General features: G+C 71.9%; 47 protein-coding genes (2 of these 47 running past the window's edge). 38 read left to right on the top strand and 9 right to left on the bottom strand.

The window, feature by feature from the left end:
* From AB0F70_RS03290 to AB0F70_RS03265, 6 genes are all read left to right on the top strand, one after another.
* A protein-coding gene (locus tag AB0F70_RS03290) for a type I polyketide synthase (RefSeq protein ID WP_357443519.1) crosses the window boundary here: on the top strand, positions 1 to 3602 show its 3' portion. The gene continues 1573 nt to the left of window position 1, outside the view; 3602 of the gene's 5175 nt are visible here — the last part of the coding sequence; its start codon lies beyond the left edge, outside the window; its stop codon occupies positions 3600 to 3602.
* Positions 3603 to 3688: 86 nt separating this feature from the next.
* On the top strand, positions 3689 to 5389 hold the full coding sequence (locus AB0F70_RS03285) for an AMP-binding protein (protein WP_357443517.1): 1701 nt from the start codon (positions 3689 to 3691) through the stop codon (positions 5387 to 5389).
* A gap of 27 nt (positions 5390 to 5416) precedes the next feature.
* On the top strand, positions 5417 to 6631 hold the full coding sequence (locus AB0F70_RS03280) for a sedoheptulose 7-phosphate cyclase (RefSeq protein ID WP_357443515.1): 1215 nt from the start codon (positions 5417 to 5419) through the stop codon (positions 6629 to 6631).
* On the top strand, positions 6628 to 7680 hold the full coding sequence (locus AB0F70_RS03275; protein ID WP_357443513.1) for an alcohol dehydrogenase catalytic domain-containing protein: 1053 nt from the start codon (positions 6628 to 6630) through the stop codon (positions 7678 to 7680). The genes AB0F70_RS03280 and AB0F70_RS03275 overlap by 4 nt, the downstream gene beginning before the upstream one ends.
* Before the next feature lie 39 nt (positions 7681 to 7719).
* Entirely contained in the window at positions 7720 to 8748 is a 1029-nt protein-coding gene (locus tag AB0F70_RS03270; RefSeq protein WP_357443511.1) for a ketoacyl-ACP synthase III family protein, read from the top strand.
* Between the two features lie 111 nt (positions 8749 to 8859).
* The gene (locus AB0F70_RS03265; protein WP_357443509.1) at positions 8860 to 10488 is read left to right on the top strand and encodes an FAD-binding oxidoreductase; all 1629 of its coding nucleotides are present in this window, start codon (positions 8860 to 8862) and stop codon (positions 10486 to 10488) included.
* Here AB0F70_RS03265 and AB0F70_RS03260 read toward each other — a convergent pair whose 3' ends face one another.
* On the bottom strand, positions 10489 to 11190 hold the full coding sequence (locus AB0F70_RS03260; RefSeq protein WP_357443507.1) for a 4'-phosphopantetheinyl transferase superfamily protein: 702 nt from the start codon (positions 11188 to 11190) through the stop codon (positions 10489 to 10491).
* A 164-nt stretch (positions 11191 to 11354) separates the two neighbouring features.
* Between AB0F70_RS03260 and AB0F70_RS03255 the strand changes: the two genes are divergently transcribed.
* The 7 genes from AB0F70_RS03255 to AB0F70_RS03225 all read left to right on the top strand — a co-directional run bounded on the left by AB0F70_RS03255 (position 11355) and on the right by AB0F70_RS03225 (position 18083).
* A complete protein-coding gene (locus AB0F70_RS03255) occupies positions 11355 to 12089 on the top strand; it encodes an SDR family oxidoreductase (protein WP_357443505.1) in 735 nt (244 codons plus the stop codon).
* Positions 12090 to 12177: 88 nt separating this feature from the next.
* On the top strand, positions 12178 to 13371 hold the full coding sequence (locus tag AB0F70_RS03250) for an MFS transporter (protein ID WP_357443503.1): 1194 nt from the start codon (positions 12178 to 12180) through the stop codon (positions 13369 to 13371).
* A 12-nt stretch (positions 13372 to 13383) separates the two neighbouring features.
* A complete protein-coding gene (locus AB0F70_RS03245) occupies positions 13384 to 14109 on the top strand; it encodes an HAD-IA family hydrolase (RefSeq protein WP_357443501.1) in 726 nt (241 codons plus the stop codon).
* Positions 14085 to 15113 (top strand): ROK family protein, encoded by a 1029-nt coding sequence (locus tag AB0F70_RS03240; RefSeq protein ID WP_357443499.1) that lies wholly within the window; start codon positions 14085 to 14087, stop codon positions 15111 to 15113. The genes AB0F70_RS03245 and AB0F70_RS03240 overlap by 25 nt, the downstream gene beginning before the upstream one ends.
* Positions 15110 to 16297 (top strand): alcohol dehydrogenase catalytic domain-containing protein, encoded by a 1188-nt coding sequence (locus tag AB0F70_RS03235; protein ID WP_357443497.1) that lies wholly within the window; start codon positions 15110 to 15112, stop codon positions 16295 to 16297. Before AB0F70_RS03240 ends, AB0F70_RS03235 begins: the two co-directional genes overlap by 4 nt.
* Complete coding sequence (locus AB0F70_RS03230) at positions 16297 to 17112, top strand: SDR family oxidoreductase (RefSeq protein WP_357443495.1); 816 nt, start codon at positions 16297 to 16299, stop codon at positions 17110 to 17112. The genes AB0F70_RS03235 and AB0F70_RS03230 overlap by 1 nt, the downstream gene beginning before the upstream one ends.
* Positions 17112 to 18083 (top strand): alpha/beta hydrolase, encoded by a 972-nt coding sequence (locus tag AB0F70_RS03225; protein ID WP_357443493.1) that lies wholly within the window; start codon positions 17112 to 17114, stop codon positions 18081 to 18083. Before AB0F70_RS03230 ends, AB0F70_RS03225 begins: the two co-directional genes overlap by 1 nt.
* A gap of 17 nt (positions 18084 to 18100) precedes the next feature.
* Here the strand turns inward: AB0F70_RS03225 and AB0F70_RS03220 are convergent, their stop codons facing one another.
* Both AB0F70_RS03220 and AB0F70_RS03215 read right to left on the bottom strand, forming a co-directional pair.
* The gene (locus AB0F70_RS03220) at positions 18101 to 20002 is read right to left on the bottom strand and encodes a BTAD domain-containing putative transcriptional regulator (protein ID WP_357443491.1); all 1902 of its coding nucleotides are present in this window, start codon (positions 20000 to 20002) and stop codon (positions 18101 to 18103) included.
* Positions 20003 to 20252: 250 nt separating this feature from the next.
* Positions 20253 to 20618 carry an Rv2175c family DNA-binding protein gene (locus tag AB0F70_RS03215; RefSeq protein ID WP_357443489.1) on the bottom strand — a complete coding sequence of 122 codons (366 nt, stop codon included), beginning with the start codon at positions 20616 to 20618 and terminating at the stop codon, positions 20253 to 20255.
* A 125-nt stretch (positions 20619 to 20743) separates the two neighbouring features.
* Here AB0F70_RS03215 and pknB point away from each other — a divergent pair, with 125 nt between their 5' ends.
* A complete protein-coding gene (gene pknB / locus AB0F70_RS03210) occupies positions 20744 to 22618 on the top strand; it encodes a Stk1 family PASTA domain-containing Ser/Thr kinase (RefSeq protein WP_357443487.1) in 1875 nt (624 codons plus the stop codon).
* 64 nt (positions 22619 to 22682) lie between these two features.
* On the opposite strand, the gene AB0F70_RS03205 is transcribed toward pknB, so the two are convergent.
* A complete protein-coding gene (locus AB0F70_RS03205; protein ID WP_357443485.1) occupies positions 22683 to 23831 on the bottom strand; it encodes a polyprenyl synthetase family protein in 1149 nt (382 codons plus the stop codon).
* A 9-nt stretch (positions 23832 to 23840) separates the two neighbouring features.
* Positions 23841 to 24428 carry a hypothetical protein gene (locus AB0F70_RS03200; protein ID WP_357443483.1) on the bottom strand — a complete coding sequence of 196 codons (588 nt, stop codon included), beginning with the start codon at positions 24426 to 24428 and terminating at the stop codon, positions 23841 to 23843.
* A gap of 129 nt (positions 24429 to 24557) precedes the next feature.
* On the opposite strand from AB0F70_RS03200, the gene AB0F70_RS03195 reads away from it, so the two are divergent.
* The 3 genes from AB0F70_RS03195 to AB0F70_RS03185 all read left to right on the top strand — a co-directional run bounded on the left by AB0F70_RS03195 (position 24558) and on the right by AB0F70_RS03185 (position 28395).
* Positions 24558 to 25937, top strand: coding sequence for a DUF4192 domain-containing protein (locus AB0F70_RS03195; RefSeq protein WP_357443481.1), 1380 nt, complete (start codon positions 24558 to 24560; stop codon positions 25935 to 25937).
* Positions 25938 to 26018: 81 nt separating this feature from the next.
* A complete protein-coding gene (locus AB0F70_RS03190; RefSeq protein ID WP_357443479.1) occupies positions 26019 to 26384 on the top strand; it encodes a universal stress protein in 366 nt (121 codons plus the stop codon).
* Between the two features lie 322 nt (positions 26385 to 26706).
* Positions 26707 to 28395, top strand: a complete 1689-nt coding sequence (locus tag AB0F70_RS03185) for an RNA polymerase sigma factor (RefSeq protein ID WP_357443477.1) — start codon at positions 26707 to 26709, stop codon at positions 28393 to 28395.
* A 231-nt stretch (positions 28396 to 28626) separates the two neighbouring features.
* Here AB0F70_RS03185 and AB0F70_RS03180 read toward each other — a convergent pair whose 3' ends face one another.
* Positions 28627 to 28866: a hypothetical protein gene (locus tag AB0F70_RS03180; RefSeq protein WP_051109391.1), complete on the bottom strand. Its 240-nt coding sequence runs from the start codon at positions 28864 to 28866 to the stop codon at positions 28627 to 28629.
* A gap of 189 nt (positions 28867 to 29055) precedes the next feature.
* Here AB0F70_RS03180 and AB0F70_RS03175 point away from each other — a divergent pair, with 189 nt between their 5' ends.
* The 20 genes from AB0F70_RS03175 (at position 29056) to AB0F70_RS03080 (ending at position 51897) form a co-directional block, all read left to right on the top strand.
* On the top strand, positions 29056 to 31179 hold the full coding sequence (locus AB0F70_RS03175; RefSeq protein WP_357443475.1) for a DNA topoisomerase IV subunit B: 2124 nt from the start codon (positions 29056 to 29058) through the stop codon (positions 31177 to 31179).
* 111 nt (positions 31180 to 31290) lie between these two features.
* Complete coding sequence (locus AB0F70_RS03170) at positions 31291 to 31734, top strand: DUF4430 domain-containing protein (protein ID WP_357443473.1); 444 nt, start codon at positions 31291 to 31293, stop codon at positions 31732 to 31734.
* Positions 31713 to 32339 carry a DUF6580 family putative transport protein gene (locus AB0F70_RS03165; protein ID WP_357443471.1) on the top strand — a complete coding sequence of 209 codons (627 nt, stop codon included), beginning with the start codon at positions 31713 to 31715 and terminating at the stop codon, positions 32337 to 32339. The genes AB0F70_RS03170 and AB0F70_RS03165 overlap by 22 nt, the downstream gene beginning before the upstream one ends.
* 224 nt (positions 32340 to 32563) lie before the next feature.
* Positions 32564 to 33526, top strand: coding sequence for a hypothetical protein (locus AB0F70_RS03160; RefSeq protein WP_357443469.1), 963 nt, complete (start codon positions 32564 to 32566; stop codon positions 33524 to 33526).
* Positions 33527 to 33755: 229 nt separating this feature from the next.
* On the top strand, positions 33756 to 35045 hold the full coding sequence (locus AB0F70_RS03155) for a lipase family protein (RefSeq protein WP_357443467.1): 1290 nt from the start codon (positions 33756 to 33758) through the stop codon (positions 35043 to 35045).
* Positions 35046 to 35252: 207 nt separating this feature from the next.
* Positions 35253 to 35549 (top strand): WXG100 family type VII secretion target, encoded by a 297-nt coding sequence (locus tag AB0F70_RS03150; protein ID WP_357443465.1) that lies wholly within the window; start codon positions 35253 to 35255, stop codon positions 35547 to 35549.
* Between the two features lie 5 nt (positions 35550 to 35554).
* The gene (locus AB0F70_RS03145) at positions 35555 to 35836 is read left to right on the top strand and encodes a hypothetical protein (RefSeq protein ID WP_357443463.1); all 282 of its coding nucleotides are present in this window, start codon (positions 35555 to 35557) and stop codon (positions 35834 to 35836) included.
* 62 nt (positions 35837 to 35898) lie between these two features.
* Positions 35899 to 37305, top strand: coding sequence for a hypothetical protein (locus AB0F70_RS03140; RefSeq protein ID WP_357443462.1), 1407 nt, complete (start codon positions 35899 to 35901; stop codon positions 37303 to 37305).
* Positions 37305 to 37949, top strand: coding sequence for a hypothetical protein (locus tag AB0F70_RS03135; protein WP_357443460.1), 645 nt, complete (start codon positions 37305 to 37307; stop codon positions 37947 to 37949). Before AB0F70_RS03140 ends, AB0F70_RS03135 begins: the two co-directional genes overlap by 1 nt.
* On the top strand, positions 37946 to 38647 hold the full coding sequence (locus tag AB0F70_RS03130) for a hypothetical protein (RefSeq protein ID WP_357443458.1): 702 nt from the start codon (positions 37946 to 37948) through the stop codon (positions 38645 to 38647). The genes AB0F70_RS03135 and AB0F70_RS03130 overlap by 4 nt, the downstream gene beginning before the upstream one ends.
* A complete protein-coding gene (locus AB0F70_RS03125) occupies positions 38644 to 39171 on the top strand; it encodes a hypothetical protein (RefSeq protein ID WP_357443456.1) in 528 nt (175 codons plus the stop codon). The genes AB0F70_RS03130 and AB0F70_RS03125 overlap by 4 nt, the downstream gene beginning before the upstream one ends.
* A gap of 111 nt (positions 39172 to 39282) precedes the next feature.
* Positions 39283 to 39579, top strand: a complete 297-nt coding sequence (locus tag AB0F70_RS03120) for a WXG100 family type VII secretion target (RefSeq protein ID WP_357443454.1) — start codon at positions 39283 to 39285, stop codon at positions 39577 to 39579.
* Positions 39580 to 39584: 5 nt separating this feature from the next.
* Positions 39585 to 39866 carry a hypothetical protein gene (locus AB0F70_RS03115; protein WP_357443452.1) on the top strand — a complete coding sequence of 94 codons (282 nt, stop codon included), beginning with the start codon at positions 39585 to 39587 and terminating at the stop codon, positions 39864 to 39866.
* Positions 39867 to 39960: 94 nt separating this feature from the next.
* Positions 39961 to 41385, top strand: a complete 1425-nt coding sequence (locus AB0F70_RS03110) for a hypothetical protein (protein WP_357443450.1) — start codon at positions 39961 to 39963, stop codon at positions 41383 to 41385.
* A complete protein-coding gene (locus AB0F70_RS03105; protein WP_357443448.1) occupies positions 41382 to 42035 on the top strand; it encodes a hypothetical protein in 654 nt (217 codons plus the stop codon). The genes AB0F70_RS03110 and AB0F70_RS03105 overlap by 4 nt, the downstream gene beginning before the upstream one ends.
* Positions 42032 to 42754, top strand: a complete 723-nt coding sequence (locus AB0F70_RS03100) for a hypothetical protein (RefSeq protein ID WP_357443446.1) — start codon at positions 42032 to 42034, stop codon at positions 42752 to 42754. The genes AB0F70_RS03105 and AB0F70_RS03100 overlap by 4 nt, the downstream gene beginning before the upstream one ends.
* A gap of 61 nt (positions 42755 to 42815) precedes the next feature.
* Positions 42816 to 44426: a hypothetical protein gene (locus AB0F70_RS03095; RefSeq protein ID WP_357443444.1), complete on the top strand. Its 1611-nt coding sequence runs from the start codon at positions 42816 to 42818 to the stop codon at positions 44424 to 44426.
* Positions 44419 to 46242, top strand: a complete 1824-nt coding sequence (locus AB0F70_RS03090; protein ID WP_357443442.1) for a discoidin domain-containing protein — start codon at positions 44419 to 44421, stop codon at positions 46240 to 46242. Before AB0F70_RS03095 ends, AB0F70_RS03090 begins: the two co-directional genes overlap by 8 nt.
* 1 nt (position 46243) lies before the next feature.
* Positions 46244 to 50665 (top strand): FtsK/SpoIIIE domain-containing protein, encoded by a 4422-nt coding sequence (locus AB0F70_RS03085; RefSeq protein ID WP_357443440.1) that lies wholly within the window; start codon positions 46244 to 46246, stop codon positions 50663 to 50665.
* 86 nt (positions 50666 to 50751) lie between these two features.
* The gene (locus tag AB0F70_RS03080; RefSeq protein ID WP_357443438.1) at positions 50752 to 51897 is read left to right on the top strand and encodes a hypothetical protein; all 1146 of its coding nucleotides are present in this window, start codon (positions 50752 to 50754) and stop codon (positions 51895 to 51897) included.
* A 289-nt stretch (positions 51898 to 52186) separates the two neighbouring features.
* Here AB0F70_RS03080 and AB0F70_RS03075 read toward each other — a convergent pair whose 3' ends face one another.
* Positions 52187 to 53683, bottom strand: coding sequence for a lipase maturation factor family protein (locus AB0F70_RS03075; protein WP_357443436.1), 1497 nt, complete (start codon positions 53681 to 53683; stop codon positions 52187 to 52189).
* A 124-nt stretch (positions 53684 to 53807) separates the two neighbouring features.
* On the opposite strand from AB0F70_RS03075, the gene AB0F70_RS03070 reads away from it, so the two are divergent.
* Positions 53808 to 55298 carry a hypothetical protein gene (locus AB0F70_RS03070; RefSeq protein WP_357443434.1) on the top strand — a complete coding sequence of 497 codons (1491 nt, stop codon included), beginning with the start codon at positions 53808 to 53810 and terminating at the stop codon, positions 55296 to 55298.
* A 54-nt stretch (positions 55299 to 55352) separates the two neighbouring features.
* On the opposite strand, the gene AB0F70_RS03065 is transcribed toward AB0F70_RS03070, so the two are convergent.
* Both AB0F70_RS03065 and AB0F70_RS03060 read right to left on the bottom strand, forming a co-directional pair.
* A complete protein-coding gene (locus AB0F70_RS03065; RefSeq protein ID WP_357443432.1) occupies positions 55353 to 56309 on the bottom strand; it encodes a TIGR03885 family FMN-dependent LLM class oxidoreductase in 957 nt (318 codons plus the stop codon).
* On the bottom strand, positions 56306 to 57671 hold the 3' portion of the coding sequence (locus AB0F70_RS03060; protein ID WP_357443430.1) for an alpha-amylase family protein. Its footprint extends 350 nt past the window's final position; the window shows 1366 of its 1716 coding nt (coding positions 351-1716); the start codon falls outside the window, past its right edge — the gene reads right to left on this strand; it ends in the stop codon at positions 56306 to 56308. The genes AB0F70_RS03065 and AB0F70_RS03060 overlap by 4 nt, the downstream gene beginning before the upstream one ends.

The following is a 57671-nucleotide window of genomic DNA, read 5'->3' as shown; positions in this document are numbered from 1 at the left end:
ACGACGCGGTGTGGGTCTTCTCCGGCCACGGGTCCCAGTGGGCAGGCATGGGCCGCGACCTGCTGGCGGACGAGCCGGAGTTCGCACGGGTCATCGACCGCATCGGCCCGGTCTTCCAGGACGAGGCGGGCTTCTCCCCGCGCGACGTCATCGTCAGCGGTGACCTCGGCGGGCCCGAGCGGATCCAGCCGATGATCTTCGCGATCCAGGTCGCCCTGGCCGCGGTGCTGCGCGCACGGGGCCTGCGTCCCGCCGCGGTGATCGGCCACTCGGTGGGCGAGATCGCGGCAGTCGTCGCGGCGGGAGTGCTGGACCTCGAGAGCGGCGCCCGCCTGGTCTGCCGCCGGTCCGCGCTGCTCCCGGAGGTCGCCGGACGGGGTGCGATGGCCATGGTCTCGCTGCCCTTCGACGAGGCGGAGCGGCGGCTGGCGGACAACCACGACGTCCACGCGGCCATCTTCTCCTCGCCGTCCTCGACGGTGATAGCCGGTACGCCGGAGGCCGTGGAGCAGGTGAGCGAGACCTGGGCCGCAGCCGGGATCCGCGTCCGCGCGGTGGCGTCCGACGTGGCGTTCCACAGCCCGCAGATGGACCCGCTGTGCCTGCGGCTCGCGGCCTCGGTGCGCGACCTGGAGCCGCAGGAACCAGTAGTGCCCGTCTACAGCACGGCGCTCGTGGACCCGCGCTCGGACGCCCCGCGGGACGGCGCCTACTGGGCGGCCAACCTGCGGAACCCGGTGCTGCTCACGTCCGCGGTCCGGGCCGCCGTCGAGGACGGTCACCGCTCGTTCATCGAGCTGGCGCCGCACCCGGTGGTCACGCACTCCATCGAGGAGACCGTCGGGGAGGCCCCCGACGGGGAGGCCGCCGAGACCGGGTTCTTCGTCACGGGCGCCCTGCGGCGCAAGCGCCCGGAGGTCGCCGAGCTGCTGAAGGCCGTAGCGGCCGCGCACGTGCGGGGCGTCACCGTGGACTGGGCGGCTGCCGCCGAGGAGCACACGGGACCCGTCGCGCTGCCGACCACCGCGTGGCAGCACCGGGACTACTGGCGGGCACCGACCGCCGCTGCCGTGGCCCAGCGGCACGACCCCGGTTCGCGCACGCTGCTCGGCACTCTCGTCGAGCTGGCGGACGGGTCCGGGACCCGCGTCTGGCAGACCCAGCTCGACTTCGAGACCCGTCCGTACCCGGGCGAGCACCCCATCGGCGGGACCGAGGTGCTGCCCGCCGCGGTGCTGCTCACCACGTTCATGTCGGCGTTCGACGGGTCGGGGCTCCGCGATGTCGAGCTGCGCTCACCGGTGCCCGTGACCGGCACGCGTGAGGTCCAGGTCATCCGCATACAGGACTCGGTGCGCCTCACGTCCCGCCGGCTGGACGGCGACCAGGAGGCGCCGACCCAGCACACGTTCGCACGCCGCGGCTCGGCGGCCGTCGAGGGAGCCGAGCCGATCGGGCTGGCCTACACCGCGGCGCGTCGGGGCGAGCTGTCGGCACCGGGATCGGTCGCGCAGCGCCTCAAGGACATCGGCGTGGCGGACATCGGCTTCCCGTGGGAGTTCAAGGAGATCCGCACGGCCGACGGCGAGATGTACGCGCGCGTCGTCGCGAGCGGCGACACCGAGGGTGCCGAGGAGCCGGACCACTGGGCGTCCCTGTTCGACGCCGTGCTCTCCGTGGCACCGATGGCGTTCGCGGGTACCCCGGCGCTCCGGATGCCCTCGCGCGTGGGCGAGCTCCGGCTGTACGGCCCCGCGCCGTTCGAGGCGCAGCTCGTCGTGCGTCACGCCGCCGACACGTCGGACCCGACGACGGTGGACGTCCAGATCGCCGACGCCGAAGGTGTAGTGATGGCCGAGCTCGTGAACCTGCGGTTCACCGAGATCGACCCCCCGAGCGCGTCGAGCGGGACGCTGGTGCACCGGGTCGCATGGGAGAGTGCCACCCTCCCGGCGCAGCGCGCCCGGACCAAGGTCGTGCTGGTCGGGGCGGACGGCGCCCTCGGTGCTGCCGTCCAGGCCGCGATCACCCGCGCGGACGGGTCCGTGACCAGCGTCCCGGACCCGGACGCCCTGGCAGCCCTCGGGCCGGCTCTCGACCACAGCTCGATCCTCGTCCTTCCCCCGTCGAGCGCCCCGGGCCTGCCGGTCGGCGACCTCGCGGCTGCCGCAGCATGGCAGGTGGCCCGCGCGGTCCAGGTGGTGGCGGACGCGGCCCCGGCCGGTGCGCGGATCTGGGCGGTCACGAGCCGCGGTGACGATCACGCCGTCGTCGAGCAGGCTCCGGTCTGGGGCATGTCGGCGGTGCTCGCCACCGAGCACCCCGACGTCTGGTGCGGCGTCGTCGACCTCGATCCGAGCCAGGTCGAGGCGTCGGCCGCCGCGCTGCCCGCACTCCTGGGCGGCGCCACGACGGACGAGCCGGTCGTCCGGCTGGACGGCGAGTCGGCGTGGTACCGCAGGCTGCGCCCCGCGGCGTCCGCGTCGGCCCGCCCGGCTCTGACCTGCTCGCCGGACGGTACGTACCTGATCACGGGCGGCCTCGGTGTGCTCGGCCTGGAGATCGCGTCGTGGCTCGCCGGGCGTGGGGCCGCGCGGATCGTGCTCGCCGGACGTTCGGCGCTGCCCCCACGCTCGGCGTGGGACGGCCTCGCCGACCCCGCCGACCGCCGCAGGATCGACGCGATCCGCGCCCTGGAGGCGCGCGGTGTCACGGTCCGGACCGTCAGCCTCGACATCACCGACCGCGACCAGGTAGCGGCGGCGCTGACCGCCGAGGCGCTGGGCATGCCGCCGATCCGCGGTGTGGTGCACGCGGCCGGTGTGCTGGACAGCCGCACGCTCGCCGACCTCGACGAGGACTCGCTCCGGACGGTGCTGCGGCCCAAGGTGGCCGGTGCGCTCGTGCTCGACGAGGTGTTCCCGCCCGGGGAGCTGGACTTCTGCGCCTACTTCTCCTCGATCGGCCTCCTGCTCGGGCTGACCGGGCAGACCAGCTACGCCGCGGCGAACGCGTTCCTCGACGGCCTGGCCCGGCAGCGCCACGCCCGCGGCGGCACCGAGACGGTCAGCCTCGGCTGGACGTCCTGGCGCGCGATGGGCATGGCGGCGAGCACCGCCGTCGAGGAGGAGCTCGCCGGGCTGGGCGCCGGGGACATCAGCAAGGAGGAGGCGTTCCGCTCCTGGGACGCGGTGGTCCGCAGCGGTGAGCCCCACGCGGCGGTGGTCCGGGTGCTCGAGGTGACCCCGGGCGGCCCGGCGGTCCTGCGCGGGCTGGTGGCCGAACCCGCCGAGACGGCCGACGACGGGGGCGGCACCCTTCTCGACCTGGCCGGCGACGACCTGGTGGCAGCCGTCACCACGCTGGTCATCGGGGAGACCGCACAGGAGACCGGGCAGGCCCCGGAGGCGCTGGACGCGCGCAGCTCGTTCACCGACCTGGGTCTCGACTCGGTGATGACCATGGCGATCCGGCGTCGCCTGCAGAAGAAGCTCGGCGTCCGGCTGCCGGCCGCCGTGATGTGGGACCACCCCGACGTCGGCTCGTTCTCCGGGCACCTCGCCGGACGGCTCGAGGAGACCGCGCTCGTCGCGGGCGCCTGAGCCTCACGTGCGAGAGACATCCCTGCGAGAGACACCCCTACGAGAGACATCCCTACGAGAGACACCTGCAAGAGAAAGGAACTCACGTGGCTGAACGAACGGCGTCGGTAGTGACCGACGATCTGGCGGAGTCCATCCTCCGAGAGGGCGTCACGCCCTGGCCCGACGACCTCGCCGAGACCTACCGCGCGGCGGGATACTGGCGGGACCGTCCGCTCGGCGACCTCGTGTGGGAGTGGGCGGAGGCCCACCCGCACGGGCTCGCGATCGTGGACGGCGACACCCGGATCACGTACCGGGAGCTCGCGTCCTCGGCCGACCGGGTGGCGGTCCTGCTCCGCGAGCGCGGGCTGGGGCGCGGTGCGGTGCTGCTGGTCGCGCTGCCCAACGGCTGGGAGCTCGTGGTGCTGCTCCTGGCCTGCCTGCGGGCCGGCGTGGCGCCGGTGATGATGCTGCCGGCGCACCGTGACCACGAGCTCGCGGCCATCGGCCGGCGGACCGGCGCGGCGGCGATCGCGGTGCCGGGCATGTTCCGGGAGTACGACCACCCGGCCATGGCCGACCGGGTGCGGGACCAGGTGCCCTCGCTGTCCGAGGTCCTGGTCTGCGGGGACGACGTCGGCGCGCACCATGTCGACGTGCGGGCGGCCGTCCAGGATGCGCCGGCCGAGTACGTCGTCGCCCGCCGGGCGCACCTCGACGCGACGCCGCCGGCGGCGTCCGACGTCGCGGTCTTCCTGCTGTCGGGCGGCACGACCGGGCTCTCGAAGGTGATCGCGCGCACCCACAACGACTACGAGTACAACGCCCGCCGGAGCGCCGAGGTGTGCGGGTTCGACGCGCACACCGTCTACCTCGCGGCGTTGCCTGCCGGCCACAACTTCCCGCTGGCCAGCCCCGGGATCCTCGGGACACTCATGGTCGGCGGGACCGTGGTGCTGGTGCCGTCGCCCTCGCCGTCGCGCGTGTTCGAGACGATCGCCGCGGAGCGGGTGACGGTAGTCGCGGCGGTGCCTGCGGTCCTGAGCCGGTGGGTCGCGGCCGCCGAGGCGGCCCGGCCCGACCTCACGAGCCTGAGGCTCGTCCAGGTGGGCGGGTCCCTGTTCGCCAAGGAGGCCTACCGCCGGGCGGTGGACGTGCTCGGGTGCCGGGTCCAGCAGGTGTACGGGATGGCGGAGGGCCTGCTCTGCTACGTCCGCGACACGGACCTGGACGACGTCGCGGCGGCCACGCAGGGCCGGCCGATCAGCGAGCACGACGAGCTGCGCATCGTGGACCCGAGCGGCACCGAGGTGCCCGACGGCGAGTCCGGCGAGCTCCTGGTGCGTGGCCCCTACACCCCACGCGGCTACTTCCAGGCGCCCGAGCAGAACCGTGAGGCCTTCACCGACGGCTGGTACCGCACCGGTGACCTCGTGCAGCGGCACCCTGGCGGCAACCTCGTCGTCGTCGGCCGGACCAAGGACGTGGTCAACCGCGGCGGCGAGAAGATCTCCGCCGACGAGATCGAGCGCCTCGTCCAGGCCGTGGACGGCGTGGCGGACGTCGCGGTGATCGCCGTACCGGACCCGGAGCTGGGCGAACGGGCGTGCGCCTGCGTGGTACCCCGGTCCGGCCGGACGGTCACCCTGCAGGACATCGGCCGGGCGCTGCGGGATGCGGGTGTCGCCGAGTACAAGATCCCCGAGTCGCTGCTCGTGCTGCGGGAGATGCCGCAGACCTCGGTCGGGAAGACCGACAAGAACGCTCTGTCCCGCATCGTCACCTCGCGGACCCACCTTGCCTGACCAGGATGCCCGGACCCAGGAGGACCAATGACCCCCGGAAACCTCACCGTCGCGCGCGCCGACGACGACCTCAGCACCCCGCCCACCACCTCGTGGTTGGTCGAGGCGACCCGAACCGTCAGCTACTCGGTCTCCGTCTCCCGCGACGTGTTCGCGCTCGACAATCCCGCTCTCGCGACCGCGGGGACGGTGGGGGCGGGTGAGACCCGCCGGCGCTTCGTGGTCATCGACAAGCTGGTGCACGAGATCTACGGCGACCAGCTCGACCGCTACCTGCGTCACCACGACATGACCACCCAGCTCTGCGTCCTGGACGCGACAGAGCAGCAGAAGACGCTGGACTCCGCCACGGAGGTCCTGCGCGGGCTCGACGAGTTCGGCATCGACCGGCGCCGGGAGCCGGTCATCGCGATCGGCGGTGGGGTGCTGCTCGACCTCGTCGGCCTGGCCAGCAGCCTCTACCGCCGCCACACGCCGTTCGTCCGCGTCCCGACCACCCTGATCGGGCTCGTCGACGCCGGTGTGGGGGTCAAGACCGGTGTGAACTTCAACGGTCAGAAGAACCGGCTCGGGACCTACGAGGCACCCTCGACGGCTCTGCTGGACCGCAACTTCCTGCGGTCGCTGGACCGGCGGCACCTGTCGAACGGGCTCGCCGAGATCCTGAAGATCGCGCTCATCAAGGACCTCGAGCTCTTCGTCCGGCTCGAGGAGTCCGGCGGCGTGCTGCTCGACGAGCACATGCAGGGGGCGACGCCGGCTACCGAGCTGGCGGCGCGTGAGGTCCTGCGCCGCGCCGTGCACGGCATGCTGGAGGAGCTTCAGCCCAACCTCTGGGAGACGGGGCTGGAGCGTCTGGTCGACTACGGGCACTCGTTCAGCCCCGCGATCGAGATGGCGGGGCTCCCGGACCTGCTGCACGGCGAGGCCGTGTGCGTCGACATGGCGCTGACCACGCACATCGCCCACCGGCGCGGACTGGTCTCGGACGTCGAGCTCGGTCGTGTCATGAACGTCATGCGCCTGCTGGAGCTGCCCGTCCACCACCCCTCGTGCACCCCGGAGCTGCTGGTCAGGGCGCTCGTCGACACGACGAGGCACCGGGACGGACTGCAGCGGCTGCCGCTACCGGTCGGGATCGGTGCCGCCACCTTCGTGAACGACGTCTCCGCCGACGAGCTGGCGCTCGCCGCGGAGTCCGTCGTCCGGGCCGCCCGCACCGTCCCGACCGGTGCCCAGTGAGCACCGGCATGTGGCCGACGGGGACGATGACCGCCGCGCGGATCACGGCCATCGGCAAGATCGAGGCGGCGCAGGTTCCCGTGCCCGGCCCGCTGGCCGGGCACGCGCTGGTCCAGGTAGAGCTGGTGGGCCTGTGCGGCACGGACCTGGAGCTGCTGCACGGCGAGGCCACGTACATCACCGACGGGCGGATCCAGCTGCCCTGGACGTTCGGTCACGAGTGGACCGGCACGGTGGTCGCGATCGCCGGCGCCTCCCCGGGGGCGACCGGCGAGATCAGCCCTGGTACGCGGGTGGTGGGGCAGACCATGGTCCCCTGCCTGGCGTGCCGGACCTGCCGCTCGGGTCAGCGCGGGCTGTGCCCCGACATGCAGGAGATCGGCCTGTACGGGATCGACGGCGCCGCGGCACAGTACGTGCGGGTGCCGGTCCACGCGCTGGTGCCCGTGCCGGACGATGTTGACGACACGGAGGCGGTCCTGGTCGAGCCCGCCGTGACGGTCGCCCGGGCGCTGGCGGACACGCGGTGCTCCCTGACCGACTCCGTTGCCGTGATCGGCACCGGAACGATCGGCCTGCTCGCCGTCATGCTCGCGAACGCGACGTCGGGCGGCGTGACCGCGATCGGGGTCGACCCCGCCGGGCTGGACCTCGCACTGCAGGTCGGTGCCCGGCGCACGCTGCGCAGCGGGGCGGCCCCGGCCGAGGGGTTCTCGCTGGTGATCGAGGCTTCGGGCACCGCGGCGGGCCTCATGGAGGCGGTCCGGGTGACGCGGACGGGCGGGCGGATCGCCGCGGTCGGGGTGGTCGGCGGTGGACTGCGGGACTTCCCGGCCGGCGAGGTCACCCTGCGCGGGCTGACGATCTACGGCATCCGGCACGGCCTGGACCACTACGACCAGACCCTGCGGCTGTTCGCCGACGGGATCCTGTCCGCCGAGCCACTCATCCACAGCCTGCACCCGCTGACCCGGCCGGACGAGGCGTTCGATGCCCTCGCCAACCGGTCCACGGGCCGGCCGAAGGTCCTGCTGTCCACCCGAGCCTGATTCGCGACGACACCCAGACGACACCTCAGGAGGGTCACCATGCGGTACGACGACATCTACATCGCGGGACTCGGCGCCTACTTCCCGAAGTCGGTCCCCGTGGACGAGGCGATCGCGAGCGGCCGGTACGACGCCGCATCGCGGAACGCCACCGCACAGCAGTCGGTGGCGATCGCCGACGACGAGCGGGACAGCCAGCCGGAGATGGCCGTGCGCGCCGGCCGGAGCGCCTTGGAGCGCTCGGCGCACGGCCCGCACGACGTCGGGCTGCTGCTCCATGCGGTCGCCGTCTACTCGGGCCTCGACGGCTGGAACTGCGGCTCCTACCTGCAGCACCAGATCTTGGACGGCTCCGGGATCGCGTTCGAGATCCGCCAGGTGTCCAACGGCGCGGTCGGCGCCGTCGAGCTGGCGGTGCCGTTCCTCAGATCATCCGACAGCCCTGCCGCACTCATCACGTCCGCCGAGCGCTTCGCGGAGCCCGCCTGGGACCGCTGGCGCGCCGACTCCGGGCTGATCTTCGGCGACGGCGCCAGCGCGATCCTGCTGTCCACCGAGCGCGGGTTCGCCCGCCTGCTGTCCAGCGCCAGCGAGAGTGCGCCAGAGCTCGAGGGCCTGCACCGGGGGAACGCGCCGTTCCGGGCCAGCCCTGACCCGTCCGACTACCCGCTCGACCTGCGCTCGCGGGCGGTGGACTTCATCGACGAGATGGACCTCGACCAGATCCGGGAGATCAGCTGGGCGGGCCTGCGGCGAGCGGCGGAGCGCGCGGCCGCCGACGCCGGGATGGCCCTGGACGAGGCGTCCGTCTACGTCGTCCCGAACTTCGGGGCGAGCCTGCTGCGGAGCCAGGTGCTCGCCCCGCTCGGGATCCCGCTGGAGCGAACCACGCACGCGTGGGGCGCCGAGATCGGTCATGTGGGCGCATCCGACCAGTTCGGGGCCCTGAACCACCTGGTAGAGGAGAAGCGGGTGGGCCCAGGGGACCGGGTGATGGTCATCGGCGTCGGTGGCGGCTTCAACTGGACGTGCCTCGTGGTGGAGATCTCGGACCTGCCGTCGTGGTGAAGCGCTGACGCTGTCGCGGGACTTGTCCCTTTGGCGGTGGTTCGAACCTTTCTTGACCACGCTCCTGGAGCCTGGAGATCGGTTCGTCCCCCCAAGGATCGAGGTAGCAAGATGAAAGACACCACGCGGCGTGGATTTCTGGCCGGAGTGGGTGGCGCCCTGGCGGGCGGCGCGGCGGTGGTCGCCGCGCCGCTCCCGGCCGCCGGCAGGCCGTCGGCGCCGGTCGGCAGGACGTCGGTGGTCGCCGGCCGGAGCCCGGCCACGGCGGGCGCCGTCGTCGTGGGCCCGGGAGACGTGCGCTACCCGAGCCTGGTGCGTGGCGCCAACCAGCGGTTCGCCGGCTCGCCCGGCCGGGTGGTGCTCCCGTCCGACGCCGCGGAGGTCGCCCGGTACGTCGGCGAGGCGGTCAGCGGCCGACGGCGGGTCGCCGTGCGCAGCGGGGGCCACTGCTACGAGGACTTCGTGGCGAACGCCCAGGTCAAGGACGTCATCGACATGTCAAGGATGGCCGGCGTCTCCTACGATGCCGACCACGGCGCGTACGCGGTCGGCGCGGGCGCCTCGCTGGGCGCGGTGTACGGATCCCTGTTCAAGGAGTGGGGTGTGACGATCCCGGCGGGATCGTGCCCCTCGGTCGGGATCGGAGGCTTCATCCCGAACGGCGGCTACGGTCCGCTGTCCCGCCGGTACGGCCTGACGGCGGACCACCTGTACGGGGTCGAGGCAGTCGTCGTCGACTCCGTGGGGGACCCGAGCGTCGTGCTCGCGACGCGCGACGACGTGGGCGACCTCGGGGACCTGTGGTGGGCGCACACCGGCGGGGGCGGCGGGAGCTTCGGCATCGCCACCCGCTACCTGTTCCGCTCGCCGGACGTCGCCGCCCAGGCGCTGCCGCAGCCACCGGCCGAGGTGCTGCTGCGGACGGTGGTGTGGCCGTGGGCCACCCTCGACGAGCGCACCTTCTCCCGGCTGGTCACCAACTTCGGCACCTGGCACGAGGCCAACAGCAGCCCCGGTACGCCGGAGTGCAGACTGTTCGCCCAGCTCAAGCTGCTCGCCGTGAACGAGGGGGTCGTGGCGTTGTCGGTCGAGCTGGACGCGTCGGTCGCCGGCGCCGAGGCGGTGCTCGACCGGTTCGTGGCGGCGGTCTCGGCCGGTGTCGGAACCGCGCTGGGCGCACCCACGATGCGCCGGCCGTGGCACCACTCCCTGCAGTGGGAGGGGTTCAGCCCGAAGAACCCCACCGTAATGCGCTTCAAGATCAAGTCGGCGTACATGCGCGCGAGCTTCCCGCCCGAGCAGGTGGCCGCGCTCTGGCGGCGACTCTCCGCACCCGGCCCGGCGCACGGCACCACGCTCGTGACGATCGCCTCGTACGGCGGCCAGATCAACGCCGTCGACCCGGCGGAGACCGCCACCGTCGCGCGCGACTCGATCATGAAGCTCCAGTACATCGGCCTCTGGGAGCAGAGCGCGGACGACGCCGCGGTCATCGACTGGGTTCGCACCACCTACGCGGACGTGTACGCGGCGACCGGGGGCGTCCCGGTCTCGGACGACGTGACCGACGGGTGCTACATCGGCTACCCCGACAAGGACCTGAACGACCCCGCCTGGAACACGTCAGGAGTGCCGTGGCACGACCTGTACTTCGGCAGCAACTACCCACGCCTCCAGGCGGCCAAGCGGACCTGGGACCCGCGCGACGTGTTCCGGCACGCGCAGTCCGTCCAGCGCTGATCAGCCGGCGGGCGGTCCCGCAGCCGTCTCAGCAGGCAGTACCAGCGCGGTGACCACCACGCCGTTCCCCCGGGTCCAGCGGCCGCTGAGCACCCGGGGGAGCGGAGCGGTGTCCGCGCGGCGGATGCGCGCCAGGAACGTGCCGCCGGTGCTCAGCTCGATGCCGACCTCCTCGAAGCCGAGCCACTCGTGCCGCAGCGGGTACCACGCCTTGTAGACCGACTCCTTGGCGCTGAACAGCAGCCGCTCCCACGGCGTCACCGCGTCCAGCGCCGCCAGCCGCTCGATCGTGTGGGCCTCGCCGGCGTCCACGACGGACCCCACCACGTCCGCCGGCAGGGGGGCGTCGGTCTCGACGTCGATCCCGATCGCGAGCGTGCCTGCCGAACGGGCCGCCACCGCCACCGCGAGCCCTGGGCAGTGGCTGATGCTCCCCACCACGCCGTCGGGCCACAGCGGCTCCCTGCGCGGCCCGGGCAGCAGGGACCAGTCGTGGTGCCCGAGCTCTTCGAGCACCGCGTGCGCGCACGCGCGGCCCGCCGCGAACTCCCGGCGGCGCGAAGGCACTGCCGCGGCGATGACACGAGCCTCCGCGGGAGTCAGCGGCGATGACGGCGTCGCGGCACCCCAGAGGGTGTGTACCGCGGGCCCGGGACCGACGGCCCGGCGGACGAGACCCGCCGACTCGCTGAGCTCGACCACGCAAACCGCCTCAGGCTGGACAGGCAGGGGACCGGCAGGGACTGGCGCCGACAGAGCGATGATGGCACGTCCGCGGGGCCGGAAGGAGGTGTGTCTCCAGGTGAGCGGTGCGGATTGGGCGCTTCTTGGTCAGGGCTTGGTCGGTCCGCCAGAAACTCGGTCCCATGGAACTAGAAGGCAAGAACGCGCTCGTCACCGCCGGCTCGCGAGGCATCGGCCGCGCCATCTCCCTCGCTCTGGGGGAACGCGGCGCCAACGTCGTGGTCAACTACGTCGCCAGTGCCGAGGCGGCGAACGAGGTGGTCGAGGAGATCGGCGCTCGTGGGGGCAAGGCAGTAGCGGTCCAGGCGGATCTCGGCGTCCCCGAGGACGTCGCCCGGCTGTTCGAGGAGGCCGAGGGGGCGTTCGGTGGGCTCGACATCGTGGTGAACAACGTCGGGATCAACCTCGTGGCGCCGCTCGCGGAGACCACAGAGGAGGACTTCGACCGGACCGTTGCCGTCAACTTCAAGGGCTCGTTCCTCGTGCTGAAGAACGCCGCGCGGATCGTCTCCGACGGCGGCCGGATCATCAGCATCTCGACGGGGAACACCCGGGTGACCATGCCGATGATCGGCGTGTACTCGGCGACCAAGGCCGCCGTCGAGCAGATGACGTACTCGCTCGCCAAGGAGGTCGGTGGGCGGGGTGTCACGGTCAACGTGGTGCTGCCGGGCCTCACGGACACCGAGGGACTGCGCCCGGAGATCCGGGAGCACGCGGACGGGATCATCGGTATGACGCCGCTCGGCCGGATGGGGCGTCCCGAGGACATCGCCGACGTCGTGGCGTTCCTCGCCTCGGAGAAGGCTCGCTGGGTGACCGGCCAGGCCATCGGCGCCTCGGGCGGCCTTTCCTGATCAGCACGTCCGTCCGTCTTGAAGGGGTCGCGCACGGCCGCCCGCCGGCCGTGCGCGCACTGGGGGAAGTACTGGGGGAAAGGCCGTCATGAACCGAGCTGTAGCCGTCCTGATGTTCTCGTTGTTCTGCATCGGCAGTGCGGAATTCGTCATAGCGGGCCTGCTGCCCGGAATCTCTGACGACCTGGACGTGTCGATCGCCTCGGCGGGCCTGCTGGTGAGCGCCTATGCGTTGACCGTGGTCGTCGCGGGCCCGGCGCTGACCCTGCTGACCAGCGGGCTGCGGCGCAAGCACGTGATGGTGGGGCTCATGGTCCTGTTCGCCCTGAGCAACCTGCTGGGGGCGGTCGCGCAGGACTACACCGTGCTCATGGTGTCGCGAGTCCTGAGCGCGCTGGCGCACTGCACCTTCTTCGCGCTGTCGCTCGTCGTCGGCACCAGCACGGTCGCGCCCGACCGCCAGGGATCGGTGATCGCCAAGCTGGCGATCGGCCTGAACATGGCCAACGTCCTGGGCGTCCCGCTCGGCGTGCTGCTCGGCACGGAGCTCGGCTGGCGTTCGGTCTTCTGGGTGCTCGCCGGGTGCGGCGTCGTCTCCGCCTGGCTCGTCACGGTCCTCGTGCCGGCCGACCAGCAGGCCGAGCCGCCCGCCGGCGTGCGGGCCGAGATCCGTACGCTCGGCCGCAGCCGCGTGCTGATCGCCGTGGCCATCAGCGCGCTCGGGTGTGGCGGCACGTTCACCGCCTACACCTACATCGCGCCGCTGCTGGAGGACGTGAGCGGGTTCCGCAGCGGCGCCGTCGGACTCCTGCTGCTGCTGTTCGGCCTGGGGACGTTCGGGGGGAGCGTCGTCGGCGGCAGGCTGGTCGACCGCGCGCTGATGCCCGCGCTGACCGGGCTGTTCGGCACGCTGGCCCTGGTCCTGGGACTCTTCTCGGTGCTGGTCGCGAACCCGTGGACCGCTGCGGTGGGCCTCGTCCTGTTCGGCGCGGCCTTCGGGGCGATCCTGCCGGGGCTCCAGGGGAGGGTGATGCAGGCGGCGGACATCAAAGCGCCAACCTTCGCGCTCGCCGTGAACATCGCGGCCATGAACGTCGGGATCACGTTGGGCTCGTGGCTGGGCGGACGGGTCCTGGAGGCCGGCCTCGGCCTGCAGGCAGTGGTCCTGACCGGCTGTGCCGTCGCGGCGGTGGGCTTCCTGGTGGCCGGCATCGAGCTGCTGCGCGACCGGAACCGGACCGCGCCACAGGTCGCGGACGCGCAGAGCACGCCGGCCCACTAGGAGGCATGCCGGATGCAGCAGGTAGGCCGCACGCAGGACCATGCACAGGATCGTGCACAGGACCATGCAGAGGACGATGTGCAGCAAGGCGGGGCGGCGGTGTGGTCCGCCGCCGCGCTGCTCTGCGACATGGACGGGACCCTTGTCGACTCGACGCGAGCCATCGAGCAGGTCTGGGCCGCGCTCGCCGTCCGCCACGACCTGCCGCGCACCGAGGTGCTCGCGGCTCTTCCTGGGCGTACCGCCCGGGACATCCTGCGGCTCTTCCTCGACGACGACCGGGTCGTCGAGGAAGAGGCCGCCCGGGTCGAGCGCGGTCAGCTCGCGGCGCCCGGGGTCGGGCCGATCCCCGGCGCGCACCGGCTGCTCTCCGGCCTGCCCGCGGACCGCTGGGCGGTCGTCACGGCCGCGCCCGAGGCGGTGGCTCGCGCCCGCCTGGTGGCGGCGGGCCTCCCGGAACCGAAGGTGCTCGTTGCCGCGGAGTCGGTGACCTCCGGCAAACCGAGTCCCGAGGGCTACCGGCTCGCCGCCGAGCGCCTCGGCCTGCCGTGCGAGCGGTGCGTGGTGCTCGAGGACGCCGCCGTCGGGGTGACGGCGGGGCATGCTGCGGGGGCCCGGGTCATCGGGATCGGGCCGGGTGCGCAAGGGGCCGACGCCGTCGTGCCCGACCTGCTCTCGTTCACCGGGCTCGAGGTCATGGGGGAGGAGATCCGATGGAGCCTCGGCGTGCAGCGGTGACCCCGACGGCGCAGGTCGAGACGGCGCGGATCGAGACGGTGCGGATCGACGTGGGCGGCACCTGGATCCGCACCGAGTCCGACGGCGTGAGGCGGCGGACGCCCGCTCCCAGCAGGATCAACCATCCCGACGTGCCCGCGACGGTCCTCGTGGACCGGCTGGTGGACCACCTGATATCGGTCGCGCCGGAGGCGGGCCGGGTCGTCGTCTCGCTCGGGGCCGCGATGGACGACGTCACGGGTACGGTCCGCGGGTCCGGGCCGATGTGGGGCGACTGGCTGATGGACCGCGACCTCGTCGGCATGCTCCGGCAGGCCCGGCCAGGCGTCGCATGGCACGTCTTCAACGACGTCACGTGCGGGCTTGCCGACTTCGCCGACTCGGTGGCACCGGAGTCTCCGGCGAGCGTCGGCTACCTGACCGTCAGCAGCGGCATCGGGCTCAAGATCGCGGACCTCGGCACTGGAACCGTCAAGGTCGACGAGGACGGGCTGCAGGGTGAGGTCGGCCACCTGCCCGTCGCGCTCGCCCCGGAGACGGCGGCGCTCGGCCACCTGCCGTGCGAGTGCGGAGGGACGGGGCACGTGGCGTCCGTCAGCTCCGGCCCGGGCATCGCCCGGGTGGCGCGGACCCTCGGCATCGGCAGCTACAGCACCGAGTGGTTCCGGCAGGCGGTCACCACGGGGGACGACGACGCGATCGCCCTCCTGGCGACCGTCACCCGCCCCGTCGCCGAGGTGCTGCGAGCCATCTGGGTGACCCAGCCGTGGGTCACGGTCATCGGGATCGGGGGAGGCGTCGCCGAAGGGCTCGGCGAGCCCTACCGGACGGCTCTCCTGCGACACCTGCGGGGAGCCGGCAGCTATGCGGCGGGCTCGCCCGACGCCTGGGAGCGCCGTGTCCGGCTCCTGGACCACCCCGGCGTCGACGTGCTGCGCGGGGCGCAGCTCCTCGCCGAAGGATCACTCGTCGTCACCAGGGCTCAGGAGGCCGATCACCGATGACAAAGAACCTGGCCATCCGGCGCTTCCACGGCGCGAGCGCCGTCGCGGACCTGCCGGTGCCCGTCCCCGGGCCGGGCGAGGTGGTCCTTGCGCCCGAGGCCGTCAGCCTGTGCGGTACCGACCTGCAGATGCTGCGCGGGATCCGCGACGACCCCTCGGCGGTGCTGGGCCACGAGGGTGCGTGCCGCGTCGCCGACGTCGGTCCAGGCGTCACCGCGCTCGCGGTCGGTGACCGCGTGACGGTGAACCCGACCCATCCCGGCGACCCGACCTTCCTGCTCGGGCACAACGTCGAGGGGCTGTTCCAGCAGCGGGTGCGGATCGCCGCGTCCGCGGTCGCCGCGGGGCTCCTGGTCCCGATCGGCGAGGACCTGGACCCGGCCACCGCTACGCTCATCGAGCCGCTGGCCATCACCGACTACGCCCTGCGCTGTCTTGTTGACTCTCCTGCCGGACCCAGAGCGGGCGGTCCTGCCGGACCCGGCGGGGCCGACGCTCTGGTGATCCTCGGCGACGGGCTCGTCGGCAACCTCGCCGCGGTCCGCGGAGCCGCCCGCGGCCTGTGGTCGCGGGTAGTGCTCGCCCACACGTCGGAGCCCGGGCTGCAGTGGTCCCTCGACACGTGGGGCGAGCAGGCCATCGAGCACGTGCTGGTCGACGACGTCCCGGCCGCCGTCGGCAGCGACCGGATCCACGCCCTGGTCGCCACGCACCGGGACCGCACGCTGGACCTCGTGGACCTGCTGGCGGGCCCCCTCGGCGACAGCACGACAGCAGTGCACGTCACAGGCGGCGTACCCGCCGACGCCCGTCCCGTGAACCTGCCGGGCGTGGACCTCGTCGGCGTCCGAGCCGCGAACACCGGTGGACCCTGGCCGCCGCGCCGGACCGTGTGGGAGTCCGGCGAGCGACGGATCCGGCTCACGGGGAACCGCGGGGTCACGAGCGCGGCGCTGGCCGCGGCCGCGGCCGAGCTCGTGACGTGCGGGCCGGAGCTGGCTCCGCTGATCACGCACCGCACCGACCTCGAGGGCGGGGCGGACCTCATGAACAGGATGGTCTCGGCGCGTTCCCGCCACATCGACGACCGCCTCGTGATACGTCTGGTCGTCACGGTCAACCCGGATCCGCGCACTCCCGCGCCGGCCACGAAAAACGCCCCGGAAGACGCTGAGGAGAACTGATGGTCGAGACCGCGCTCGTCACGGGTGCCAGCTCCGGCATCGGGAGATCGACGGCCCTGGCGCTCGCCGCTGCCGGGTACCGCGTCCTGGTGGGATACGGCGGCAACGAACGGGCAGCACAGGAGGTGACCGCCCTGATCGCCGCGCGAGGTCTGCCCGTGGCCACGGCGGTGCACGTCCCGCTCGACACACCGGAGGGGGCGCTCGCGGCCGCCCGCCGCGTGCTCGACGCGCACGGGCCCGTCCACGTCCTGGTGAACAACGCGGGCGTCAACCGCCGCGCGAGCTTTCTCGACGAGGACCTTGCCGCGTGGCAGGAGGTCATGAACATCGACCTGGTCGGCCCGTTCGTCCTCGCGCAGCAGGTCGCCAGGCAGATGGTGGACGCCGGGATCCGTGGCCGGATCGTCAACGTGACCAGCGTCCACGAGCGCATCCCGATCACGGGCGGCACCTCGTACTGTGTGGCGAAGAGCGGCCTCGGGATGCTGACCAAGGTCATGGCGCTCGAGCTCGGCACGCACGGGATCACCGTCAACTCGGTGGCGCCGGGGGAGACCGCGACGCCCATGAACGGCCAGCCGCTGGGGACCGACCCGCACGAGCTCGCCCGGCCCGCGCTCCCGGCCGGGCGGCCGGGCGACCCGGACGAGGTGGCTACCCTCATCGCCTACCTGTGCTCTCCGGGCGCGGGTTACGTCACCGGCCAGTCGTTCGTGATCGACGGCGGGCTGGAGCTCGTCGCGGCGGACGCGAACGTCTCGCAGACGCCGGTGCCGGTGCCCGCGTCGGCGCTCTCCCCGGAAGCCGGCTGATGCGGCGGACGCTCGAAGCCGCCGACCGGGGCGGCGGGTTCGTCTCGCACGCGTTCCCCGAGCTGGTGGTGGACCTCGGCGAGATCCGCCTGAACTACGCGGTCGCCGGCGACCCGTCGCTGCCGCCGCTGCTGCTGGTCCCCGGCCAGACCGAGTCGTGGTGGGGGTACGAGCGACTGATGCAGCTGCTGCAGGACCGGTTCCGCGTCTACGCCGTCGACCTGCGCGGGCAGGGCCGCTCGACCTGGACGCCGGGGCGCTACACGCTGGACAACTTCGGCAACGACCTGGTCCGCTTCATCGACCTGGTCGTCGGGCAGCCGGTCGTGGTCAGCGGCAACTCGTCCGGCGGGCTGGTCGCCGCGTGGCTGACCGCCTACGCCAAGCCGGGTCAGGTGCGCGCCGCCGTCCTGGAGGACCCGCCCCTGTTCGCCTCCGAGATCGACCCGGCGGTGGGCCCGGGTATCTCGGGGGGCATCGGGCCGCTGTTCGAGCACTGGCACACGTGGCTCGGGGACCAGTGGTCCCGCGGTGACTGGGAGGGAGCGCGGCGGTCGCTCGCGACCGGTCTCCCGCCCGAGCTGCTGCGCGGGCTGGCGGCGATGGAGCCGCCGTCGGAGGAGTCCCACGGGTCGGTGGCGCCGCAGAACCTGCGTGAGTACGACCCGGAGTGGGGCCGTGCCTTCGTCAGCGGCAGCGTGTGCGCCGCCGTCGACCACGAGCGCATGCTGTCGTCGGCGGCCGCACCGATCCTCCTGACGCACCATGTCCGGCAGCTCGATCCCGTCTCCGGCCGGCTCCTCGGTGCCCTCTCCGACGAGCAGGCCGCCAGGGCCCGCGAGCTGGTCGAGTCGGCCGGTCAACGCGTGTCGTACCAGTCGTTCCCGGACGCGCCGCACGCCATGCACCGCATCGATCCCGAACGGTTCGCCGAGGCCCTTACCGGCTGGTACGCGCAGCTGCGTCCGTGACCGTCACCTCCCGCGCGTCAGGCGACGTGGGCCGGTGACCGAGGCGCGTCGTCCGACGCCGGCGCGCTCCACCGGGCGCCGAGCGACGTCCACTGCCGCACGTCGGCCGGGACGTCGAGGGCGTGCGCGGGCTCGTGGCGCAGCAACGCGTGCAACCTGACGAGCTCCGGGAAGCGGTATGCCGGCGGACCGTCCGGGCGCGGCTCCGCGACGGTGAGGAGGCTGGCGTCGACCAGCTCGGCCACCGGGCACTCCGCGTTGGCGAGCCCCGTACCGAGGAACTGCGCGGCGTCCTGCATGGTGAAGTCCGGGCCGTCGATGGCACACAGCCGCCGGAAAGCCCAGCGGTACGCGGGTGCCAGCCGGAGATAGGCGTCCTCGAGCGAGGCGCTCGGGTCCAGTCGTCGCGTGACGAGCTCCTGCAGCCGCTGGTCGCGGTCACGCATGCGGTCGACGAGCTCCACGACCCGCCACGAGGGACGCGCGGCAAGCTTCTCGGCGGCGGCCCGGATCGCCAGGGGAAGGTTGTCGCACAGGCGCACCAGCTCGTGCGCCGCACCCGGCTCCTTGGCGACCCGTGAGTCACCGGCCACCTGACGCAGCAGATGCACGCCGTCGGCGACCGGAAGCGGACCGACCTTGACGCGCTGTGCGCCCGCCAGACCTTGCAGACCGACCCTGGTGGTGACGAGAGCCGCACACCCCGGACCCGCCGGGATCAGGTGGGCCAGCGTCTCGACGTGCACGGCGTCGTCGAGGACGACGAGGACCCGCCGCCCCGAGGTCCAGCTCCGGTACAGGCCCGTGCGTTCGGACAGCGTGTCCGGCACCTGGCTCTTCGGTATGCCGAAGGCGAGCAGGAAGTGCTCGAGCACGTCGAAGGGGTCGACGACGGGACCGAGCGCGGCGAAGAGCTGCCCGTCGGGAAACTCCGGCCGCAGCTCGTGTCCCATGTGCGTCGCGAGCATCGTCTTGCCCGCACCGGCCGCCCCCTTGAGGACGACCACACGAGGCGCGTTCCCAGCGGATCTGTGGTGCACGAGCGCCGTCAGCTCGCGGCGTTCGGACCGCCGTCCCACGAAGTCGCCGCTGTCCGGGGGGATCTGCGCGGGTGCGATGGTCAGGAACGGATCGGCGGGCCGCGGCGCCTCGACCTGCACCAGGGGCGTGGGGTCGAGAGTTCCCTCGATGATCTGCTTCTGGAGCTCCACCAGCCGCGGGGACGGGTCCAGCCCGAGCGTCGTGACCATCCGGTCACGCAGATCCGTGAAGACGGTGAGCGCGCGGCTGCGGTCGCCGGCTCCGCTGAGGGCCGTCATGAGCTGGGCATGGAAACCCTCGTGCAAGGGGTTGGTCGCGGCGAGCAGCTCCAGCTCGGGAAGAAGGTCCCGGTGCTCGCCGAGGCCCAGGGCGACGTCGATCGTCTGCTCGCGCAGCCGGAGCTGGTCTCCCTCTACCCGCGTGACGATCGGTTGCAGCAGCGGCCCCAGCCGGACGTCGGCAAGCATCGCACCGCGCCACAGCCCCAGTGTCCCGCGCCACCGGTCCAGCGCTCCACGCGGGTCACCGCCGCGAAGCTCGGTCAGCCCCTGCTGGACCGCGGTCTCGAACTCCCAGTAGTCGAGCTCTCCCGGCTCGACGCGGATCTTGTACCCGAGCGGTGACGACTCGATCCTGCTCGTCTCGGCACCGGGGCAGTCCAGGTGCTTCCGCAACGTATAGATATAGGTCTGCACCGTCTTCCGTGCGAGCTTCGGCGGGTGGGCGTCCCAGAGCTCGTCCACGAGCGAGCTCACCGTGACGGTCCGGTTGTAGTTGAGCAGCAGCATGGCGAGGACCCGGCGGGGCATCGCTGCCGAGATAGTTCCGCAAGCCATCGGGCCCTTGGCCTCAAGAGGCCCCAGGATCTGAAACTGCACGCTTCCTCCTGTGCGGTCGTCGCGGCACCCCGTTGCATGGTCGCAGGACCGCCGGGCCGTTGAGGGGCCAGAGTTGGTCAGCACGACCCATACCCGAGGGTTGGTTGGGCTGAGCGCGACTCCCGTGGCGAGCTCAAGTCATAACGTAGGGAGCGCTATGTACGACCGCAATGAAAATTTGACCCGAAGGGAAGAAATCACCCGCGCACCGTCGGCGTTGGTTATCAACCTTCGCCGTTGGCCCGTGCGGCTAGAGCAGGGTCTGCGCCACCCGGCGCACCGCTGCGCGCTTGCCGCTGATCAGGGCGTCGACCGGGGGCTCGCCGAGCTCGTCGTTCGGCGTGAACAGCCACTCGAGGATCTCCTCGTCGCTGAACCCGGCGTCGGCCAGCACGATCACGGTGCCGCGCAGGGTCGGGATGACGCCGGGGCGTCCGTCGACCTCCGGCAGCACGAACTTGGCTGGCACCTGGAAGATGGTGCGCTCGCCGCGCTTGATACCGACTACGTGCTGGTCACGGACCAGGCCACGGGCCTTGCCGACCTCGATGCCGAGAATCTCGGAAAGGTCGGGCAGGTTCAGCCATTCGCCAACGAGGGCGTCGAGATCTGTCACGGTAGAAGGGTATGCGACCGGGCACGGGCCTGGGCGCCGCAACGATCCGGCAACGGCCTGGTGTCCACAATGAGAGTTCCGGTCCGGGCGTGGGTGGTCACCCGTACACTCCCACCGTGGCTCAGGTGACGGCAGACCCTCTCATCGGCCGCCTGGTCGACGGGCGGTACCAGATAGTCGCGCGCGTGGCGCGTGGCGGCATGGCCACGGTGTACCGCGCGCACGACAGCCGCCTGAACCGCGAGATCGCCCTGAAGGTGATGCACCCCCACCTGGCGGACGGCGAGCAGGCCGCGAGCTTCCGGGAGCGCTTCGAGCGTGAGGCCCGCTCGGCGGCGGGGCTGCAGCATCACGGCGTGGTGGCGGTCTACGACCAGGGCACCGACGGCGACATGCGCTACCTGACGATGGAGTACGTGCCGGGCACCAACCTGCGCCACCTGATCAGCAGCGGCGAGCTCACGCTGCGCCGCTCGTTCGCGGTCCTCGACGTGGTGCTCTCGGCGCTGGCCGCCGCGCACGCCAAGGGGATAGTGCACAGGGACATCAAGCCCGAGAACGTGCTGCTGGAGGCGGGCACGGGCCGTCCGAAGGTCGCGGACTTCGGCCTGGCCCGCGCCATCTCCGAGGTGTCCAACACCACGACGGGCACCGTGCTGGGCACCGTCGCCTACCTCGCTCCCGAGACGATCTCGACCGGGCACGTCGACATGCGCGCCGACGTGTACGCCGTCGGCATCCTCGCCTTCGAGATGTTCACGGGCCGACTGCCGCACGCGGGGGAGGGGCCCATCCAGGTCGCGTACGCGCACGTCAACAGCGACGTGCCACCCGTGAGCGCGTTCGCGGGCCATCTGGGCCGCCCGCTGGACCTGCTCGTCCGTGCGCTCACCGCCCGCGACCCGGACCGTCGCCCGCGCGACGCCGCCGTCGCGCTGGACGCGCTCCGGAACGCGTTCCAGCAGATCCCGAACGAGGTGCTGGACATACCCGCCAACGCGGCGCCGCCGCCGTCGCCGGCCGCCGTGAAGGCGGCGCGTACCGCGGTGGTGGAGCGGCCGGCCGCTGGGCGCTGGGTCGCCCAGCAGTCGCCCCCACCTCCGCCGCCGCCCGTGGAGAAGCCCCGCCGGGGCAGCAAGATCCTGCTGGCCGTCGCGCTGATAGCCGTCCTCGCCGGCGCCTGGTGGTACACCGAGAGCGGACCGGGCGCCTACTCGGTCGTGCCCCACGGCGTGGTGGGTGCCAGCGAGCAGGCTGCCGAGGAGGCGCTGACCGCGGCCGGGCTGAAGTCGTCGAGCGAAGAGCAGCACGACTCCGACGTGCCGGAGGGCGAGGTCATCTCGGTGGTGCCCGACGAGGGGCAGCGCTGGCACCGGGACCAGCCGGTACGCCTCGTGGTCTCGCTCGGGCAGGAGCTGGCCGAGGTGCCGGCGGGCCTCGTCGGCATGCTGGAGGACGAAGCGCGGTCCGCCCTGCAGGGCGCGGGCTTCACCGATATCGAGGTCTCGCGCGAGTACACGAACGACGGCCCGCGGAACGAGGTCATCTGGGCCTCGGTCCGTGACGGCATGGTGCCGGCGGACGAGCACGTCCGGCTCACCGTCTCGGACGGCCCGCCGCCGGTCGTCGTGCCCGACGTCGCGGGGATGGAGGTCGACGACGCCACCGGCACGCTGAGCGCCGAGGGGTTCAAGGTGGCGCGGGAAGACGCCTTCGACGAGACGGCGCCGGCCGGCACGGTGATCCGGACCGACCCCGGCGAGGGCAAGGGCGCCGCGCAGGGCGGCACCGTCACGATGGTCGTCAGCATGGGCCCGGAGGGCACCGTCCCCGACGTCGTCGGCATGACCGTCGAGGAAGCGCGGGGACTGCTCGAGAAGGCCGGCTACGACGTGGACGTGCGCGGCTTCGGCGAGCTGTTCGGCGGCGTCCTGGAGTCGGATCCGGCCGCGGGGGAGCAGCTCGAGCAGGGCGGCGTGGTCACGATCTGGACCCTGTGACCTGGACCCTGTGACCTGACTCTGTGACCGGACCCTTTGACCTGACCAGTGCTAACCGCTCGGTTCACGCAGCCCGGTCGACGGCGGCGTGAGCCAGGTCGGTCAGCACGCTCCGGCCGGGCTCGCTCAGGTCCGCGAGATCCAGCAGGGCGTGCGCCCGGACGGCGAGGTCGTCGATGAGATGCTCGACGGCGTCCAGCGCACCCGAGCCGACGATCACCGTGCGGACCCTGGTGACGTCCTCCTCGGAGAGGTAGGGGTCGCCGAGCGCTGCGGTCAGCGTCGCGGCGTCGGCCCCGTCCGGGTCGGGCAGCAGGGCGAGGGTGCGCGCCACGACCACCGTGCGCTTGCCCTCGCGCAGGTCGTCCCCGGCGGGCTTGCCCGTGACCGCGGGGTCGCCGAAGACACCGAGCACGTCGTCGCGGAGCTGGAAGGCCTCGCCAAGGGGCAGGCCGGCCGCCTCGATCCCGGCCGCCGCCTGCGCTCCCCGGCCGGCCAGCAGCGCGCCCAGCGCGAGCGGCGCGGCCACGGAGTAGCTGGCGGACTTGGCGCGCAGCACCTTCCGGGCACGCTCCTCGTCCGAGGCGGGGTCGTCACCCCAGGGCTGCGCCTGGACCAGCACGTCGAGGTACTGGCCGACGACCACCTCGCTCTGCATGGTGTCGAACCGGGCACGGGCCGCCGCGGCGACGTCGGCCGGAAGCGGCGCGAGCGCCGCGGAGAGCTCACGCTGGGCGGCGAGGAGCACGAGGTCACCGAGCAGGATCGCCGCGGCGTCGCCGAACCGCACCGGCTCGCCGGACCAGCCGGCTTCGGCATGCTTGGCGGCGAACGCGCGGTGCGTGGTGGGGCGGCCGCGGCGGGTGTCGGAGTTGTCCATCACGTCGTCGTGCAGCAGCGCCGCGGCCTGGAAGAGCTCGAGCGCGGCGCCCACCCGGACCGTGGCGACCCTTGCCAGGTCGGTGGGATCGGCGGAGCCACCATGGGCACGGAAGGACCAGTAGCAGAACGCCGCGCGCAGCCGCTTGCCGCCCATCAGCAGCCCCGCCGCTTCCTCGACGATCGCCTCGGCGCTCGGGCTGATCGCGCCGACCTCGGCGGCCAGCCGGCCGAGGTGAGCGGTCACGGCGGCGTCGACGTCGGCACGGAGGTTCTCGGTGTCGAGCAGGGCTGCGGGATTCAGGGCACCGGTACGGGCGGGTGATACGGACACGGCACCAGCCTATGGGGTGCGGACCGTGCCGCTGATCGAGGCGAGGCGCCGCTTCCCGTCGTCCAGCACGCCCACGACCAGCGACTCCTGGATCTCGCCTGCCTTCGTGCTGGAGACCCGCAGGAAGGCGGTCTGAGCGGTCAGGCCGCTCGACTCCGGGGCCGCGATCTCCTTGAAACCCTGCTCGACCAGGATCCGCTTGGCCTGGGCCACCACGTCCTTGGTCGACAGGCCCGACGCCAGGTTGAGCGTCACCTGCGTCATCGGGACCGGCTTGGCCTTCGAGCCCTTCGTGCCCTCCGCGGCAGGTGCGGGAGCCGCCGAGGAGGCGAGCAGGGTGGCGCTCTCCGGCATCGGGAACAGGTCCGCCGGGAAACCCTCGGCATAGGTGGCGACCGCGGACGAGGGGTCGAAGGTCGGCAGCTCGGCAGGGCCGCCCGACACCGCCGCGCGGGCCTCCGGTGTGCTCTCCGCGGTCGCTCCCGACGCCCGCGACTCCGTCCCGACGCTCCCGGTGCCGCACGCCGTGGTCGCGAGCGCCAGCCCGAAGGCGGCGGCGAGCGCTGCCGTGCGGCGGGCGGTGGCGAGGTGGGGCACGTTGCACACGGTAGCGGGAGAGACCCTCGCGAGGACAGCGCGCGGCGCCGAGCCCGACCACAGGAGATCCGTTGTCCACACGGCCCTCCTGGGCGCGCCGCGGCCCCGGCGAGCGGCTGGGATCGAGGCATGAACCCCAAGGACATCACCTCGAAGAACCTCGGCCGGCGATCGGCGGCGCCGAACGCCACGGTGGTCCGCGTCGCCGGACCGGAGGACCTGCTCGCCTACATCCCGTACCGGCTCGGCTTCGAGCCCGCCGAGTCGGTGGTCGCGGTGAGCCTCACCGGGCCGCGCCAGCGGGTAGGGCTCGTGGCCCGGGTCGACCTCGCCGACCTCCGCCTGCGGCAGCCCGACGACCCGCAGGGGCCCGACGGCGCGGCCACCGCCCGCTGGCTGACCGACCATGTGGTGGCCGACGGCGCGGACCGCGCGGTGGTGGTGCTGTACACCGCCACCGACCCGACCGCGCCGTCGGGGGCCGCGCGCCGCGCCGTCGAGCTGTTGCGAGCACGGCTAGAACGCAGGCTCCCCGGCACCGAGGCCTGGCTCGTCGCCCCGACGGGCTTCCGTGCGCTCGACTGCGCGGACCCGATGTGCTGCCCGGCGGAGGGCCGACCGCTGTCCGTCCTGAAGGGCAGCCGGGTCGCCGCGCACATGGTGCTCGAGGGCCGCACCGTTGCCGGCACCCGCGAGGAGCGGTACGCCCTGCGCGCCGCGCCCGAGCAGGCAAGGACCCAGGCCCGGCGCGCGGCGGCCCGCTGGACCGACACCTACCGGCGGCTCCTGAACGCGACCAGGTTCCCGGACGGCGGCGGACCCGTCGACCACACGGCCCCGGCCCGTCGCACGGAGCAACGGCAGGGGGCCGCCTTCGGCCCGCGGGCGGTCGAGGCGCACGCCCTGCGCGCCGAGCGGGAGCTGGGGGAGTGGGGCGCCGAGAGCCTCGGCCTGTGGCGCTCCGCGATGCGCGTCGCGACGGACCTCCGGCCCGGACAACCACTGACGCTGTCTCCGGTGGACCTCGGGAAGATAGGCGCGGCGCTCGCGGACATTCCCGTGCGGGACGCGGTGCTGCTGAGCCTCGCGCCGGGCACCGAGGAGGCGGCGCTGCGGACCGCGCGCCGGCAGACGGACGGTGACACGGACACGGCGACGGGGGCGGTGATGGCGCGGATCGTCGACCCGGAGCAGGGCGTCCCGCCGGACGAGGCGATCACTCGTGCGGCACGCCACGTGCTGGAGGCCGTGGTCACTCACGTTCCACGCAACCGACGGGCCCCCGCCTACGTGCTGCTGGCGCTCGTCGCGTGGTGGCGCGGCGACGGCGGCCTGGCTGCCGAACGGGTCTCCGACACGCTCGGCGTGGATCCCGGCTACCGGCTCGCGCTGCTGCTCCGTGGGGCGATCGCCGGGGGAGTGCCTCCGGGCTGGGTGCGGCGCGAGCAGGGCGCGCGGCAGGGCCCGCTCGGCGGGGAGCCGGAACCGGAGGAGGCGGCGGCTGTGTGACGCACTGCGGGCGAGGCGCGGTGGGGGACGCGCTGCGGACGAGGCACTACGAGGGTCGTGGCGTGCGGTAGCGTCGGGAGCATGACGATCGTCGTCGGCCACCTCGCCACGCCAGAGGGCCAAGAGGCTCTCAGCTCCGCTGTCACCGAGGCCAGGGAGCGCAACGTCCCGCTGGTCGTCGTCACCAACGGCAAGCGCCCGGAGGACGAGTGCAGGGCCGAGGCCGACGAGCTCGTCAGCAGCCTCGCCGGCGATGTCGACGTGCGCGTGGAGCACGGCACCGGCGACCTCGCCGAGGACCTGATCCGCATCGCCACGAGCGCCGGCGCCGATCTCATCGTGATCGGCCTGCGCAAGCGCAGCCCTGTCGGCAAGCTCATCCTGGGCGCGGGTGCCCAGCGGATTCTCGTCGAGGCGCCGTGCCCGGTCCTGGCAGTGAAGGTCTGACGCGGCGAAGGTCTGACGCTCTAACGCGGTGGCGAAGGCCTGACCTGGCCCGACCGATTCCGGTCCCGGCCCTGGTCACGAGCGTGGCCTCGACCAGTTCGCCAGAAGCGGGAATGGTCGGGCCATCTGGTTCGTTGACTCTTGGCACGCGAAATGAGATACACCCGCGGGGCTGCCCCGCCAGACGTGACTTCGCACTGACTTTGCCCATATCACCGCGTTCGTCGCGGCGTACATGGAGGCCGACGGTACAATATATATGTTCGCCGGCGGAAGCAGAAGGTCCAGTGAAGGCCCCGCCGGCGGTACACCGCCCCCTCGAATGCCGAAAGGTCGGTTTGTGGCGCCCACTCCGCTGAAGACCCCCCAGGACACCGCTCCTGTCCCTGCACGCGACAACCTGCCCCGAGAGTTCGAGCATCCTGCCCTGCAGGAGCTCCTTGCTCGAGGTGCCGCCGACGGCTCGGTCGACGCCGAGAGCTTCCGGCGCGCATGCGAGACCGCGGAGGTCGGTGACGCCAGGCGGCTCAAGGCGGTGCTGCGCGCACTGGCCAACGCCGGCGTGCAGGTTGGACTGCCTACCGTGACCAAGGTCGCCGCCGCCGCGGCTACCCGCTCCACCGCGGTCGCCGCCAAGGCGCCCGCCGACGGCGACGCCGAGGCGAAGCCCGCTCGACGCACCCGTGCGACGACCGCCAAGGCCCCCGCCAAGAAGGCTCCGGCGCGCTCCGCCGCGAAGGCGAAGGGCGCCGACGAGGTTGACGAGGCCGACAACATCGAGCTGATCGACGTCGACGACGTCGACCTCGACGACGAGGCCGCCACGACCGCGCGCAAGAAGCCGGCGGCCAAGACCGCCGCCAAGAAGCCTGCCGCTCGGGGCAAGTCGAAGTACGACAACATCGAGCCCGACGGCGTTGCCGTCGAGGAGCCCGAGGAAGAGGCCGACTCCGGGACCGAGATCGTCACCAAGGCGACCCGCGGTCGCGGCGGCAAGGCGGGCAAGGAGGCCGACGAGAGCGCAGGCTTCGTCGTCTCCGACAAGGACGACGACGACCAGCCCGCGCAGCAGGTCGTCACCGCCGGCGCCACTGCCGACCCGGTCAAGGACTACCTGAAGCAGATCGGTAAGGTCGCACTGCTGAACGCGGAGCAGGAGGTCGAGCTCGCGAAGCGCATCGAGGCCGGCCTGTTCGCGGAAGAGCGTCTTGCCACCACGGAGTTCAACCGGGACGACAAGGACCAGCGCCGGTTCGAGCGCGACCTCAAGTGGATCGCGCACGACGGCAAGCGCGCCAAGAACCACCTGCTGGAGGCCAACCTCCGGCTCGTGGTCTCGCTGGCCAAGCGCTACACGGGCCGCGGCATGCTGTTCCTGGACCTGATCCAGGAGGGCAACCTCGGTCTGATCCGTGCGGTCGAGAAGTTCGACTACACCAAGGGCTACAAGTTCTCGACGTACGCCACCTGGTGGATCCGTCAGGCGATCACGCGAGCCATGGCCGACCAGGCCCGCACCATCCGTATCCCGGTGCACATGGTCGAGGTCATCAACAAGCTGGCCCGTGTGCAGCGCCAGATGCTCCAGGACCTGGGCCGCGAGCCCACGCCGGAGGAGCTGGCCAAGGAACTCGACATGACGCCCGAGAAGGTGGTCGAGGTCCAGAAGTACGGCCGCGAGCCCATCTCGCTGAGCACCCCGCTCGGTGAGGACGGCGACAGCGAGTTCGGCGACCTCATCGAGGACTCCGAGGCAGTCGTGCCCGCGGACGCGGTGTCGTTCACGCTCCTGCAGGAGCAGCTGCACCAGGTGCTCGACACGCTCTCCGAGCGCGAGGCCGGCGTGGTCTCCATGCGGTTCGGCCTGCAGGACGGCCAGCCCAAGACGCTCGACGAGATCGGCAAGGTCTACGGCGTGACGCGTGAGCGCATCCGCCAGATCGAGTCCAAGACGATGTCGAAGCTGCGCCACCCCTCGCGGTCCCAGGTGCTGCGCGACTACCTCGACTAGGTAGAACCTCGACCAGGTAGAACCTCGACGCCGGGCGGGTGAATCTTCTTCGGAAGGATCCCCGCCCGGCGTCGTCGTGTGGACGTCCATCGACGTCCACGTGCTCGGCAGGACCAGCGACCCGACCATCACCACCGGGGGCAACGGGCATGCCGACGGCGGTGAGTCACCTCGCTGGGTGACTCACCGCCGTCTTCGATCTAGGGGTCCGGTGGGTGTCCGGCCTGGAGCTCAGGCCTGACCGTGCTCCGCGTGGAGCCGGTCGGTCTCGTCCTGGACATGGGTGGCGACGTCCGCATAGGCGGACGCGTGTGCGCGGGCGTGGTGGCCGCAGAAGAGCAGCTCGCCCACGGGCAGAACGACGCGCACATAAGCCTGCGCGCCGCAGCGGTCGCAGCGGTCGAGGGCGGTGAGCGGTTCGGTCGTCAAGGTCGTCACATCTCCATCCAACCATTCGCTCGCGCGGTTCATGCCAGCCCGGGTGGCCGGTTCGCTGCGAGCATAGCGGCGTGGCTCACAGTCTTGGGCCCCATCCGCCCCCAATTGCGCTGAAAGGGTAATTTCCGTCATGGGGTGAATTTGTTCGCGGGCGACCGGCCGTGAGGCGCCTCACCGGCCCTCCTCACCTGGGTTGTCGGTGACCTCGTCTACGCTGTCGCCGTGACCGCAACGTCCGAGTCGTACACCGCACGCCACCTGTCCGTCCTCGAGGGTCTCGAGGCGGTTCGCAAGCGTCCCGGTATGTACATCGGGACCACCGACTCCCGGGGCCTGATGCACTGCCTCTGGGAGATCATCGACAACTCCGTCGACGAGGCCCTGGGCGGGCACGCCACGAAGATCGGCATAGTCCTGCACGCCGACACGTCGGTGACGGTGTCCGACGACGGCCGTGGCATCCCGGTCGACATCGAGCCCAAGACCGGCCTGAGCGGCGTCGAGGTGGTCTTCACCAAGCTGCACGCCGGCGGCAAGTTCGGCGGCGGTTCCTACCAGGCGTCCGGCGGTCTGCACGGCGTGGGCGCCTCCGTGGTCAACGCGCTCTCCGCGCGCCTCGACGTCGAGGTGGACCGCGGTGGCAAGACACACCGCATGACCTTCCAGCGCGGCGAGCCCGGGCAGTTCTCCGACCCGGCCTCCGGGCCCGACCCGGACGCGGCGTTCCAGCCGTTCGTCGACCACTCCGAGCTCGTCGTGTCGGGCAAGGTGCCGCGCGGCCGCACCGGCTGCCGCGTGCGCTACTGGGCCGACCGGCAGATCTTCCCCAAGTCCGCGGTGTTCAGCTACGACGAGCTGGTCACCCGCGTGCGGCAGACCACGTTCCTCGTGCCGGGCCTCGAGATCCGGGTGCGCGACGAGCGCGGGCTGCCCGGCACGCCGGGCGAGGACGGGCCGCACGAGGAGGTCTTCAAGCACGACGGCGGTGCTGCCGACTTCGTCGAGTTCCTGGCCCCCGACTCGCCCGTCACGGCGACCTGGGTGCTCCAGGGCGCCGGCACCTTCAAGGAGACCGTCCCGGTGCTGGACGAGCGCGGCCACATGTCGCCGCGCGAGGTGCTGCGCGACTGCGAGGTCGACATCGCGCTGCGCTGGGGCACCGGCTACGACACCGAGGTGCGCTCCTTCGTCAACATCATCTCGACGCCCAAGGGCGGCACGCACCTGACGGGCTTCGAGCAGGGCCTCCTCAAGGTGATCCGCAAGGGCGTGGAGACCAACGCGCGCAAGCTCAAGGTCTCGGCCAAGGACGGCGCGGAGCGGATCGAGAAGGACGACGTGCTCGCGGGCCTCACCGCCGTGGTCACCGTGCGCCTCTCCGAGCCGCAGTTCGAGGGCCAGACCAAGGAGGTGCTGGGCACCGGCCCGGTGCGCCAGATCGTCTCCCGCGTGGTCGAGCAGGAGATCCACGCCCGCCTGAACTCCGCCAAGCGCGACGAGAAGACGCAGGCCTCGCTGCTGCTCGACAAGATCGTCGCCGAGATGCGCGCGCGCATCACCGCCCGCAAGCAGAAGGAGATCTCGCGTCGCAAGAACGCGCTGGAGACCTCCTCGCTGCCCGCCAAGCTGGCGGACTGCCGCTCGAACGACGTGGACCGCTCCGAGCTGTTCATCGTCGAGGGCGACAGCGCGCTCGGTACCGCGAAGCTCGCACGGTCCAGCGACTTCCAGGCGCTGCTGCCGATCCGCGGCAAGATCCTCAACGTGCAGAAGGCGTCGATCAGCGACATGCTCCGCAACGCGGAGTGCGCGGCGATCATCCAGGTGCTCGGCGCCGGTTCGGGCCGGTCGTTCGACCTCGAAGCGGCGCGCTACGGCCGGATCATCATGATGACCGACGCCGACGTGGACGGCGCGCACATCCGCACGCTCCTGCTGACGCTCTTCTACCGGTACATGAAGCCGATGGTGGAGGCCGGGCGCGTGTTCGCCGCGGTGCCGCCGCTGCACCGGGTCGAGGTGATCGGCAACGGCCGCCGCAAGAACGAGTACATCTACACGTACTCCGAGGCGGAGCTGGGCGCCACGCTCAAGAAGCTCGACAAGGCGGGGCGGCGCTACAAGCCGGACATCCAGCGCTACAAGGGTCTGGGCGAGATGGATGCCGACCAGCTCGCGGAGACCACCATGGACCCGCGGCACCGCACGCTGCGCCGCGTCACGGCGGAGCACGCCGAGGCGGCAGAGCGCGCGTTCGAGCTCCTGATGGGCACCGACGTGGCGCCCCGCAAGGAGTTCCTCATCGCGGGCGCCGCCGCGCTGGACCGCTCCCGCATCGACATCTGACCCGGAGCTGGGTCCGGCGGTCCGCCGAGGGCCCCGCTGCCTGGGACCGTCGTGGTGCGGGGCGCTGAGACGGCCGTGCCACGCGGACGGCGGCCGACTTAGACTCGCGCCGTGAACACGATCTCTCGCCGCCCGCTTCGGGCGGCCGTCGCGGCTGCTGCCGCCGTTCTGATGGCCGGCCTGCTCGCTGGCTGTGCTCCGGACGCTCAGCCGGACGCGACAAGCCAGCCAGCGGTGAGTGTGCCGTCGGACGCCGCCTCCGGCAGCGCCTCGCCGTCCGACGACGCCTCGTCGTCGGCCGGGGCGGAGACCTTCAGCTACGCGGGCCGCACCGGAGCCACCGCGCTCGAGCTGCTGCTCGAGGAGGACCCGTCCGCGGAGGTCACCGGTGAGGGCGAGAACGCGTTCGTGACCGCCATCGGCGGCCGTGCCGCGGACGACTCGAAGAAGGAGTTCTGGTCGCTGTCCGTGGACGGCGAGCCCGCGCAGGTCGGGGCGGGCACACTGGAGACCGAGGACGGTCAGGAGATCACGTGGACAATCGAGACGTACTGACACCCCAGGCCGACGGCCGGGGACGCGACCTGACGGTCGCGGAGCTGGCGCACCGCTGGTGGCGTCCTGCGACGGTCGTGCTCGTGCTGGCCGCCGCCGTCGCGTGGCGCCTGGTCGCGCCGGGGCTGGGCGCGCCGCCGAACCTGGAGATCGCGACCGCCGCGACGTTCCTCGCGGTGCTGCTGCTGCGCAACCGCTGGGCGGCGGTCGTGCCGTTCGCCGTGGTGGCCGTCAGTGACGCGGTGCTCGGCAACACGCAGATCATGTGGTTCACCTGGTCGGCGTGGGCGGTGATCGGGCTCGGCGCGATCCTCGCGCGGCACCTGCGCGGCCCGGGCCGGTACGCTGCCGCGCTCGGCGTGGGCGTCGGCGGTTCGCTGTGGTTCTTCGCGTGGACCAACTTCGGCGTCTGGCTGATGGACGGGATGTACCCGGCGACCCTGGACGGGCTCCTCGCGAGCTACGTCGCGGGCCTGCCGTTCCTGCGCACCATGCTGCTGGGCAACCTCGTCCTGGTTCCGCTCGCCGCCGTGATCGCCTCGATGGTGGAGCGGGCGGAGGCCCGGGCAGAGGCCGCGGGCAGCCTGCGCGCGGTGCGGGGCTGAGCCGTAACGTTCCGGGTGATAAACCGGTTCAAAGCAGGTACTTAGTACTCTGTTGACTTCACCCCTCAGGTGCCGCAATCTTTTGTGAGCCAGGGGGAAACCGGTTTCTGTGCGCGGTCGCACGGCAGCTGCCTGGGTCTACGACGCTCGAGGGCAGCACCGTGCACGACCGGCCGAAGTGGCCGCGCTGTCCTCGATCGACCTCAACGAGGAGGAAGATTCGTATGGCTGGAACACGACGTATGGCAGCGCTCATCGGCGGCTTCGGAGCGGGGGCCGTGCTCATCGCGAGCGCCGTCCTGGTCCCGGGAATCGCCAGCGCGGAGCCCGCGCCGGCCGCGGTCACCGCCACGGCGGTCGGCTGGGCCGCGCAGAACGGTGGCACCACGGGCGGCGGGAGCGCCTCGAAGGTCACCGTCCGGACGGTGTCGGAGCTGACCGCCGCCCTCGACGGCAGCACGGCGAAGGTCGTCGAGGTCTCGGGGAACATCTCCTGCAGCGGCATGATCCGGGTCGGCTCGAACAAGACCCTCCGGGGTGCGTCCGGCGCGCGGCTCAGCGGCTGCGGCCTGAACGTCCGCCAGGTCAAGAACGTGATCGTCGAGAACCTGGCGTTCAACGGCTGGGACGACGACGCGATCAACATCGAGACGTCCACCAACGTGCTGATCGACCACAACACGTTCGGCACGGGCTACGACGGCTCGGTCGACACGAAGCGCGGGTCGGACTTCGTCACCATCTCGTGGAACCACTTCGACGGGCAGGACAAGAACTCGCTCGTCGGCCACTCCGACGACAACGGGTCCCAGGACCGTGGGCACCTGCGGGTCAGCTACCACCACAACTGGTTCGACGGGACCAACCAGCGCAACCCGCGCGTCCGCTTCGGCAACCCGGTGCACGTGTTCAACAACCTGTACACGAACGTCGGCAGCTACGGCGTGGCCTCGACCCAGGAGGCAGGCGTGCTGGTCGAGGGCAACTACTTCGAGAACACCGAGGACCCGTTCCACCGCGGCGAGGGGTCGTCCAGTGCGGGCGGCCTCCTGGCCCGGAACAACCACTTCGTGAACTCGGGCGGAGGGCAGCAGGGCGGCTCGGTCGCGAGCGTTCCCTACTCCTACCGGCTCGACTCGGCTTCCCAGGTGAAGTCGATAGTGAGCGCGGGAGCCGGCCAGTCCTGACCGGCCACTCCTGACCGGCGAGTCTGACCGGTCAGGCGGGGCCGACGTCCCTGCAGTGGTTCGCCGCCCGACGGCGGTGCGTGTGCTCGTCAGCGCGCACCGCCGTCGGGCGGCCTCTTTCGCCCGGGCACTTTCACCCGGACACTATTGCGGTTAAAGTCAGTAGCGGCCCGCTCGTGGGCCCGGGCGCTCAGTGCTGAGCGTCCGAGGGCCTCAACGAGGAGATCCGATGCCGAACGTCACCCGCCCGCACGCCCGCATGTCCGCATCCCGGTCCGCCGTCTTCGTCGCGACCCTGGCCGTGCTGGCCCTGCCAGCAGCAGCACTGCCCGCAGCGGCCCTGCCGGCCCTCGCCGCGCCGTCGACCACCGCGTCCACCGCACCCGCCACCATCGCATCCGACGTCCAGGACCTACCGGACCTCCCCGATGTGCCCCTGCAGGCGCGCGCCGACGACGACTTCTACACCCCGCCGGCCCCGCTCCCGGACGGTGCCGACGGCGAGGTCGTTCGCTGGCGCGAGGAGCCGCGGCAGCTCAGCGCCCGCAGCTACCTCCTCATGTACCACTCGACGAACGCGACCGGGCAGGACATGCCGGTGACCGGGCGGGTCCTCGTGCCGAGCGCGCCGTGGCGGGGCGAGGGGCCACGGCCGATCGTCTCGGTGGCGAGCGGTACGCGCGGCGTCGGCGACACGTGCGCGCCGTCGCGCTGGCTCGACTACGAGCGGCCGCTCATCGAGCCGATGCTGCTGGCGGGCTGGGCGGTGGTGGTCACCGACTACGAGGGACTCGGCACGCCGGGCATGCACACCTACGTCGTCGGGCAGTCGGAGGGGCGGGCCGTCATCGACATGGTGCGTGCCGCGACCAACCTGCCCGCCACTGGCCTGGAGCCCGGCGGCAAGGTCGCGTTCTCCGGCTACTCGCAGGGCGGTGGGGGAGCGATGTGGGCGGGTGAGCTGCAACCGGAGTACGCACCCGAGCTCGACCTGGTGGGAATCGCGGCGGGCGGCGTGCCAGCGGACCTCACGGAGGTGGCCGAGGGGCTCGACGGGAAGGTCGGGTTCGGCTTCCTGCTGCTGGCGGCCTACGGGATGGACGCCGCCTACCCCGAGCTGGATTTCGAGACGTACCTCAACGAGCGCGGCCGCGAGACCTACGAGCGAGAACAGGACGACTGCGTGGACGGCACGCTCGCGCACGCTTTCCAGAACATCGGGATGTTCACGACGACGAACCCGCTGCACTCCCCGGAGTGGCAGGCGCGCCTCGACGAGAACCGGCTCGGGGCCAACCCGCCGGACGTGCCGATCCACCTCTTCCACGGGACCCTCGACGAGATAGTCGCCCCGGGGCAGGCGCGGACGCTCCGGAACGAGTACTGCGTGGCAGGCGCGGACGTGCGGTGGGAGTGGCACCTCGGGGAGCACGTCTCCACGTTCGTGACCGGCGCTCCCGGCGTGATCACGTTCCTCGACCGGCGGTTCCGGGACCGCCCCTTCCTCGGCCACTGCTGAGGCGGTGAGCCAGGGTGAAATCCCTGGTGAGAGGCGCTTTCTGCGCGATATGACGACGGGTCCGGAAGCAGTTCCGGGCCCGTCGCCGTCGTGTCGCGCGCCGTTCGTCATCCGTTCACACACGCGTCGCCGTCCGGTTAGTCCGATTGATGACGATTGAGACGCACGTACGAGACCGTCCGCAACCCGTGAGCGAGAGGTTCTGTCATGGCAAACATCAACGTGACCTTCCAGCAGATGGAAGATGCGGCGCAGCGCATCAAGCAGGAGTCGGAGGACATGCAGCACAAGCTCGACCAGCTGCGGTCGCTCGTGGACAACCTGGTGCAGGACGGCTATGTGACGGACAAGTCCTCCAAGCGGTTCGACGAGTCCTACAAGGAGCTCGACAAGGGTGGCAAGCAGGTCATGGAGGGTCTGACCGGCATCGGTGAGTACCTGAAGGCGGCCGCCGAGGCGCTGCGCAAGACCGATGAAGAGCTCGCCAACGCCGTACCGCAGTAGTCCCGATGGCAGATCTTGTCGTCACCAAGGCGGTCCTCGAGGACTCCGCCAAGGATCTCAAGGCGATCAGCGACGAGTTCAAGAACATGTCCAAGCGGTGGGACAACGGCACCATCTGGGGCCACGACGTCGTGAAGAGCGCCATGGACGACTTCATCGACGACTGGTGGGTCAAGCGGGAGAAGCTCCAGGTCCAGCTCGACAACCTCACGAAGAAGATGGACGAGGCCGCGAAGACCTGGACCGATACCGAGGACCAGCTGGCCTCGACCTTCGACCAGAAGTAGGCCGCAGCCCGCTGCCCAGGCAACAGCCACCGCACGTGTGACAGCAGCAGAAGAGGAGACGGATGAGCGCCGCCCGAATGGGGGACTGGCCCCTGGTCGGTCATGACTCGGACCCGGTCCCTGCCGATCCCTCGGAGTTGGACAAGGTCATCGCCCACTACAAGACGATGTCCGAGGCGATGACCGAGCAGGCAGCCCTGCTCAAGAGGATCGGTGACGGCGACGTCCGTCTCCTCAAGGGGCAGTCCGCGGACGCCCTGCGCAAGCGTGCCCGGGAGAGTGCAGGGGCCCTCGACAAGGCCGCCGCCCGGTACTCCGACGTGCACTCAGCGCTCGACGCCTACGAGCCGTCGCTGACCACCGCTCGGACCGACACGTGGAACGCCCTGACTGACGCGGAGAACGCCAACCGCGAGCTCCGGGGCGCGGAGGGCATGCCGGACCCGGTCAACGCAACCAGACCGGACGACGCCAAACCGCTGACCGCCGAGGAGAAGGCCCAGTCCTCGGAGCGCGAGTCGGCGATCAGCACCGCCAGCTCCGGCATCGAAGGGGCCAAGCAGAAGGTGGCCGGAGCCCTCGAGGCGCTCAGGGCCGCCGCCGAGGCCGCCTCCGCGAAGATCCGGGAGAACTGGAAGGTCGACGGCCTGCACACCTCGGGCTGGGACGCCTTCGTGCACCGGCTCAACAAGTTCCTGAAAGCGCTGGTCGAGATCCTGACCTACATCGGGATGGCGCTCGCGGTGCTGGCGATCCTCATACCCGGGCTGAACGTCATCGCGCTCATCGGCATCGGCGTCGCCGTGGTGTCCGTGGTCGCGAGCACCATCCTGGCCGCCCAGGGAGAGGGAAGCTGGCTCGGCGTCATCTTCGGCGTGCTCAGCCTCGTGGGGATCGGCATCGCGGCGAAGATGGCGAACAACCTCAAGGGCATCCAGGCGATCGGTCTGACGAAGGCCGGGCCGGTACAGCTGAAGCTGGCGAAGGACAAGATCGGCGCTATCGCGTTCGCCCTTCGCAACCTTGGCCCAAATGCGCCGCGCGCCGGGCTCAGGGACCTGCTGTCAAAGTCCATCGGAAACTTCCGGAGCATGGGGGACTTCCTGCTCAAGCAGCGGGTGAGCCCTGGCTGGTGGCATATCTTCAAGAATCCGAAGTGGGTCCTCAGGGAGGACCTGACCCGCCTCAGGACAGCGTGGCCCAACGGCGCCTATCGCTGGGACCGCCTCATCGGCATCAGCGACATCAGGGACGTCAGCAAGATCTCGGGCAGTCTCGGGCTGCTCGGGAACCTCTACCAGATCAAGCCGTGGATGTACGTCGGACCCATCGCCTACGGGATCGGCTGGTTCGGTCGACCGTTCAGCATGTTGAACCCCTCGTTCCTGAACCCGTTCGACCTGCGGAACACCAACGGCGGCTGGCACGACGCGGTCTATTCCGGCCCGACCAGCGAGAACCCGGTCTGATGGCGGCGGACGGATGGACCTGGACCGTCGACGAGCCCGAGGGCTGGGCGCTCGTCCCTACCGCTGATGCTGTGCCGCCCGAACTGCTCGAGGCGTGGGAACGGGAGATCACCGAGGTGGTCCGCGTGTCGTTCGACGACGGTCCCGTGGAGACTACCGACGCCGAGACCGTCGAGGCGCTGGACGCGCTGCGTGAGCGCGTGGCGGTGGAGTCCGTGGCCAGCCTGCGCGCCTTCGCCGAGGGCGTGCTCGACGCGGGCGCCCTGGTCGTCGCCACCTTCCGGGTGCCGGACTCGGCGCCGGTGCCGGTGCTCGTCACGGTCGGCATCGAGCCTCCTGGCGACCCCGGCGACGACCTCATGACCGCGCTCGGCGCCACCAGCGGCAGTCCTGTGGCCCCGCCCAAGATCGAGCATGTCGACCTGCCCGACGGGGACGGGATGCGCGTGACGCGCCTGGACCTGGACCCGCAGAACGGCGGCGCGTGGGTGAGCGTGTGCCTCGGCCGGCGCACCGAGCACGCGGATGCCTTCGTCGACACCGTGCTGCAGTGGCGGTCCCAGGATTTGCTGCACTGCCCCGCCATGACCGAGCTGCTCGACGAGCTGCTGCCGGCCGTCAGCATCGTCAGGAGCACACAGTGACCGACCCGATCATGACCGACCGGACCGCGACCGCCCAGCCCGTCGACGGCAGGCCGACCGACGCCTGGGCCCTCCTGCTCCCGGCCGGCTGGGTCCGGTTCCCGACCGGCGAGGAGCACCTTCGCGAGCTGGACGAGGCGATCGAGGACGTGGTCGCGAAGGCCCTGCCCGCCGACCTGCCGCGCGACTCGGTGGAGCCGCACCGGCGCATGCTCGCCGACGGTCTGCGCTCCTCGTTCGCCGACGCGCGGGCCGCCGGAGCCGGGGCGGTGTACCTGCCGACGGAGCCGATGAACGGCGTGATGATCCCCGGTTCGCTCACCGAGCTGGAGCTGGTCAGCGATCCTGGCAGCAACCCGCTCGAGGTGGTCGCGGAGGTGCTGGTCGACGGCTACGAGGAGAGCGAGCTCGTCGAGATCGACGGCCGGCCCGGCGTACGCGTCGTCGAGACCACCCTCGACGCGCACCCGGACGGCGATCTCCCCGACGCCTCGACCCGCCAGGTCGTGTACGTCGTGTCTCGCGACCAGGCCGACGGCGAGTGGCTGCTCCTCTCGTTCAGCACCGTCTGGACCAGCGAGGCGGGTGAGCGGCTCGCCGAGGCGCTCGTCTTCTTCTTCGACGCCGTCATGACCACCTTCCGGTGGGCGGGCCCCGGTGCGAACCCGCTGCACGTGCCGGAGGGGAGCGCCTCGTGACCTCCCTGACGAGCGGGAAGCCGACCGACAAGTGGGCCTTCCTGCTTCCGCCCGGCTGGGCGCGGGTCCCGACGCCCGGCACCGGCGTGGTGTACGCCCCCACCGTGCGGATGGCGGGGATCGCGATCCCGGCGTCCATCACCGAGACGGAGCTCTTCGGCGTCGTCGGCCGGAGCGCGACCGAGGTCGCGGCGAGCCTCCTGGGTGATGCCCAGGAGAGCACCGCGGTCGACGTCGACGGGCGTCCGGGTGCGCGGGTGGCGCGCACGTTGGGTGAGGCCCCGGGTGGGGCCGGCCGGCCGGCGGCCGGCACCCGTGAGGTTACGTACGTCGTCTCGCGGGACGATGCCGACGGCGACTGGCTGGTGCTGTCCTTCAGCACGAGCTGGACCAGCGGGCCCGCGGAGCAACTTGCCGACACCCTCGTCGCCTTCTTCGACGCGGTGATGACCACCTTCCGGTGGACCGGCCCCGGCGCCGACCCGGTCAACCTGCCGGAGCGGACGGTCCCGGGCTCGGCATGAGCGAGCGGCGTCGGCCCGGTTCACTAACCAGGTTGTCAGTATTTACATTCCAGTATGTCCGGTTCGTGTACGATCGCGCTGTTTCCCACGAGGCAATCGAGAGGATCGATCATGGCAAACATCAACGTGACCTTCCAGCAGATGGAAGATGCGGCGCAGCGCATCAAGCAGGAGTCGGAGGACATGCAGCACAAGCTCGACCAGCTGCGGTCGCTCGTGGACAACCTGGTGCAGGACGGCTATGTGACGGACAAGTCCTCCAAGCGGTTCGACGAGTCCTACAAGGAGCTCGACAAGGGTGGCAAGCAGGTCATGGAGGGTCTGACCGGCATCGGTGAGTACCTGAAGGCGGCCGCCGAGGCGCTGCGCAAGACCGATGAAGAGCTCGCCAACGCCATACCGCAGTAGTCCCGATGGCAGATCTTGTCGTCACCTCGGAGGTCATCGACGAAGGTGCCAAGCAGCTCAAGACCGTCATCGAAGAGCTCAAGCACATGGACGCCATGTGGGACGGCGGCGACATCTGGGGTCACAAGACGGTGGATGGCGCGATGGACGACTTCATCAGCAGCTGGTGGGTCAAGCGGGAGAAGCTCACGGGCAACCTGGAGGACCTCCAGGAAGGGATGGAGCAGTCCGCCGAGACCTGGAACAACCTCGAGACCGAGCTGGACAACTCGCTCAAGCCCGAATAGGCGCTGAGACCGAGCCGGACAGCTCGCTCGAGCCAGAGCTGGCTCCGTCAGAACTGGCGCCGAGGGTAGACCCGAGAACGTAGAAGGAGACTGGATGAGCGCCGCCCGCGCGGGTGAGTGGCAGTTGCTGGATCACGACGACGACCCGGTGCCGGCGGAGGCGTCCGGCCTGGATGCGGTGATCCGGCACTACAAGGCGATCGCCGGCATGATGACCTCGCAGGCGGCGCTCCTCAAGAAGGTCGGCGAAGGCGACGAGTCCCTGCTCAAGGGCGAGTCGGCCGATGCGATACGCGAGAAGGCGGGCGAGAGCCACGAGCGACTGGCCGCGGTAGCGGGCCGGTACGACGACGTGCACGCTGCGCTCAAGGAGTACCAGCCGGCCCTGGAGACGGCGCGCTCGGAGACGGGCGCTGCCTTGAGGGACGCGGAGGCTGCCGCGGACAAGCAGCGGGGCGCCGAGGCAATGGCCGACCCGGTGAACGCCGAACGGCCGGACGACGCGAAGCCTCTGACCGACGGCGAGAAGCAGGACTCGCGGGACCGCGACAACGCGATCGCGGGCGCGAAGGCCGATCTGGGCGCGGCCAGGGCCAAGTGCGAGGCGGCACTGGCCACCCTGCAAGCGGCGGCCGACCGGGCAGCGACCAAGATCAAGGAGAACTGGGGCGACGACGGCCTCGGGCACAGCGGCTGGGAAGCGTTCATCCACAAGGCGCTCAAGTGGATCGTCGAGATCCTCGGCTGGATCGGGATGGCGCTCGCGATCTTGGCGATGTTGGTCCCAGGGCTACAGTTCCTCGCGACCCTGGCGCTCGGCGTGGCCATAGTCGGCCTGCTCGGTAGCACCGTCCTCGCCATCACGGGGGAGTCCAGCTGGGTCAACGTCATCTTCGGCGTGCTCGCCGTGCTGACCCTCGGCATGGGCAAGGTCGCGATGAACCTCGCCAAGGCCGGCAAGAGCCTCATGGACCTGGCGAAGAACTTCGCCTTGCGCATCCCCACCTTCATGGCGGCGCTCAAGGGGTTGCCCAACCTGGCCGGGATGAACATCGCCAAGATGCTCGGCAACCTCAACTTCGGCAGGCTCCTGCAGAACATCAAGCTGCCCCCGATCCTCCTCGGCCCGGGCGGAAGCGTCGTGTCCAAGGTCGGGGCCTCCGGCTGGGGCTCGTTCTTCTCGAAGATCTGGGGAAGGTTCAAGATCAGCCCTGGGGACTGGGCAATCATCAAGAACCCCAAGGCGTTCTGGACGTTCAACGGCATGGCGGGCCTGCCCGACATGTCGGTCCTCAAGCACCTCAGCATCTTCGGGCGGATGGGTCTCCCGGGGTTCGCCGCCATCACACCGTTCGTCTGGATCATGGGCCCTCTGAACTTCTTCTGGGGGTTCGCGGCAGGTGCTATTCCCGCGATCATGGCGCCCTCGGACATCTTCGAGGACAGCGACACACGTGGCGACTGGGCCTGGGCGAAATGGGACGAGGAACACAACTACACGCCGGCGCTCTACCCGTGAGCGCGCGCACCGCCGGCGTCGGCGAGCTGGACTGGACCATCCGTCCGCCCGAGGGCTGGCTGGTGGTGCCCGCGGTCGGCACCGAGACGCCAGATGTGATCAGCGCGTGGGAGGACGAGGTCACCGAGGCAGTCCGGGCCTCGTTCGAGCAGCAGGCGTCCGAGGGCGACGACCCCTCGGACGACGATCGGGCCTATCTTCTGGAGACCGTGACCGCCTCGATCGCCAACCTCCGGGCGCAGGCGGACAGAGCAGCGGTCGACGGCGAACGGGTGGTGGCGGCCTTCGGCCTGCCGGACCGCGGTCCGGTGCCGGTGGTCGTGGCCGTGGGCATGAGCGATCCGGCGACGCCGGACGACGCACTCCTGGAGGCGCTGGGGGCGAAGGGCGGCGGAGCCCCGCTCAACCCGCCGACGGTCGACTACCTCGACCTGCCCGACGGCGACGGGGTGCGGGTCAGCCGGCTCGACATCGCCAAGGACGGTGGCGCGTGGCTGAGCGTCGGCCTCGGGCGCCGGACCGAGTACCCGGACACGCTAGTCGACACGGTGATCCTCTGGCGCACCCAGGACCTCTTCGCGGTCCCGTTCATGATGGAGATCCTCGACGACCTGCTGCCGGCCATCACCATTACCCGGAGCGAGCCATGAGCGACGTACCGACCGTGTCCGCAGGGACGGACGCAGGGATGGACCCGAAGCAGCTGAACGGCAAGCCGACCGACGGCTGGACCTTCCTGCTGCCGCCGGGCTGGGCTCGGTTCCCGACGGGGGAGGGCCGAGCGCGAGAGCTGGACGCGGCGATCGAGCAGGTGGTCGCGCGTGCGCTGCCGGACTCGATGCCTCGCGACAGGGCCGAGCCGTACCGCCACATGCTGCGCGACGAGCTGTACAAGACGCTCGCCGAGTCGCAGGAGGCCGGCACCGGCGCAGTGTATCTGCCGACCGAGCCGATGGACGGCGTCCTTGTCCCGGCGACCATCGCGGAGGTGGAGATCGTCAGCGACGTGGGTCAGGACCCGCTTCGGGTCGTGACCAGCATCCTGTCCGGCGGGTACGAGCAGAGTGATCCGGCCGAGGTCGACGGCCGTCCCGCGGTGCGGGTCGTGCAGACCAAGCACAACATGCGGCGCGATCCCGACTGGCCCGAGGTGTCGACCCGGCAGGTGCTCTACGTGGTCTCTCGCGACGAGGCTGCGGGGGAGTGGCTGGTCCTGTCCTTCAGCACTCTCTGGAACAGCGAGAAGACCGAGCTGCTCGCTGAGGCCCTGGTGCTCTTCTTCGACGCGCTGATGACCACCTTCCGCTGGGCCGGCCCTGGCGCGACCCCTATGAGCCTGCCCGAACGGACCGTGCCCGGCTCCGCGTGAGCCCGGGACGCTCCGAGCATCACACCCCGACTGACGCGACACATCTGAAGACGGAGCAACCGTGCACCACGCCCATCGCGCTGCCGCGGCACTCGCTGCTGCCGCCCTGTTCATGACCGCCGTCGCGGTGCCTGCCGCGACAGCCGCACCGCCCGCCGTTGGCCGCGCTGGCCTTGCTGCGGACGAGAGTGCTGCGGACGACAGCAAGGGCGAGAAGGTCAAGTACTACGTCATGAAGACCAGCCCGGACGGGGAGCCGGAGTTCCTCTTCCAGATCGCCCAGCGGTTCCTGGGCGACGGCAACCGGTACACGGAGATCTTCGACCTGAACAAGGGCCGCGCCCAGCCCGACGGCGGCACCCTGACCGACCCGGCCGCCGTGCTGCCTGGCTGGGTGATGCAGCTGCCCGACGACGCCGAGGGCGAGGGCATCGAGGTGGGCGTGCTGCCGGCGGGACCAGCGGGTGGCGACGCGTCTCCGGACGGCTCGGCCTCGGCCGCGCCGTCGGTGCCGTACTACGTGATCGGCAAGACGCGGAAGGGCGAGACCGAGTACCTGTACCTGATCGCCGAGCGGTTCCTGGGTGACGGCGAGCGGGCCAGGGAGATCTTCCAGCTCAACAAGGGACGCGCCCAGCCGGACGGTGGCACGCTCACCGTCCGGGACCAGGTCGAGGTGGGCTGGGTGCTCCAGCTTCCAGAGGACGCCAAGGGCAAGGCGGTGCAGCACGGCCCGCTCCCGGGCCCGACCGCCGAGCCGAGCGCCCCGGCGTCGGGCGCGGACGCGGGCGAGCAGGCCGCCGCGAGCCCGTCGTGGGTGGTGCTCGCCCTGCTCGGCCTCGGCGTCCTGGCGCTGGTGGGCGCCGTCGGGTTCGGCGTGGTGCTCGTTGCCCGGCGGCTACGCGGTCGCGAGGAGCCGTTCGACGACAGCCTGCTGCGCACCGACACGTCGGCGTCGTGGATGGTGGACCGGGCGTTGCGCGTGCTGCTCGCCTCGTGCGAGCGGGAGGGCGTAGAGGTGCCCGGCGTGACCGGCGTGTTCATCGAGGGCGGCGCCATGCGGCTGCGGCTGGCCAGCCCCGCCTCCCCGGCACCGGACCCGTGGGTGGCGAACGAGGACGGCCAGAGCTGGTCCGCGCCGCTCGCCCGGCTGCAGTCGGCACCCGCCAGCGAGGCCTCGACGGCGCAGTTCGCGCGGCTGGTCACCCTCGGTATGGCGGAGACCGGCCGGGTGCTCGTCGACTTCGTCCGGGCCAGGGGCGTGATCAGCCTGGATGGTCCCACGCGGGCGCGGCACGAGGTGCTGCGCCGCTGGCTGGGTGAGCTGACGGGCAACCCGTGGTCGAACGATCCCCGCGTGGTGATGGTCGGCAACGGCCTGCCGCAGGCCGAGCAGGCGGAGTACCTGTCGGCGATCGAGCAGGTGATCCCCGAGCTGGGTGTCGGCGCCGGCGGTGTGCTGGTGCTCTCGCAGGCGCCGTCCGTGACGCAGCAGGACCTCCTGGCGACCCGCTTCGCGGACTCGCGCTTCGCCTGGGTGGTGATCGTGCTCGGCGAGTCGAGCTCGGCCAAGTGGCGCATCCGGGCCGGCGACGACGGCTGGCTGCGCAGCGGGTTCCTCCCCGACGTCCGCTACACCGAGCAGACAGCTGTGAGGCGGACCGGTGAGTGAGCAGCTGAAGCGCATCGTGCTGCGCGCCCTCGTGGTGGGGCTGCTGGCGGCCCTCGCCGGGCCCGTCGTACCCGCGCAGGCGGCGGAACCGGTGGTCCTGCTCTCGCAGGGCAGGCCAACGGTGGCCTCGTCCCTGGAGAAGCCCGAGTTCCCGGCGCGCAACGCGGTGGACGGCAACTCGCAGACCCGGTGGTCCAGCGCGTTCAGCGATCCGCAGTGGCTGCGGATCGACCTGGGGCGGTCCACCGTCGTGCACCGGGTCGAGATCGACTGGGAGGTCTCGCACTCGACCGGCTACTCGATCCAGCTCTCGGACGACGGCGAGACGTGGGAGACGCACTGGTTCGGTGCGGGCGACGGCGGCCAGGACGTGCACAACATCCTCGGCGAGGGCCGGTACGTGCAGATGCACTCCACCCAGCGGAGCGGCACGGCGGGCAACTCGATCTGGGAGATGCGCGTCTACGGCGAGGCCGAGAAGAAGGCGGCGGCCCCGGCACAGCAGGCGAGCCCCAAGCCGGAGTCGAGTGCTGAGGCGAGTGCGAAGCCGAGCTCCTCGCCCAAGGCATCTCCGAGCCCGTCGCCGAAGGCATCACCCGAGCCGAGCCGCAGCGGCCCGCCGGGTTCCGTCCTGTACTACGTCATCAAGGCGACGCCCGACGACAACGTCGAGAAGCTCAACGACATCGCCGCGCGGTTCCTCGGTGACGCGGCCCGCTGGCCGGAGATCGCCGAGCTGACCGAGGGACACCAGCAGCCCGACGGCGAGTACATGACCGACCCGAGGAAGCCGAAGCCCGGCTGGGTGCTCAAGATGCCCAAGGACGCCACCGGCGAGGGGCTGCAGTTCGGCCCGCTCCCCGGCTATGCGCAGGCCTCGTCGTCACCCGGGTCGTCGGCTTCGCCCTCGCCGAGCCCCGTTGCCGACGTGTCGGACGCCGAGGCGGCGAGCAGCACCGTTCCCTGGCTCACGATCGCCTGGGCCGGGGCGGCGGTGCTGGTGCTCGGCCTGCTGGTCGGTCTCGCGATCTGGCTCGTGCGGCGGCGGAAGCGGCACGAACCGTTCGACGACAGCCTGCTGCGCACCGACACGTCGGCGGCGTGGACCGTCGACCGGGCGCTGCGGGTGCTGATGGCGGCGTGCGAGCGCGACGGGCTGGAGGTGCCCGGCATAACCGGCGTGTTCATCGAGGGCAGCTCGCTGCGGCTCCGGCTGACCAACCCGGCGTCGCCCGCCCCTGAACCGTGGACCGTGAGCGAGGACGGGCAGAGCTGGTCCGCGCCGCTGGCGAAGCTGCAGTCGGGTGCGGCGTCGGAGGGCTCGACCGCCCAGTTCGCCCGGCTGGTCAACCTGGGTATGGGGGAGACGGGCCGGGTGCTCGTGAACTTCTCCGTGGCCAGGGGCGTGATCAGCCTGGACGGCCCGACCCGGGTGCGGCACGAGGTGCTGCGCCGGTGGCTCGGCGAGCTGACCGGCAACCCGTGGTCGAACGAGCCGCGCGTCGTGATGGTCGGCAACGGCCTGCCGCAGCCCGAGCAGGTGGAGCACCTGGCCGGGATCGAGCAGGTGGTTCCCGAGCTGGAGGTCGGTGACGGCGGCGTGCTGGTGCTGTCGCAGGCTCCGTCCGCCGCACAGCAGGACATGCTCGCGGCCCGGTTCGCGAGCCCTGAGTTCACCTGGGTGGTGATCGTGCTCGGCCAGTCCTCGTCGGCGAAGTGGCGGTTCACCGCGGGCGACGACGGCTGGCTGCGCAGCGGGTTCCTGCCCGACGTGCGCTTCGACGAGCAGACCGCCGTGCGGCGGGGAGGCGAATGACATGCACGCACTGATCACCACGCGGCACGGGGCGCGTGAGGCGCTCCTGTCCCTCGACCTGGACGAGCGCACCAGCACCGCTGACCTGGCCGAGCGGCTGGCCGCCGAGGTCGGTGCGCCCAGGGGCAGCACGATGTATGTCGACGGCCGGGTGGTGTGGGACGGCGGCGTGCAGGATCGTCCGGTGCCGGACGGCGGTCGTGCGGCTGCCGGCACGCTCGTCGCGGCGTCGGGCATCCGGGACGGCGCCGTCGTCACGTTCGGCGAAGCGGACCTGCGGAACGGCGTCCTGGGCGGTCCGGTCGACCTGTGTGTCACGGGCGGAACGGGCGCCGGCTCGGTGGTCCGGCTCGGGGTCGGCGAGTCGGTGCTGCAGGTGGGCCACGACGGCCGCGTCCGGGTGGACGAGCCGCGCGAGGGCGGGCGGCCCGCGGTCGTGGTCGTCGTCGCGTTGGACGGCGGGGTGCGGGTGCGGCGCCTGCCGGACCCGCGTTCCGCGGGCCACGCGATCCACCTGGACCGGCTGGAGGAGCCGCTGGGCGAGGACGAGGCGCCGTGGGCGGTCGGTACGCAGCTGCGGATCGACCCGAGCGTGCTGACGGTCCAGCCGGCCACGCGGCCCGACGCCGACCTACGCCCGGCCAAGGAGCCGGGGCACCTTGACTACAACCGGCCGCCACGGCTGCTGCCGCCCATGCCCGCCACGCACTTCCGGCTGCCCGCCGAGCCGACCGCCCCCGCGCGCAACCCGCTGCCGTGGCTCGGCATGGCCATGCCCGCGGTGCTGGGCATCGTGATGGCGATCGTGTTCACGTCGCCGTTCTACCTGATGTTCGCGCTGGCCTCGCCCCTGATGGGCTGGGGCAACTGGTGGATGTCCAAGCGCAACGGCGTGGTCACGCACAAGGAGCGCCTCAAGCAGCACGCCGAGGAACGGGCGGCCCTGGAGGAGGAGGTGCTGGACGCCGTGCGCCGCGAGCAGCACCGGCGCCGGGTCTCCAGCCCAGGGGCCGCCGAGCTGCGGCTCATCGCGACCACGCCGACGCGGCGGCTCTGGGAGCGCCGCAGCACCGACGGGGACCACCTCACGGTGCGGCTGGGGCTCGCGGACGCGACCAGCCGGGTAGAGGTCGAGGACAGCGCCGAGCCCGAGCACCGCCGCAAGACCCGCGCGACCGTGCGGTCCGTGCCGGTCACGGTGCCGCTCAAGGAGGCAGGGGTCGTCGGCCTCGCCGGCCCGGGGGACTGGCCGCGTCGTCGGGCACGATGGATGGTGGGCCAGCTCGGTGTGCTGCAGAGCCCGCGCGACGTCCAGGTCTACGTGCTGACCAGCTCCGAGCACGTGCAGGCCTGGGCGTGGGCGGCCTGGCTGCCGCACGTGCGCCCGTCGTTCGGCCAGGAGGCCGTGGCACTGATCGGGACCACCACGGACACCCTGTCGGCCCGCGTCGCCGAGGTGAACTCACTGATCACGCAGCGTCGCGCCGCCATGGAGGGGTCGAGCAACAAGGTCATGTCGGGCCCGCAGGTGGTCGTGGTGCTCGACGGCGCCCGCCGGCTGCGCGCGCTCCCCGGCGTCGTCTCCATCCTGCGCGACGGCCCGGGCGTCGGCGTGAGCGTCGTCTGCCTGGACGGTGACGAGCAGCTGCTGCCCGAGGAGTGCACGGTGGTGGCGCTCGCCCGCGTGGACGGCGGCATGACGCTGCGCAGGCAGGACGCCGACGACCTGCGGTCCGTGCTGGTCGACGAGGTGCAGGACGACTGGTACGAGCCTGTCGCCCGCGCCGTCGCCGCCGTGCACGACGTGACCGCCGCCGAGGGCGAGGGGCTCATCCCCGACTCGGCGCGGCTGGTCGAGGTGCTCGGCATCGAGGAGGTCGACGCCGAGCACATGGTGGCCAGGTGGCGCATGATCTCGAACGGCGGCAAGGGCAGCACCGCCGCCGTCGTCGGCGTGTCGCTGGACGGGCCGTTCACGCTCGACATGGTGCGCGACGGGCCGCACGCCCTCGTGGGCGGCACCACCGGTTCGGGCAAGTCGGAGTTCCTGCAGACGGTCGTCGCCTCGCTCGCGGTGGTGAACACACCCGAGACCATGAACTTCGTGCTCGTCGACTACAAGGGCGGCGCCGCGTTCAGCCAGTGCGAGCAGCTGCCGCACACCGTCGGCATGGTCACCGACCTCGACTCCCACCTCGTGGAACGGGCGCTGGACTCCCTGCGCGCCGAGCTCACCTTCCGCGAGCACATCCTCGCCGCCGCCGGGGCCAAGGACCTGGAGGACTACCTCGACGCCCAGGGGCGGGGGTACGTCGGACCCATCCTGCCGCGCCTGATGATCGTCATCGACGAGTTCGCCTCGATGGCGCGCGAGCTGCCCGACTTCGTCGCCGGGCTGGTCAACATCGCCCAACGAGGCCGCTCGCTCGGCATCCACCTGATCCTCGCCACCCAGCGCCCGTCCGGCGTCATCTCCCCGGAGATCCGCGCCAACACGAACCTGCGCGTCGCCCTGCGGATGACGGACAAGAGCGAGTCCAAGGACGTCATCGACGCGAACGAGGCGGCGGACATCGCCAAGTCGCAGCCCGGCCGGGCCTACGCCCGGCTCGGGAGCACGTCGCTGGTCCCGTTCCAGTCCGCCCGCGTGGGCGGACGGCGGCTCTCGCTGACCGACCTCGGCCAGGTCGACCCACCGTTCGTCGCGCGCGTGTCGGTGGCCGACCTCGGCGCCCCGCCGCCGAGCCGCCCCCGCGTGAAGCGCCAGGAGAACGTCGAGACCGACCTCGCCGCGCTCGTCGAGACGCTGCGCGAGACCGCCAAGCTCGGCGGCTGGCCCGCGCCGCGCCGGCCGTGGCTGCCGGCGCTCCCGGATCTGCTGTCCCTCGACTCGCTGGTGCAGCCGAGCGCCCGGTCGCAGCTCGCGTGGGCGCTGGAGGACTCGCCCGCGGACCAGCGCCAGGGTCCCGCCCTGATCGACCTCGACGACTTCGGGCACCGGTACGTCATCGGCGCCCCGGGCAGCGGCCGTTCGACGACGCTGCGCACCGTGGCGTTCGCCGCGGCGCACGGCATGTCAGTGGCCGACCTGCACCTGTACGCGCTCGACTGCGGTAACGGCGCGCTGACGGTCCTCAACGAGCTGCCGCACACGGGCGCCGTCGTGCAACGCGGGCAGGCCGAACGGGCCAAACGCCTGCTCACGCGCCTGCAGGCCGAGCTAGGGCGGCGCCAGCAGGTGCTCGCGGCCGGCAACTTCGCCAGCGTCACGGAACAGCGTGAGCTCGCTGACCCGGGGACCGGGCTGCCGCGCGTGCTCGTGCTGATCGACCGCTGGGAGAGCTTCATGAGCACCTACGGCGAGATCGACAGCGGCAAGCTCGTCGAGATCGTCCAGGAGCTGCTGCGCGACGGCGCGAGCGCGGGCATCCACCTCCTGGTCGCCGGCGACCGCAGCCTGCTGTCGAGCCGGATGAGCGTGCTGACCGACGACTCCCTCGTGCTGCGGCTGACCGACCGGTTCGACTACGGGATGGTCGGCATCAACCACAAGAAGCTGCCCGAGGAGATCCTGCCCGGACGGGCGTTCCGGTCGGCCAGCGGGCTCGAGGTGCAGGTGGCCATCCTCGGCGACGACCCGTCGGGCCGCGCCCAGACGGGCGCCGCCCGCCGGATGGCGGCCGAGATCCGGGAGCGGGAGGACGTGGTGCCCGGGACGGGTCCGTTCCGCGTGGACGACCTGCCCTCGACGATCACCGTGGACGCGGCGTACCAGTACGCCGGCCCGGAGGCGGCCCAGCCGATGTGGGCGCTGCTCGGCGTCGGCGGCGACGACCTGACGGCGTTCGGCATGGACCTCGCGGGCGACGCGCCCGCGTTCCTGGTGGGCGGTCCGTCCAAGTCGGGCCGGTCCACGATGCTCGCGGTCATGACGGAGTCGCTGCTGCGCGGCGGCACCCAGGTGGTGATCCTCGCGCCGCGGCCGAGCGTCCTGCGCGACTTCGAGGGCCGGGACGGCGTGCGCGCCGTGCTCACCGGCGCGGAGGTCACGGAGGAGGACCTGGCCCCGCACCTGGACCCGGACGGCTCCCCGGTGGTGCTGGTCGTGGACGACGGCGAGCTCGTGGCCGACGCCCCGGCGAAGACCTGGCTGCGCGCCTACCTGCGCACGGCCGCCGACAACCGCCGCGGCCTGATCCTCGGCGGCGACGCGTCCGAGGTGGCCGGGGGATTCTCGGGCTGGCAGGTCGACGTCAAGAAGAGCCGGCGAGGCGCCCTGCTCAGTCCTCAGGACCGGTTCGACGGCGACCTGGTGGGCGCGAGCCTGCCGCGTTCCGCGGTGTCGACCCAGGTCACTGCGGGCAAGGCGCTGGTGCACCTCGGGTCGGGGGAGCTGATGACCGTGCTGGTGCCGACGCTGTAGGGGGTTCGTCTTGGCTCGCGTGGGGTGGGTGCGGGGACGGGCGTGGCGGTCGCGCGCGCCGTCCGTCGTCGTGCCACCGTAGGAGCGTGCCAGCGGACGACCAGTTCGATCTCGACACCGCCGTCGACGCGCTCTACGCGCGGCCTCTCGACGAGTTCATCGCCGCGCGCGACGCCGCCGTCCGGCAGGCGACCGACAGCGGCGACCGTCTGGGCGCCGCGCGGGTCAAGCGACTGCCGAAACCTTCGGTCGCCGCCTGGGTGATCAACCAGGTCGCGCGAGAGCATCCCGACGAGATCGGGGCGCTCGCGCAGCTCGGCGACGAGCTGCGTGCCGCTACGCAGGACCGGGACCGTGCCCGGATCCGGGCGCTGGACCACCTGCGTCGTGAGCGCACCGACGCACTGGTCCGCACCGTCCGCGAGGCGGGTGAGGTGGGCGGACGGGCCGTATCGTCCGCCGTGCTCGACCGGATGACCGAGACGCTGACCGCTGCCGTGATGGATCCGGACGCCGCGGCGGTGGTCCGTGCCGGACGCCTTTCCCGGGCGCTGCAGCACGTCGGGTTCGGGATAGTGGACGAGGAGGGCGAGGAGGCGGAGCTCGTCGAGCTGCGTCCCGGGACGTCGGAGGCCGGACGGTCGAAGGATGCGGGAGGGCCGGAAGGCGAGGGGCGGCCGAGGGCGGCTGGGCGGTCGAAAGGGGCTGGGTCGCCGAAAGCGGCTGGGTCGCCGAGAGGGAGTGGGCGGTCCAAGCCGAAGGAGACGCCGGCCGCCGACAGGACCGATTCCGCGGAGGCGGACCTGGTCGCTGCGGAGCAAGCGGTCGAGGAGACCTCCGCACGGGTCGATGAGCTGGAGGCGCGCCGCGACGAGACTCGCGAGCGGCTTCGCGCCGCTGACGCGGTGATCGAGCGCGGGGAGGACGAGGTCGAGCGTCTCGACCAGGAGCTGGAGCGGCTCACCGCCGAACGGGACGCGGCGAGCAAGGCTGTCGACGACGCTCGAGAGACGGCGGACGAGGCGCGCACCGACCTGACGGCCCTCGAGGACGAGCTCGACGACGCCGTGAACACGCCGCCGCGGCCCGCCGCCGGCGCCGGGAGGCGCGCGGGCGGTAGGTCTTGCGGGTGGTGGGCGCGCTGGACGGGTCGCTGGACGGGGTGGTCGGGCCAGCGGGTGGTGTTGGCGCGAGGCGTCGCGGACAGCTTTGGCGTGCGAGAAACCTGGTGACATCGAGGGCCCATCGAAGTGGTCAGAAGTTATCCACAGATTTGAAATCCGCCGTGCGGAGCGTACGTGTGTTCGAGATAATGGATGCACTGAAGGAGCGAGTACTAGAGGCGAGTAGGAGGTGGGTGCGGTGGAGCCGACGACGAACGACGGACCCGCCGGTGGTCTGCCTGCCGCCGCCTCGATCGAGGACGTGCTGGCCCGGATCGGCAGCGCGGTAGACGAGTTGTCCGCGCTCACCGATCCCGAGACGCTGACCGGATGGAACCGGCGGGTGCGGCGGCGCTCGTCATGCGGCCGGGAGGCGGACGGGGTCCACCGCGAGCTGGAGCCGCTCCCTGACCCACCAGTCGCCGGTGCGGCGCCGTTCCTCCGGCGTCGTGTACCGGTAGTGGTGCAGGACCGCCCGGACGGCGCGCGGGCGCCGACCGTCGAACGGGTCGTGGCGCAGCAGCCGCAGGGTCCCGGGGTCGGCCTCCAGCAGCCGGCGCAGGAACACCGTGAACCACCGCGCGGAGTGGCCCAGCGGCAGGAACCACATGAGCCAGTCCAGGCGCAGGTGATAGGGCGCGACCTGTGGCGGACGCCGGCCGACCGGGCCGGGCTTGCCGCGGAACTCGTACTCGACCCAGTCGTCGGGCCCTGGTTCGTCCGCGAGGGTGCCCTCCACGGTGATCTCGTCGCGACGCCGGGTGATCGAGCCGAACGCCCCGTAGGCGTTGACCAGCCGGAACGGCTCGAAGCTCGCGTTCATCCGCTGCTGGCGGGAGGCGAGGTTGCGGGCCGGCCGGACCGACAGCGCCAGCAGCAGCAGGGCCACGGCGCTGACCACGACCACGAAGGCGAGTGGTGCGGCAGGCGCGGCGGCAGCCCCGGTGGACGACGACGCTGCCGCCCCGCCGCCGTCGGGCAGCCCGAGCAGGCCGCCCAGCCAGGCCCACGTGTCGTCGTCGACCACACCGAGCGCCAGGACGATGGTGGCCCAGTTGAGCCAGGCGAAGTTGCCGGTCAGCACCAGCCAGCCCTGGGTGAGGACGAACGCGAGCGCGGCCACCGACGGGAATGGCTGCGGGAGCAGCAGCAGCCACGGCAGGAGCAGCTGGGTGACGTGGCTGCCCGCGACCTCGAACCGGTGCCACCAGCGCGGCAGGTGGTGGGCGTGCCAGGAGAACGGGCCGGGCAGCGGCTGCGTCTCGTGGTGGTAGCTCAGGGCGGTGAGGTCCCGCCAGGCGGTGTCGCCGCGCCACTTGATCAGGCCCGCGCCGAGCTCCAGCCGGAACAGCAGCCAGCGCACCGCGAGGATGATCAGGAGGGGTGTGCCCACGGCGTCGGACCCGAGGAACGCCACCAGGAACCCCGCCTCGCACAGCAGGGTCTCCCAGCCGAAGGCGTAGAAGGTCTGCCCCACGTTCACGAGCGACAGGTAGAGCCACCACAGCGCGAGGAACACGAGCGCGGGCACCCACCAGGGCCCGGCCTGCGGCAGCCCGACGATGACGCTTGCCGCCAGCAGCATGCCGCACCACGCGACCACCACGAGCAGCCGGTCGGAGTAGCGCAGGCCGCGCAGCCGGAACAGGGAGGGCCCGTCGCGCCAGTGGGTGCGCGCGACGAACCTCGGGACGGGCTGGAGGCCGCGCTCCCCGAGCAGCGGCCGGAACTGACGCAGCGCGCCGAAGAAGGCGAGCGCGTACAGCGCGCCGAAACCACGCTGGAGCAGCGTGCGCGCGACGTCGTAGTCCGCGCTCGACCACCAGCCGAGCCAGTCGGGCAGGGTGCCTGCCATGTGATCACGATATCGCCCACGCTCACGCCCAGATCTCCGGGACAGGTCCCGGGACTTTCCGGGATGATTGCCGCAGGACGGTCACCCGACTTCCCGGGTGGGCGGGGTAGCAGGGGAGCCGGCCATGCGCACGTTCTGGGACAGGTACCGCACGCCGCTGCTCGCGATGGCGCTCAATCTCAGCGGTACGGGGGCGGGTTATCTCTGGGCGAGAGCCATGTGGTTCCTGCCCGTGCACTGGCTCGGCTTGTTCGTCTGGTGGCTCGTGGCGACGAGCACCACCGAATCGCTCGTCGTCCTGCTCGCGTGGGTCGGACTGAGCGTCGTGGCGGCCGGGTTGCTCGGAGCCCGCGGGGCGGTCCGGGAGCGGGCGGTGCGCGCCCCGGGTGGCCGGGTCTCCGCGGTCGTGGGCGCGGTCCTGGCAGTGGTGCTGGTGACCGGTAGCGCGATCGGGGTGAACGCGTACCGGGCCGGGGCTGCCGACGCGTACGCGCGGGGCATCGCGGCGCACGCCGACGGCGACTGCGCGACCGCGAGCGGGACGCTCCACACGGTGGACGACGGCGCCTTCCGGCGCGGGTTCGCGGCCTCGCCAGAGGCCGTCGACGCCGAGCTCGAGGCGTGCGCGACCCTCGAGACTGCCCGTTCCACAGCGGCCGCGGGTGGCCACGGCAGGGCGATCGAGACCTACGACAGCTACCTGGGCACGGAGCCCGCGCGGTTCACCGGCGCCGCAGCGGAGCAGGCGTCCGTCCGCCTCGACCATGGCGACACGCTCGCGGCCCAGGGGGAGCGGGACACGGCGCTCGAGGAGTTCACGACGGTGGCCGAGTCGGACCTGCCGGCTGCCGAGGAGGTCCCTGAGCACGTCACCGAGATGTTCAGGAACGCCCTGGCGGGCCGGGACAACGCGTGCGGTGTCGCCCAGGAGCTCCAGTGGTTCGCGGCACAGGGCGGCGTCGCTGTCGCCGCCGACGTCGCTCGGGAGGCTCATGAGAGGCTCCCGGGCACGCTGCTCCACTGCGCCCGGCTCCGGTTCGCCGACGCCCGTGCGGGGGCGAAGGACCATCCCAGGTCGTACGACGCGGGCAGGTTCGGGGAAGCGCGGTCCACCGCCGCGCGGGTGGTCCGGGAGTTCCCGCGGAGCGGGTACGCCGACCCGGCTCGCACGCTGATGGGCCAGATCACGGGAGCTGCCGATACCGCCGCCGAACGCAAGCAGGTGCTGGACCGCCAGGCGGCGGAGCGTCGTCGGAAGCAGGCCATCATCGACGAGATCGAGGAGACCACGGGGGGCAAGCTCCCGCCCCCGCGCAGTACCGGCTCGTCCGGGACCACGTCGGCGCGGGTCGAGGTGGAGAACGGCACGTCGGAGACCCTCGAGGTGCTGTGGACGGGACCGAGCACGGGGAAGCTGACGGTACCCGCGGGCTCGGGCGACCGGTGCCTCGGCGGCGGTGGGCCCACCCGGTCGATCTCGCTGGTGCCCGGCGACTACACGGTGGTGGTCAGGGCCGTCACCGACGCGGGGGTGACGCCGTACAAGGGCTCGTGGGACATGAGCACGGGCACCCGGTACGGCGAGTGCTACTACATCGAGACCACCTTCGGGTAAGGCTGTCCGGCGCCTGCGCGGCCGGGTCCGCGCGGCCGGGTCCGCGCGGCCCGGTCAGCGCAGCGCCGGCAGCACCTGCTCGCCGAACGCCTCGATGAACGCGTCCTGCTGCTTGCCCACGTGGTGCAGGTAGAGGCGGTCGGCTCCGGCGTCGCGCAGGGCGGCCAGGTGCGCGGTCAGCGCGCCGAGGTCCGCGGAGACCAGCACGGCGCGCCGCACGTCCGCTATACCGACGTCCGCGGCCAGGGCGTCGAACTCGGCGGTCGTGGCGGTGTCCGCGGCGACCTCGGGCGGGCCGGTGAGCGTGTGCCACTGGTCCAGCGCCGTCGCCTCGGCCTCCGCCTCGGTGGGTGCCCAGGAGAGGTGCACCTGGACGGAGATCTCGCCACGGCCCCCGGCCTCCCGGTACGTCTCGATCATCTGCCGCAGCTCCGCGACCGGCTTGTTCACGGTGACCAGGCCGTCCGCCCACGTGGCGTGCCGGCGCGCCGTGGCGACGGTGAGGGCCGGGAGGATCAGGAGCGGCATGATCTCCGGCAGCGTCCAGAGCCGTGCCTGACGCGCGACGACCAGACCCGTGTGGTCCACCTCCTCACCGCGCAGGAGCGCCCGGATCACCTGGACGCACTCCGCCAGCCGGGCGTCGCGCTCGGCCTTGGGCGGCCACGGCTCCCCGGTCACGTGCTCGTTCAGGTTCTCGCCCGAGCCGAGGGCTACCCAGAGCCGCCCGGGATACATCGCCCCGAGGGTCGCGAGCGCCTGCGCGACGATCACCGGGTGGTAACGCTGGCCGGGCGCGCACACGGTGCCGAAGGAGAGCTCCGTGCTGGCGAGCGCGGCGCCGAGCCAGGACCACGAGAGCCCCGACTCGCCCTGCCGCTCGCTCCACGGGGCCACATGGTCGGAGCACATCCCGGCGTCGAAGCCGGCGTCCTGCGCGAGCCGGGCCACACGCAGCCCTTCCGCGGGGTGGAGCTGCTCGTGGGAGACGTGGAAGCCGACGACGGTCATCGCTTCTCCTCACCCTGGGAAGCGACGTGCTCCGGGTCCCCGCCGGCCGGCTCCACCGCCGGGTCGTCCACCGCGTCGCCGTCGACCGTGCGCCGCAGCCACCGGTAGCCGTATCCCGCGATGGGGATGCGCCCGTCGGTCTCGATGGGCGGGTAGTCCTGGTCCACGTGCACGTCGACGTAGCGCGCGAGTCCGGCCTCGAGGGCCGAGGCCTCGTCGGCGGGCAGCTTCGCGACGACGTCCTCGTCCGCGAGGTTGGCGAGCAGGAGCACGCTGGACTCCGCGACCTGGTAGCGCAGCGCCAGCACCGATGAGACGCCGAGGTCCCACGGTTCCGGCCGGACCCGGCCGAGCTCGCTGAGCCCCAGCCGGGCGCGCACCAGCCCGCCCACCCGGTGCAGCAGCGAGCCGTCGCGCACGCTCTGCTCGTCCACGCTCACATGCTCGGGGCCGTAGGGACCGGTGACCACAGGCGCCTGGAACTGGTCCGGTGGGGCGTTCGAGAAGCCTGCCGTCGGCGTGTTCGACCATTGCATCGGCGTACGGACGGCCTCGCGTTCCGGCCGGTCGAGGTCGTCGCCCATCCCGATCTCGTCGCCGTACCGCAGCACCGGCGGCCCGGGCAGGGAGAGCATGATGGCGTGCGCGACGGCGATGCGGCGCGGGTCGCCGTCGAGCATGGGGGCCAGACGGCGCCGGATGCCGCGGCCGTAGACCCGCATCGAGTCCTCGGGAGCGAAGGTGTCGAGCACCTCCGTGCGCTCGTCCTCCGCGAGCCGGACCAGGTTCAGCTCGTCGTTGTTGCGCAGCCAGTGCGCGTACGTGGCGCCGTCCGGGGGCGCGGCCTGGTGACGCAGCGCCCGCTCCAGCGGCTCGGCCTGGCCCCGGGCCAGGGCGAGGAAGAGGTGGTTGTTCGTCCAGAAGTCGAGCAGCATCGACATGCCCTGGCCGTCGGACCCGAAGTACTGGGCTGCCTCGGACGGCGCCTCGTCCACCTCACCGAGCAGGACGGCCCCCGTGCGCTGCCCGGTCACCGCGGCCCGCATGTCGCGCACGAGCCACTGGCCGTCGGTGTCCGGGCGGGCGGCGCGGGCCCGTTCGAGCATCATCGGCATGGCGTCCACCCGGAAACCCGAGACGCCCATACGCAGCCAGAACGCGACGATGCGGTACAGCTCGTCCCGGACACGCGGGTTGTCGAGCGCCAGGTCCGGCTCGTGCGCGTAGAAGGCGTGCCGGTAGAACTGCTGCGCCTCGTCGTCCCAGGTCCACGTCTTGGGCTCGACGTCGGGGAACATCGGCTTGATGTCGTCGTTCGGCTCGTCGGCCCAGATGTAGTAGTCGCGGTACGGGGAGTTCCGG

It is taken from the genome of Promicromonospora sp. NPDC023805 (genome assembly GCF_040639635.1).
Classification (GTDB): domain Bacteria; phylum Actinomycetota; class Actinomycetes; order Actinomycetales; family Cellulomonadaceae; genus Promicromonospora.
Note: the sequence above shows the minus strand (reverse complement) of the source record. Positions and strands in the feature narration are given on the sequence as shown.

Excerpts from the sequence above, each read along its gene's own strand:
- AB0F70_RS03115 (WP_357443452.1), top strand. The coding sequence starts at position 39,585 with ATGGCAGATCTTGTCGTCACCTCGGAGGTCATCGACGAAGGTGCCAAG.
- AB0F70_RS03135 (WP_357443460.1), top strand. The coding sequence starts at position 37,305 with ATGGCGGCGGACGGATGGACCTGGACCGTCGACGAGCCCGAGGGCTGG.
- AB0F70_RS03265 (WP_357443509.1), top strand. The coding sequence starts at position 8,860 with ATGAAAGACACCACGCGGCGTGGATTTCTGGCCGGAGTGGGTGGCGCC.
- AB0F70_RS03085 (WP_357443440.1), top strand. The coding sequence starts at position 46,244 with ATGCACGCACTGATCACCACGCGGCACGGGGCGCGTGAGGCGCTCCTG.
- AB0F70_RS03065 (WP_357443432.1), bottom strand. The coding sequence starts at position 56,309 with ATGACCGTCGTCGGCTTCCACGTCTCCCACGAGCAGCTCCACCCCGCG.
- AB0F70_RS03120 (WP_357443454.1), top strand. The coding sequence starts at position 39,283 with ATGGCAAACATCAACGTGACCTTCCAGCAGATGGAAGATGCGGCGCAG.
- AB0F70_RS03160 (WP_357443469.1), top strand. The coding sequence starts at position 32,564 with ATGGCTGGAACACGACGTATGGCAGCGCTCATCGGCGGCTTCGGAGCG.
- AB0F70_RS03070 (WP_357443434.1), top strand. The coding sequence starts at position 53,808 with ATGCGCACGTTCTGGGACAGGTACCGCACGCCGCTGCTCGCGATGGCG.
- AB0F70_RS03225 (WP_357443493.1), top strand. The coding sequence starts at position 17,112 with ATGCGGCGGACGCTCGAAGCCGCCGACCGGGGCGGCGGGTTCGTCTCG.
- AB0F70_RS03155 (WP_357443467.1), top strand. The coding sequence starts at position 33,756 with ATGCCGAACGTCACCCGCCCGCACGCCCGCATGTCCGCATCCCGGTCC.
- AB0F70_RS03190 (WP_357443479.1), top strand. The coding sequence starts at position 26,019 with ATGACGATCGTCGTCGGCCACCTCGCCACGCCAGAGGGCCAAGAGGCT.
- AB0F70_RS03195 (WP_357443481.1), top strand. The coding sequence starts at position 24,558 with ATGAACCCCAAGGACATCACCTCGAAGAACCTCGGCCGGCGATCGGCG.
- AB0F70_RS03270 (WP_357443511.1), top strand. The coding sequence starts at position 7,720 with ATGCGGTACGACGACATCTACATCGCGGGACTCGGCGCCTACTTCCCG.
- AB0F70_RS03140 (WP_357443462.1), top strand. The coding sequence starts at position 35,899 with ATGAGCGCCGCCCGAATGGGGGACTGGCCCCTGGTCGGTCATGACTCG.
- AB0F70_RS03180 (WP_051109391.1), bottom strand. The coding sequence starts at position 28,866 with ATGAACCGCGCGAGCGAATGGTTGGATGGAGATGTGACGACCTTGACG.
- AB0F70_RS03240 (WP_357443499.1), top strand. The coding sequence starts at position 14,085 with ATGGAGCCTCGGCGTGCAGCGGTGACCCCGACGGCGCAGGTCGAGACG.
- AB0F70_RS03280 (WP_357443515.1), top strand. The coding sequence starts at position 5,417 with ATGACCCCCGGAAACCTCACCGTCGCGCGCGCCGACGACGACCTCAGC.
- AB0F70_RS03150 (WP_357443465.1), top strand. The coding sequence starts at position 35,253 with ATGGCAAACATCAACGTGACCTTCCAGCAGATGGAAGATGCGGCGCAG.
- AB0F70_RS03075 (WP_357443436.1), bottom strand. The coding sequence starts at position 53,683 with ATGGCAGGCACCCTGCCCGACTGGCTCGGCTGGTGGTCGAGCGCGGAC.
- AB0F70_RS03250 (WP_357443503.1), top strand. The coding sequence starts at position 12,178 with ATGAACCGAGCTGTAGCCGTCCTGATGTTCTCGTTGTTCTGCATCGGC.
- AB0F70_RS03230 (WP_357443495.1), top strand. The coding sequence starts at position 16,297 with ATGGTCGAGACCGCGCTCGTCACGGGTGCCAGCTCCGGCATCGGGAGA.
- AB0F70_RS03100 (WP_357443446.1), top strand. The coding sequence starts at position 42,032 with ATGAGCGACGTACCGACCGTGTCCGCAGGGACGGACGCAGGGATGGAC.
- AB0F70_RS03185 (WP_357443477.1), top strand. The coding sequence starts at position 26,707 with ATGCCGAAAGGTCGGTTTGTGGCGCCCACTCCGCTGAAGACCCCCCAG.
- AB0F70_RS03145 (WP_357443463.1), top strand. The coding sequence starts at position 35,555 with ATGGCAGATCTTGTCGTCACCAAGGCGGTCCTCGAGGACTCCGCCAAG.
- AB0F70_RS03110 (WP_357443450.1), top strand. The coding sequence starts at position 39,961 with ATGAGCGCCGCCCGCGCGGGTGAGTGGCAGTTGCTGGATCACGACGAC.
- AB0F70_RS03235 (WP_357443497.1), top strand. The coding sequence starts at position 15,110 with ATGACAAAGAACCTGGCCATCCGGCGCTTCCACGGCGCGAGCGCCGTC.
- AB0F70_RS03255 (WP_357443505.1), top strand. The coding sequence starts at position 11,355 with ATGGAACTAGAAGGCAAGAACGCGCTCGTCACCGCCGGCTCGCGAGGC.
- AB0F70_RS03245 (WP_357443501.1), top strand. The coding sequence starts at position 13,384 with ATGCAGCAGGTAGGCCGCACGCAGGACCATGCACAGGATCGTGCACAG.